Origin of the sequence: uncultured Cetobacterium sp., assembly GCF_947072685.1 — a bacterium.
Lineage (GTDB): Bacteria > Fusobacteriota > Fusobacteriia > Fusobacteriales > Fusobacteriaceae > Cetobacterium_A.
On the sequence record NZ_CAMTIK010000006.1, the window covers coordinates 1 to 57,671 of the forward strand.

Annotated in this window: 59 protein-coding genes, 1 tRNA gene and 1 riboswitch (1 of these 61 running past the window's edge); of the genes, 51 read left to right on the forward strand and 9 right to left on the reverse strand. The window is 30.3% G+C overall.

The window, feature by feature from the left end:
- Window positions 1–160 precede the first annotated feature (160 nt).
- From Q0V67_RS03085 to frr, 10 genes are all read left to right on the forward strand, one after another.
- Entirely contained in the window at window positions 161–295 is a 135-nt protein-coding gene (locus tag Q0V67_RS03085) for a hypothetical protein (RefSeq protein WP_297596945.1), read from the forward strand.
- 143 nt (window positions 296–438) lie between these two features.
- Window positions 439–609 (forward strand): 4Fe-4S binding protein, encoded by a 171-nt coding sequence (locus Q0V67_RS03090; protein WP_297596947.1) that lies wholly within the window; start codon window positions 439–441, stop codon window positions 607–609.
- 42 nt (window positions 610–651) lie between these two features.
- Window positions 652–727 (forward strand) — tRNA-Thr (locus tag Q0V67_RS03095).
- A gap of 70 nt (window positions 728–797) precedes the next feature.
- Window positions 798–3,581, forward strand: coding sequence for an ATP-dependent DNA helicase (locus Q0V67_RS03100; RefSeq protein ID WP_297596949.1), 2,784 nt, complete (start codon window positions 798–800; stop codon window positions 3,579–3,581).
- 26 nt (window positions 3,582–3,607) lie between these two features.
- Entirely contained in the window at window positions 3,608–4,627 is a 1,020-nt protein-coding gene (aroF, locus tag Q0V67_RS03105) for a 3-deoxy-7-phosphoheptulonate synthase (RefSeq protein WP_297596951.1), read from the forward strand.
- Entirely contained in the window at window positions 4,618–5,349 is a 732-nt protein-coding gene (pgeF, locus tag Q0V67_RS03110; RefSeq protein ID WP_297596953.1) for a peptidoglycan editing factor PgeF, read from the forward strand. Before aroF ends, pgeF begins: the two co-directional genes overlap by 10 nt.
- A gap of 118 nt (window positions 5,350–5,467) precedes the next feature.
- Window positions 5,468–6,211 carry a 30S ribosomal protein S2 gene (gene rpsB, locus Q0V67_RS03115; RefSeq protein ID WP_297596955.1) on the forward strand — a complete coding sequence of 248 codons (744 nt, stop codon included), beginning with the start codon at window positions 5,468–5,470 and terminating at the stop codon, window positions 6,209–6,211.
- 100 nt (window positions 6,212–6,311) lie between these two features.
- Window positions 6,312–7,199 carry a translation elongation factor Ts gene (tsf, locus tag Q0V67_RS03120; protein ID WP_297596957.1) on the forward strand — a complete coding sequence of 296 codons (888 nt, stop codon included), beginning with the start codon at window positions 6,312–6,314 and terminating at the stop codon, window positions 7,197–7,199.
- Window positions 7,200–7,273: 74 nt separating this feature from the next.
- Window positions 7,274–7,990, forward strand: coding sequence for a UMP kinase (pyrH, locus tag Q0V67_RS03125; protein WP_297596959.1), 717 nt, complete (start codon window positions 7,274–7,276; stop codon window positions 7,988–7,990).
- Window positions 7,991–8,011: 21 nt separating this feature from the next.
- Complete coding sequence (gene frr / locus Q0V67_RS03130; RefSeq protein ID WP_297596961.1) at window positions 8,012–8,572, forward strand: ribosome recycling factor; 561 nt, start codon at window positions 8,012–8,014, stop codon at window positions 8,570–8,572.
- Window positions 8,573–8,597: 25 nt separating this feature from the next.
- Here the strand turns inward: frr and Q0V67_RS03135 are convergent, their stop codons facing one another.
- Genes Q0V67_RS03135 through Q0V67_RS03145 form a run of 3 tightly spaced genes read right to left on the reverse strand, consistent with a single transcriptional unit; the run spans window position 8,598 to window position 10,696 of the window.
- Window positions 8,598–9,251, reverse strand: coding sequence for a molybdenum ABC transporter permease (locus tag Q0V67_RS03135; RefSeq protein WP_297596963.1), 654 nt, complete (start codon window positions 9,249–9,251; stop codon window positions 8,598–8,600).
- Entirely contained in the window at window positions 9,244–9,909 is a 666-nt protein-coding gene (modA, locus tag Q0V67_RS03140; RefSeq protein ID WP_297596965.1) for a molybdate ABC transporter substrate-binding protein, read from the reverse strand. The genes Q0V67_RS03135 and modA overlap by 8 nt, the downstream gene beginning before the upstream one ends.
- Before the next feature lie 19 nt (window positions 9,910–9,928).
- The gene (locus Q0V67_RS03145; RefSeq protein ID WP_297596966.1) at window positions 9,929–10,696 is read right to left on the reverse strand and encodes a type III pantothenate kinase; all 768 of its coding nucleotides are present in this window, start codon (window positions 10,694–10,696) and stop codon (window positions 9,929–9,931) included.
- Between the two features lie 128 nt (window positions 10,697–10,824).
- Between Q0V67_RS03145 and Q0V67_RS03150 the strand changes: the two genes are divergently transcribed.
- The 6 genes from Q0V67_RS03150 to Q0V67_RS03175 are packed head-to-tail and all read left to right on the forward strand — an operon-like array spanning window position 10,825 to window position 16,835.
- Window positions 10,825–12,000: a nucleotidyltransferase gene (locus Q0V67_RS03150; RefSeq protein WP_297596968.1), complete on the forward strand. Its 1,176-nt coding sequence runs from the start codon at window positions 10,825–10,827 to the stop codon at window positions 11,998–12,000.
- An 8-nt stretch (window positions 12,001–12,008) separates the two neighbouring features.
- Window positions 12,009–13,202 carry a hypothetical protein gene (locus Q0V67_RS03155; protein WP_297596970.1) on the forward strand — a complete coding sequence of 398 codons (1,194 nt, stop codon included), beginning with the start codon at window positions 12,009–12,011 and terminating at the stop codon, window positions 13,200–13,202.
- Window positions 13,199–14,488, forward strand: coding sequence for an MFS transporter (locus Q0V67_RS03160; RefSeq protein ID WP_297596972.1), 1,290 nt, complete (start codon window positions 13,199–13,201; stop codon window positions 14,486–14,488). The genes Q0V67_RS03155 and Q0V67_RS03160 overlap by 4 nt, the downstream gene beginning before the upstream one ends.
- 17 nt (window positions 14,489–14,505) lie before the next feature.
- Entirely contained in the window at window positions 14,506–15,624 is a 1,119-nt protein-coding gene (locus Q0V67_RS03165) for a ComEC/Rec2 family competence protein (protein ID WP_297596974.1), read from the forward strand.
- A gap of 31 nt (window positions 15,625–15,655) precedes the next feature.
- Complete coding sequence (locus tag Q0V67_RS03170; protein ID WP_297596976.1) at window positions 15,656–16,255, forward strand: site-2 protease family protein; 600 nt, start codon at window positions 15,656–15,658, stop codon at window positions 16,253–16,255.
- Window positions 16,256–16,259: 4 nt separating this feature from the next.
- The gene (locus tag Q0V67_RS03175) at window positions 16,260–16,835 is read left to right on the forward strand and encodes a YigZ family protein (protein WP_297596978.1); all 576 of its coding nucleotides are present in this window, start codon (window positions 16,260–16,262) and stop codon (window positions 16,833–16,835) included.
- Between the two features lie 17 nt (window positions 16,836–16,852).
- On the opposite strand, the gene Q0V67_RS03180 is transcribed toward Q0V67_RS03175, so the two are convergent.
- Window positions 16,853–17,536 carry a TIGR02206 family membrane protein gene (locus Q0V67_RS03180; protein WP_297596980.1) on the reverse strand — a complete coding sequence of 228 codons (684 nt, stop codon included), beginning with the start codon at window positions 17,534–17,536 and terminating at the stop codon, window positions 16,853–16,855.
- 17 nt (window positions 17,537–17,553) lie between these two features.
- Window positions 17,554–18,174: a ribonuclease H family protein gene (locus tag Q0V67_RS03185; protein WP_297596982.1), complete on the reverse strand. Its 621-nt coding sequence runs from the start codon at window positions 18,172–18,174 to the stop codon at window positions 17,554–17,556.
- A gap of 151 nt (window positions 18,175–18,325) precedes the next feature.
- Between Q0V67_RS03185 and rpmE the strand changes: the two genes are divergently transcribed.
- From rpmE to Q0V67_RS03210, 5 genes are all read left to right on the forward strand, one after another.
- Window positions 18,326–18,538, forward strand: coding sequence for a 50S ribosomal protein L31 (gene rpmE, locus Q0V67_RS03190; RefSeq protein WP_297596983.1), 213 nt, complete (start codon window positions 18,326–18,328; stop codon window positions 18,536–18,538).
- A 56-nt stretch (window positions 18,539–18,594) separates the two neighbouring features.
- Entirely contained in the window at window positions 18,595–19,218 is a 624-nt protein-coding gene (upp, locus tag Q0V67_RS03195; protein ID WP_297596985.1) for a uracil phosphoribosyltransferase, read from the forward strand.
- A 132-nt stretch (window positions 19,219–19,350) separates the two neighbouring features.
- Window positions 19,351–20,304 carry a glycosyltransferase family 2 protein gene (locus Q0V67_RS03200; protein ID WP_297596986.1) on the forward strand — a complete coding sequence of 318 codons (954 nt, stop codon included), beginning with the start codon at window positions 19,351–19,353 and terminating at the stop codon, window positions 20,302–20,304.
- Window positions 20,305–20,318: 14 nt separating this feature from the next.
- Window positions 20,319–21,398 carry a polysaccharide pyruvyl transferase family protein gene (locus Q0V67_RS03205; protein ID WP_297596989.1) on the forward strand — a complete coding sequence of 360 codons (1,080 nt, stop codon included), beginning with the start codon at window positions 20,319–20,321 and terminating at the stop codon, window positions 21,396–21,398.
- Between the two features lie 13 nt (window positions 21,399–21,411).
- On the forward strand, window positions 21,412–22,905 hold the full coding sequence (locus Q0V67_RS03210; RefSeq protein WP_297596991.1) for an oligosaccharide flippase family protein: 1,494 nt from the start codon (window positions 21,412–21,414) through the stop codon (window positions 22,903–22,905).
- Between the two features lie 52 nt (window positions 22,906–22,957).
- Here the strand turns inward: Q0V67_RS03210 and Q0V67_RS03215 are convergent, their stop codons facing one another.
- Entirely contained in the window at window positions 22,958–23,494 is a 537-nt protein-coding gene (locus tag Q0V67_RS03215) for a DUF308 domain-containing protein (protein WP_297596993.1), read from the reverse strand.
- Window positions 23,495–23,631: 137 nt separating this feature from the next.
- Between Q0V67_RS03215 and Q0V67_RS03220 the strand changes: the two genes are divergently transcribed.
- Window positions 23,632–24,822 carry a pyridoxal phosphate-dependent aminotransferase gene (locus Q0V67_RS03220; RefSeq protein ID WP_297596995.1) on the forward strand — a complete coding sequence of 397 codons (1,191 nt, stop codon included), beginning with the start codon at window positions 23,632–23,634 and terminating at the stop codon, window positions 24,820–24,822.
- Between the two features lie 105 nt (window positions 24,823–24,927).
- Here the strand turns inward: Q0V67_RS03220 and ruvC are convergent, their stop codons facing one another.
- Window positions 24,928–25,503: a crossover junction endodeoxyribonuclease RuvC gene (gene ruvC / locus Q0V67_RS03225; RefSeq protein ID WP_297596997.1), complete on the reverse strand. Its 576-nt coding sequence runs from the start codon at window positions 25,501–25,503 to the stop codon at window positions 24,928–24,930.
- A 121-nt stretch (window positions 25,504–25,624) separates the two neighbouring features.
- Here ruvC and rfaE2 point away from each other — a divergent pair, with 121 nt between their 5' ends.
- The 11 genes from rfaE2 to Q0V67_RS03280 all read left to right on the forward strand — a co-directional run bounded on the left by rfaE2 (window position 25,625) and on the right by Q0V67_RS03280 (window position 40,045).
- Window positions 25,625–26,086, forward strand: a complete 462-nt coding sequence (gene rfaE2 / locus Q0V67_RS03230) for a D-glycero-beta-D-manno-heptose 1-phosphate adenylyltransferase (protein WP_297596999.1) — start codon at window positions 25,625–25,627, stop codon at window positions 26,084–26,086.
- Between the two features lie 8 nt (window positions 26,087–26,094).
- Window positions 26,095–26,571 (forward strand): tRNA (adenosine(37)-N6)-threonylcarbamoyltransferase complex ATPase subunit type 1 TsaE, encoded by a 477-nt coding sequence (tsaE, locus tag Q0V67_RS03235; RefSeq protein ID WP_297597001.1) that lies wholly within the window; start codon window positions 26,095–26,097, stop codon window positions 26,569–26,571.
- Entirely contained in the window at window positions 26,552–27,223 is a 672-nt protein-coding gene (gene tsaB, locus Q0V67_RS03240; protein WP_297597003.1) for a tRNA (adenosine(37)-N6)-threonylcarbamoyltransferase complex dimerization subunit type 1 TsaB, read from the forward strand. Before tsaE ends, tsaB begins: the two co-directional genes overlap by 20 nt.
- 22 nt (window positions 27,224–27,245) lie before the next feature.
- Entirely contained in the window at window positions 27,246–29,834 is a 2,589-nt protein-coding gene (locus tag Q0V67_RS03245; RefSeq protein WP_297597005.1) for an FAD-dependent oxidoreductase, read from the forward strand.
- Between the two features lie 89 nt (window positions 29,835–29,923).
- Window positions 29,924–30,238: a thioredoxin gene (trxA, locus tag Q0V67_RS03250; RefSeq protein ID WP_297597007.1), complete on the forward strand. Its 315-nt coding sequence runs from the start codon at window positions 29,924–29,926 to the stop codon at window positions 30,236–30,238.
- Window positions 30,239–30,326: 88 nt separating this feature from the next.
- Window positions 30,327–33,926: a hypothetical protein gene (locus Q0V67_RS03255; protein WP_297597008.1), complete on the forward strand. Its 3,600-nt coding sequence runs from the start codon at window positions 30,327–30,329 to the stop codon at window positions 33,924–33,926.
- Window positions 33,927–33,944: 18 nt separating this feature from the next.
- Entirely contained in the window at window positions 33,945–35,855 is a 1,911-nt protein-coding gene (gene thrS / locus Q0V67_RS03260; protein WP_297597010.1) for a threonine--tRNA ligase, read from the forward strand.
- Window positions 35,856–35,938: 83 nt separating this feature from the next.
- Window positions 35,939–35,983, forward strand: a riboswitch (PreQ1 riboswitch).
- Between the two features lie 92 nt (window positions 35,984–36,075).
- The gene (locus Q0V67_RS03265; protein ID WP_297597012.1) at window positions 36,076–36,780 is read left to right on the forward strand and encodes a radical SAM protein; all 705 of its coding nucleotides are present in this window, start codon (window positions 36,076–36,078) and stop codon (window positions 36,778–36,780) included.
- Window positions 36,781–36,804: 24 nt separating this feature from the next.
- Window positions 36,805–37,515, forward strand: coding sequence for a queuosine precursor transporter (locus Q0V67_RS03270; RefSeq protein ID WP_297597014.1), 711 nt, complete (start codon window positions 36,805–36,807; stop codon window positions 37,513–37,515).
- Between the two features lie 110 nt (window positions 37,516–37,625).
- Window positions 37,626–38,780, forward strand: coding sequence for a glycerate kinase (locus tag Q0V67_RS03275; protein WP_297597016.1), 1,155 nt, complete (start codon window positions 37,626–37,628; stop codon window positions 38,778–38,780).
- 20 nt (window positions 38,781–38,800) lie between these two features.
- Complete coding sequence (locus Q0V67_RS03280) at window positions 38,801–40,045, forward strand: GntP family permease (RefSeq protein WP_297597018.1); 1,245 nt, start codon at window positions 38,801–38,803, stop codon at window positions 40,043–40,045.
- 29 nt (window positions 40,046–40,074) lie between these two features.
- Here the strand turns inward: Q0V67_RS03280 and Q0V67_RS03285 are convergent, their stop codons facing one another.
- Window positions 40,075–40,761 (reverse strand): pseudouridine synthase, encoded by a 687-nt coding sequence (locus tag Q0V67_RS03285; protein WP_297597020.1) that lies wholly within the window; start codon window positions 40,759–40,761, stop codon window positions 40,075–40,077.
- Between the two features lie 124 nt (window positions 40,762–40,885).
- Here Q0V67_RS03285 and Q0V67_RS03290 point away from each other — a divergent pair, with 124 nt between their 5' ends.
- The 3 genes from Q0V67_RS03290 to Q0V67_RS03300 are packed head-to-tail and all read left to right on the forward strand — an operon-like array spanning window position 40,886 to window position 42,797.
- A complete protein-coding gene (locus tag Q0V67_RS03290) occupies window positions 40,886–41,263 on the forward strand; it encodes a thioesterase family protein (protein ID WP_297597022.1) in 378 nt (125 codons plus the stop codon).
- A gap of 12 nt (window positions 41,264–41,275) precedes the next feature.
- A complete protein-coding gene (gene pepT, locus Q0V67_RS03295; protein WP_297597024.1) occupies window positions 41,276–42,499 on the forward strand; it encodes a peptidase T in 1,224 nt (407 codons plus the stop codon).
- 25 nt (window positions 42,500–42,524) lie between these two features.
- Window positions 42,525–42,797, forward strand: a complete 273-nt coding sequence (locus tag Q0V67_RS03300) for an acylphosphatase (RefSeq protein ID WP_297597026.1) — start codon at window positions 42,525–42,527, stop codon at window positions 42,795–42,797.
- Between the two features lie 34 nt (window positions 42,798–42,831).
- Here Q0V67_RS03300 and Q0V67_RS03305 read toward each other — a convergent pair whose 3' ends face one another.
- Window positions 42,832–43,440 (reverse strand): hypothetical protein, encoded by a 609-nt coding sequence (locus tag Q0V67_RS03305; protein WP_297597029.1) that lies wholly within the window; start codon window positions 43,438–43,440, stop codon window positions 42,832–42,834.
- Window positions 43,441–43,535: 95 nt separating this feature from the next.
- Here Q0V67_RS03305 and Q0V67_RS03310 point away from each other — a divergent pair, with 95 nt between their 5' ends.
- The 15 genes from Q0V67_RS03310 to cobT all read left to right on the forward strand — a co-directional run.
- The gene (locus Q0V67_RS03310; protein WP_366938433.1) at window positions 43,536–44,357 is read left to right on the forward strand and encodes a methyltransferase domain-containing protein; all 822 of its coding nucleotides are present in this window, start codon (window positions 43,536–43,538) and stop codon (window positions 44,355–44,357) included.
- A 247-nt stretch (window positions 44,358–44,604) separates the two neighbouring features.
- Entirely contained in the window at window positions 44,605–45,798 is a 1,194-nt protein-coding gene (locus Q0V67_RS03315; RefSeq protein WP_297597033.1) for an MFS transporter, read from the forward strand.
- The gene (locus Q0V67_RS03320) at window positions 45,791–49,207 is read left to right on the forward strand and encodes a DNA polymerase III subunit alpha (protein ID WP_297597034.1); all 3,417 of its coding nucleotides are present in this window, start codon (window positions 45,791–45,793) and stop codon (window positions 49,205–49,207) included. The genes Q0V67_RS03315 and Q0V67_RS03320 overlap by 8 nt, the downstream gene beginning before the upstream one ends.
- A 79-nt stretch (window positions 49,208–49,286) precedes the next feature.
- Window positions 49,287–49,700, forward strand: a complete 414-nt coding sequence (locus Q0V67_RS03325; RefSeq protein ID WP_297597036.1) for a biotin/lipoyl-containing protein — start codon at window positions 49,287–49,289, stop codon at window positions 49,698–49,700.
- 14 nt (window positions 49,701–49,714) lie between these two features.
- Entirely contained in the window at window positions 49,715–51,061 is a 1,347-nt protein-coding gene (accC, locus tag Q0V67_RS03330; RefSeq protein ID WP_297597039.1) for an acetyl-CoA carboxylase biotin carboxylase subunit, read from the forward strand.
- 66 nt (window positions 51,062–51,127) lie between these two features.
- Window positions 51,128–51,508, forward strand: a complete 381-nt coding sequence (locus Q0V67_RS03335) for an Asp23/Gls24 family envelope stress response protein (protein WP_297597040.1) — start codon at window positions 51,128–51,130, stop codon at window positions 51,506–51,508.
- A 59-nt stretch (window positions 51,509–51,567) separates the two neighbouring features.
- Window positions 51,568–52,077 carry an alkaline shock response membrane anchor protein AmaP gene (amaP, locus tag Q0V67_RS03340; protein ID WP_297597042.1) on the forward strand — a complete coding sequence of 170 codons (510 nt, stop codon included), beginning with the start codon at window positions 51,568–51,570 and terminating at the stop codon, window positions 52,075–52,077.
- A gap of 12 nt (window positions 52,078–52,089) precedes the next feature.
- Complete coding sequence (locus Q0V67_RS03345) at window positions 52,090–52,302, forward strand: DUF2273 domain-containing protein (protein WP_297597044.1); 213 nt, start codon at window positions 52,090–52,092, stop codon at window positions 52,300–52,302.
- A 12-nt stretch (window positions 52,303–52,314) separates the two neighbouring features.
- Window positions 52,315–52,722 (forward strand): transcription antitermination factor NusB, encoded by a 408-nt coding sequence (gene nusB, locus Q0V67_RS03350; RefSeq protein ID WP_297597046.1) that lies wholly within the window; start codon window positions 52,315–52,317, stop codon window positions 52,720–52,722.
- A 70-nt stretch (window positions 52,723–52,792) separates the two neighbouring features.
- Window positions 52,793–54,292: a YifB family Mg chelatase-like AAA ATPase gene (locus tag Q0V67_RS03355; RefSeq protein WP_297597048.1), complete on the forward strand. Its 1,500-nt coding sequence runs from the start codon at window positions 52,793–52,795 to the stop codon at window positions 54,290–54,292.
- A gap of 145 nt (window positions 54,293–54,437) precedes the next feature.
- Complete coding sequence (locus tag Q0V67_RS03360; RefSeq protein ID WP_297597050.1) at window positions 54,438–54,986, forward strand: ferritin family protein; 549 nt, start codon at window positions 54,438–54,440, stop codon at window positions 54,984–54,986.
- A gap of 117 nt (window positions 54,987–55,103) precedes the next feature.
- The gene (gene cobU, locus Q0V67_RS03365) at window positions 55,104–55,664 is read left to right on the forward strand and encodes a bifunctional adenosylcobinamide kinase/adenosylcobinamide-phosphate guanylyltransferase (RefSeq protein WP_297597052.1); all 561 of its coding nucleotides are present in this window, start codon (window positions 55,104–55,106) and stop codon (window positions 55,662–55,664) included.
- Between the two features lie 15 nt (window positions 55,665–55,679).
- The gene (gene cobS, locus Q0V67_RS03370) at window positions 55,680–56,444 is read left to right on the forward strand and encodes an adenosylcobinamide-GDP ribazoletransferase (protein ID WP_297597053.1); all 765 of its coding nucleotides are present in this window, start codon (window positions 55,680–55,682) and stop codon (window positions 56,442–56,444) included.
- 7 nt (window positions 56,445–56,451) lie between these two features.
- The gene (locus Q0V67_RS03375) at window positions 56,452–57,039 is read left to right on the forward strand and encodes a histidine phosphatase family protein (RefSeq protein ID WP_297597055.1); all 588 of its coding nucleotides are present in this window, start codon (window positions 56,452–56,454) and stop codon (window positions 57,037–57,039) included.
- A 5-nt stretch (window positions 57,040–57,044) separates the two neighbouring features.
- Window positions 57,045–57,671: the 5' portion of a nicotinate-nucleotide--dimethylbenzimidazole phosphoribosyltransferase gene (cobT, locus tag Q0V67_RS03380; RefSeq protein ID WP_297597057.1), read on the forward strand. Its footprint extends 423 nt past the window's final position; 627 of the gene's 1,050 nt are visible here — the first part of the coding sequence; its start codon is at window positions 57,045–57,047; its stop codon lies off the right edge, out of view.

Below are 57,671 nucleotides of genomic sequence, written 5' to 3' on the forward strand. Positions count from 1 at the left end.
AGCCCTCTGGGAGGATAGGAAGTTGCCAATCTTTTTTTTATTTTTTGTAAAATTAATTTTAGTCAGAAAAAGGATATATAGATTTTTTAGATATATAAAAGTATATGGATTTTAGGGATAAAAAATCTAATTTTATAAAAAATAAGAGGAGGGAAACAATATGAAAAATATTTTTTTAATAACTATAATATCTCTATTTGTTTTAATAATCGGTGGATGTTCAAATGTTGAAATTGAAAGAGAGGCTGTAGAAGTTCCACAACAGGATTTTCCATTCGAACCAAGAGGATTTTAGTATAGTTTACAAAGTTAATTATAATGTTTGATTATCAAACCTTTTATAAAAAAATGTATTTTTTTAAAGCAAAATATCTTGACTTTTTCCATAGAATTCGATATATTAGTAATAGAAACAAAATAAAACTTGGAGGTAGTGTTATGCATATAATAGATAAAGAGATTTGTATCGGATGTGGAGCTTGTGAGGGAGTTTGTCCAGTATCAGCAATATCAGCAGATGAGAATGGGAAATACGAAATATCTGATTCTTGTATCGACTGTGGAGCTTGCGAGGGAGTTTGTCCAGTATCAGCAATATCAGCAAACTAATTGAACTTTATAAAGCTTAGGTATTCCTAAGCTTTATTTTTTGCCTTTTTAGCTCAGTAGGTAGAGCAATACCATGGTAAGGTAGAGGTCGCTGGTTCAATTCCGGTAAGAGGCACCATAAGGTTTTTAAAGAAGCTAGATTTTCTAGCTTTTTTTTTGTATACTTAAAAGAAAAGTAGGTGTTTATTGTGAATTTAAATAAAAGCCAAAAAGAAGCAGTTGAGAATATATATGGCCCCACACTTATAATAGCAGGTCCTGGATCAGGAAAAACTAAAACTTTAGTGGAAAGAATGGTTTATATGATAAAGGATAAAAACATTTCTCCTGAAGAGATTCTGGTGAGTACTTTTACAGAAAGAGCAGCAAGAGAACTTACAACAAGAATAACTGATCGGTTAAGTAATAGTGATTTTCATTTAGAGGCAGTATATATAGGAACGATTCATTCTATATGTTTGAAAATAATAGATGAAAATATAGAATATTCAAAGTTAAAAAAAGGTTATAAAGTTTTAGAGAGTGTGGATCAAAAATTTTTTATGTTTTCAAAATTAAAGTTATTTAAAGAGATTCAAGGATTTGAAAAGTTTTTTAAGAACAAAAGTTATTTTAATAACTGGAAAAAAAGTGAGAATCTTTTAAAATGGTTTAATAGATTCACAGAAGAGGGAGCAGAGATAAAAAGTTTAAGTTTTTTAGGTGAGGCCTATATGTTATATAGAAATATTCTTTTAAAAGAAAATAGACTTGATTTTTCTATGATTCAATATGAAGCCTACAGGATACTAAAAGATAATCCAGAAATTTTGAAAAAATTTCAAAAAAAAATAAAATATATAATGATTGATGAATATCAAGATACAAATACAATACAAGAAAAATTAATATTTTTGATAGGAAGCAAAACTAAAAATATTTGTGTTGTAGGAGATGATGATCAGGGGATTTATAGATTTAGAGGAGCTACAATAAAAAATATTTTACAGTTTGAAACAAAGTTTGGTGAAGAATGCAAAGTTATAAAATTAGAGATAAACTATAGATCGGAAAAAGATATTGTTAAATTTTGTAAAGAGTGGATTGATAGTTTATATTGGGGTGGTTTTAGACATTCTAAAGAGTTAAGAGTCCCACAAAATAAGGATGTTGATAGAACTCGAGTTGTAAAAATGTCTGTTGCTAATTCTGAGGGTAAATGGCAAGAAAGAATAGCTGAATTTTTAATATTTTTAAAAAGAAGTGGAAAAATTCAAGATTTTAATCAAGTGGCATTTTTATTTAGATCAGTTAAAAACAAAAGGATAGTCTCGTTAGCCCATTATTTGGAGTATAAGGGCATAGGGGTATACTCTCCTAGGTCCAATCTTTTTTTTAATAGGAAAGAGATTATGGAGGTTATAGGGATATTTCTATATGTGTTGCTCAGAGATGAAAATAAAATATTTAAAAGAGAAATAAAACTAGATATATCAGATTACTATAGAGATTGTTTAAATCAATTAGGAAAAAAGTTAAAAATGAATGAAGAGTACAGAAATAGTCTAGAGGACTTAAAAAGACAATATCAAAAAATTGATGAAAAAATTGGAAAACTTTTAGATCTTTATTATAAAATTATTTGTCTTGATGAATTTAAAAATGTTTTGGAGAATTCAAAAGAAGGAGTTTTAGAAAATAGAGTATTGTATAATTTAGGAATTCTATCTAAAATTATTGAAAAAGCTGATATTTTATCAATGGTATCTGATTTGACAGAAGGAAATGTTCAAAAAATAACAGATTATTTTTTTACAATGCATTTAAAGTATTTAAAAGATAGTGGAGTGGATGAATATGAAGATATAAAAGAATTTGCCCCGAAGGGAGCAGTTTCTTTTTTAACAATACACCAATCTAAAGGACTAGAGTTTCCAGTCGTGGTTGTGGGGTCCCTAGAGTCTTCACCAGATATAGATAAGGAAAATGAAAAAAATATTGAAAGAGAGTTCATGCCTTTTGACGATTTTGAACCGGATTACAGAATAAAAGATTTTGATTTCTGGAGGTTGTATTACACCGCATTTTCAAGAGCTAAAAATCTCTTGATCTTAACATGTGTAGAATCATCGAAAGGAAAGTATCAGGTCCCATCCCTACCGTTTAAGAGCATATATGAAAGACTGCCAGATATTCTTTCTGGAGATTTAAATTTTAAAGAACTCCAGATTGAGAGTATAAATAGTGTAGAATTAAAGGAAAGGTTTTCTTATACATCACATCTCTTAAAATATAAAGAGTGCCCTTTCAAGTATCGACTTGACAAAATCTATGATTTTCAAAAGATAAAATCTCCAGAGAATTTTTACGGAACTTTAGTTCACCAAAGTTTGGAGTATATTAATAAAAAAGTTATAGATAAAATATTACTCACTGAAGAGGAGTTAGAAATAGATTACTATCTTAATTATGAGGGCTTAAAAAAAAGTGAAGGATTTTTCTTAGACGAGGATATATTGGAGAATGGACTGTTTCAAGTTAAAGATTATTTTAAAAATGCTATCGATATATATTCGAAGGCTATAGATGTAGAAAAAGAATTGTTTGTATTGAGAAAAGACTACTTAATAGAGGGAAAACTCGATCTAATCATAGAGAACGAAGATGGAATAAAGATAATTGATTTTAAAACGGGGTCAAATGAGTTGGATGAGGAGAATTTAAAAAGCTATATCAACCAAATAAAGCTTTATTGTTATCTTCTAAAAATGAATACAGATAAAAACGTTATGGGTGGACAGATTTATTTTGTTAAAAATAGAAAAAAAATAGAAGTTCCTTACACGGTTGGAGATGAAGTTCAAATCTTAGAAGATTTTGACTTCATAACAGATAAAATAAAAAAAAGAGAGTTTTCTGAAAAGAGACAGGCAGATAAAAAATGTTTAAAATGTGAATTTAAAAAGCACTGTTTTGGTATAAATATGATATAATATAATAAAAAATTTAGGTGATAAAAATGTATGTAGTTATAAAAAAAGGCGCTACAAAAAATGAGATTGATGTATTAAAACAATATATAAAAGATACAGACCACGGTATTTTAGAGGTAGTCGACAAGGGATTAAAAAAGATTGGAATAATGGGTAAAAGTGATGTTTTGTTTAGAGACGAATTGATGAAATATTCGGCTGTAGAAAGAGTAGAAAAAATTGCAAAACCTTTTAAATTTGTGAGTAGAGAGTTTAAAAATGAGGATACAATTATAGAGGTAAAAGGAAGAAAAATTGGTGGAACGGATATGGTTGTAATGGCCGGACCATGTTCTATAGAAAATAAAGAGATGATAATGGAGATTGCAAAAGTTGTAAAAGAAAATGGAGGAGAATTTTTAAGGGGTGGAGCATTTAAACCTAGAACCTCACCATATGATTTTCAAGGACTGGGTGAAGAAGGGCTTAAATACATGAGAGAAGCATGTGATACCCACGACCTTGTTATGATTACAGAGATAATGGATACTAGAGAAGTTGAGCTAGTTGGGGAATACACAGACATATTTCAAGTTGGTGCTAGAAATATGCAAAATTTCAGTTTGTTAAAAGAGCTTGGTAAATCAGGAAAACCAGTCCTATTAAAACGAGGAATGAGTGCTACAATTAAAGATTTGTTGATGGCAGCAGAGTATATAGTTGCATTTGGAAATAAAGAGGTTATTTTATGTGAAAGAGGGATTCGAACTTTTGAAATTGCAACAAGAAACACTGTAGATATAAACGGGATAGCACTTTTAAAGGAAAAGTCACATCTACCGATTATAATTGATGCAAGTCATGGAACAGGGAAAAGAAGTTTAGTTGAGCCAGTGACACTTGGTTGTATACTTGCGGGCGCAGATGGAGCTATGCTAGAGATACATAAAAATCCAGATTGTGCTTTTTCGGACGGGGATCAAAGTGTAGATTTTGCGGCATTTAAACTTTTATCAAAAAAAATTCAAAAGACATTAGAATTTAAAGAGTCTTTGAAATGTTTGTAGATAAAGGATTATATTTTGAGATAGAAGAGTTTTCTAAAAAGGGTATAAAAGCAATATATACAACAGCTGAAATGGGGAATTTTCAAGAAGAAGCTGACAGAAAAAGAGCTATAAACATTTTGAAGTTGCAAGGGGACCAAGTATATACAGGATATCAGACACATTCTGAAAATATAGTGGCAATAGATAAAAATACAGTTAATTATACGGAAGATACCGATGGCTTTATAACGGATAGGGATGATGTCGTAATTTTTACGAGATATGCGGATTGTTTGCCTATATATTTCTTAGATTTAGCGAGTGGAGCTTTCGGTTGTGTTCATTCTGGTTGGTTAGGGAGTTATAAAAAGATAGTTTTAAAAACAGTAGAAAAATTTCAAACAGAATATAGAAGTGAACTTGAAAATCTACTGATAGGATTTGGAATAGGAATATCTCAAATAAATTATGAGGTAGGGGTGGAGTTTTTAGAAAAATTTAAATTTAAATTTACAGATTCTCAACTAAAAGATGTTTTTTTAGAAAGAGAAGGTAAAATATTTTTTGATAATCAACAGTTTAATTACAATATTTTACTTGAAAAGGGAATAAAGAAGGAACAAATAATTAGAAATGATCTGTGTACTTTTCAAGATAAAAGATTTCATTCATATAGAAGAGATAAAAAAGACTCAGGTAGGAATGCAGCCTATATTTTTATTGACAAAAATGAAAAATAGTGGTACAATAATTTGCTAATAAAATGCACATTGATTATTTCTAAACAAGGTGCCCTTAGGGGATGTTTAGTTTTGAGATCAATGGAAGAAAAAACCAAAAAATAGGAGGAATTAAAAAATGGCAGTAATTACTATGAAACAATTACTTGAAGCTGGAGTTCACTTTGGACACCAAGCTAAGAGATGGAATCCAAAGATGTCTAGATACATCTTCACTGAGAGAAACGGAATCCACGTAATCGACTTACACAAGTCTTTAAAGAAAATCGAGGAAGCTTATGCTGTAATGAGAGAAATCGCATCTAACGGTGGAAAAGTTCTTTTCGTAGGAACTAAGAAACAAGCTCAAGAGGCTGTAAAAGATCAAGCTGAGAGATCAGGAATGTACTACATCAACAACAGATGGTTAGGTGGAATGTTAACAAACTACAAAACTATCCAAACTAGAGTAGAGAGATTAAAAGAGTTAGAGAGAATGGAAGCTGACGGAACTTTAGATAAAGCTTATACAAAGAAAGAGGCTGCTAACTTCAGAAAAGAGTTAACTAAACTTTCTAAAAACTTATCTGGAATTAAAGATATGAAAGAAGTACCAGCTGCTATATTCGTAGTAGACGTTAAGAAAGAAACTCTTGCAGTAGTAGAAGCTGCTAAATTAGGAATCCCTGTATTCGCTATGATCGATACAAACGTAGATCCTGATTTAATAACTTACCCAATCCCTGCAAACGATGACGCTATCAGATCTGTAAAATTAATATCTTCAGTAATGGCTAACGCTATAATCGAAGGAAACCAAGGTAAAGAAAACGCTGCGGTTGCATCAGATGAGATCGCTATCGAAGAAGGATCAGCTGAGTAATTAATACTTAAAATTATGGAATTGAGTGCTTAGCCCTCAATTCCTTGTACTATATAGGCATATAGAAAATAAAGAAATTCTAAAAAATTAGGAGGCAAAAATGGCAGAGATCACAGCAAAATTAGTAAAAGAACTAAGAGATAGAACTGGTGCTGGAATGATGGATTGTAAAAAAGCATTAGGAGAAACTAACGGAGATATCGAAAAAGCGATTGACTTATTAAGAGAGAAAGGAATCGCTAAAGCTGCTAAAAAATCAGGAAGAACAGCTGCTGAAGGATTAATATTCGACGGTGTTTCTGCTGATAATAAAGTAGCGGTAGTATTAGAGTTTAACTCTGAAACTGACTTCGTTGCTAAAAATGACGAGTTCAAAGCTTTAGGACAAAACATGGTAGAAATCGCATTAAGACCTGAAATCAAAACTCTTGAGGATTTAAAAGCTGCTGATTTAAACGGAAAAACAGTTGAAACAACAATAACTGATTTAATCGCTAAAATCGGAGAAAATATGTCTTTAAGAAGATTTGAAAAAGTAACAACTGAAGGGTTTGTAGCTACTTACAATCACTTAGGTGGAAAATTAGGAGTTATAATAGAGATGACTGGAGAGGCTACAGAAGCTAATGTAGTTAAAGCTAAGGATATCGCAATGCACGTAGCTGCAATGGATCCTAAATATGTAGATAGATCAGTAGTAACAACTGATGATTTAGATAGAGAGAGAGAAATTTCTAGAAAGCAATTAGAAGCTGAAGGAAAACCTGCTCAAATTATCGAAAAGATATTAGTTGGAAAAATGAACAAGTTCTATGAAGAGAACTGTTTAATCGACCAGATCTTTGTTAAAGCTGAAAATAAAGAAACAGTTGCACAATACGCAGGAGATATTAAAGTAGTTTCTTTCGCTAGATATAAAGTTGGAGAGGGAATCGAAAAAGAAGAAGTAGATTTCGCAGCAGAAGTTGCAGCTCAACTTAACGCGTAATACAACAAAAATATAGGGGTGCGACTTAGCACCCCTTTTTTTAAAGAAAAATAATAAAAGAGGAGAGTTTTGAGATGAAGCCAATTTACAAAAGAGTTTTATTAAAATTAAGTGGAGAAGCTTTAATGGGAGATCAAGAGTTTGGGATTTCTTCAGAAACAATAACTTCATACGCTAAGCAAATAAAAGAGATTGTTGATCTAGGAGTGGAAGTGGGAGTAGTTATCGGTGGTGGTAACATTTTCAGAGGCTTGTCTGGGACTGAGCAAGGAATAGATAGAGTAACTGGAGATCACATGGGAATGCTAGCAACAGTAATAAATGCAATGGCTCTTCAAAACTCAATTGAGTTACTTGGAGTACCTACAAGAGTTCAAACTGCTATTGAAATGCCTCAAATAGCTGAGCCTTTTATTAAAAGAAAAGCTCAAAGACACCTTGAAAAAGGAAGAGTTGTAATTTTTGGAGCAGGTACAGGAAATCCTTATTTTACAACAGATACAGCAGCAGCTCTAAGAGCGATAGAGATTCATGCCGATGTTGTTATTAAAGCAACAAAAGTTGATGGAATATATGATAAAGATCCTGTAAAGTTTGCAGATGCAAAAAAATATTCTGAAGTGACATATACAGAGGTTTTAAATAAAGATTTAAAAGTGATGGATGCAACAGCAATCTCTTTATGTAGAGAAAACAGATTGCCAATTGTTGTATTCGATTCACTGACAGAGGGTAATATAAAAAGAGTTGTTCTAGGTGAAAAGATCGGGACAACAGTAATTAACGGATAAAATATTTTAGGAGGGTAAAAAATGAGCGCACAAATTTTAATGAATGATTGTAAAGATAAAATGGTTAAAGCTATTGAATCAACAAAACATAAATTTGCATCAATAAGAGCAGGAAGAGCAAGTGTATCTATGTTAGATGGAATAAAAATCGAGCAATATGGATCATTAATGCCTTTAAATCAATTGGGATCAGTATCAGCACCTGAAGCTAGATTACTAGTAATTGATCCATGGGATAAATCAGTAATCCCTATGATAGAAAAATCTATAATGACATCTAATTTAGGATTAACTCCAAATAATGATGGAAAAGTAATCAGACTTATGATTCCTGAATTAACAGCAGATAGAAGAAAAGAGTATGTTAAGTTTGCAAAGTCAGAAGCTGAAAATGGAAAAGTTGCTGTTAGAAATATCAGAAAAGATATGAATAATAGTTTGAGAAAGCTAGAGAAGGACGCTGAGATAACTGAAGACGATTTAAAAAGATTTGAAGATGAAGTTCAAAAGATAACAGATACAACAATCAAAACAATAGATCAACTATTGGCAATAAAAGAAAAAGAAATAACAACTGTGTAATATATAGGAGCTGAATTCAATAGATTCAGCTCTCTTTTTTTGAAAAAAATATGTATAGTCCTAAAAATATTCCTGAAAAACTTAATAGAATAAATAAGATTTTATTAGCTGAAATATAGTCTCCAGACTCAATAGCAGAATATAAAGCTAGAGGAAGTGTCTGAGTTTTTCCAGGAATATTTCCAGCGATTAAAATAGTAGCTCCAAATTCACCAAAAGCTCTTCCGATACCTAAAACAAAACCAGATAAAACTTTCGAATAACTGAGAGGTAAATAGATATGTAAGAGCATATTGGGCATGGAAACACCAAGGCATTCAGCCGTTTCTATATAGGCTCTGTCGATAGAATCAAAAGATACCTTGATACTCTGATAGATTATAGGTAAAGAGACGATAATAGCAGCGATGGTAGCTCCTTGTATAGTAAATAAAAATCTAAAATTAAAAAATTTATTGAAAAATATTCCTATAGGACTATTTCTACCAAGTGATAGAATCAGGATGTATCCAATAACAGATGGAGGTAAAAAAATAGGGATAGTAATAAAAAATTCAATAATTTTTTTGAACAATCCATTTTTAGTATCAGAAGAAAAATATAATAAAATACTAAAAATAAAGTTGAAAACTATGGCAATAGAAATAACTATAAGAGAGAGTTTTAAAGCACTATTCATTCCAATTCTTTCCATTTAGAAAGTTCAAAAACTTAAGACTTTCAATTTTATTGGGGGAGTTGGATAAAATACCAATAGAATATTCTATTGGTGAATGGCTTGAAGTATCAAAAATTTTAATTATTTTAGAATTTTTTAAAAGTTTTGTATCGCTCAAATATACTATTCCATAATCAACTTCACCTAATTCAACATAATTTAAAACACTTCTAACATCTTTAAGATAAATTAGAGAGTAGGATATGTCTAAAGGTTCTTTTGCTAAGGCTTGCTCAGCATATCGACCAGCTGGAACATATTTAGGATCTCCAGTTGCAAGAAGAGCGATAGGATTTTCATTATATCTATTTTTTATTAAAACAACTTTATTTTCTAAAATTGGATATTCATCTAAAATTATTTTCTTCTTTTTTAAATCAATCATCATCTCACGGTCAGCAAGAAAAACAATGTCTACAGGAGCACCTTGTTCTATTTGATTTTTCAATGTGCCAGATCCACCTAAGTTTACTACGATGTTAGTATTGGGGGATTGTTTTTTATATTCTGAAATATTTTTAGTTAAGAACTCTCTTAAAGAAGCCGCTGCACTTATTAAAATATCCTCAGCAAACAAAGAGTGTACCACTATCATAAAAAGAGTTACTATTTTTTTCATAATACACATCCTTCAAAAGTTATTTATTCATTTGATAAAGAGTATATAATCCTTTTATACTAAGTTCTGGACAGTATTCATCTATCTCTTGAATTTGAGCAAATAAAATTTTCCCTAAACCACCAGTGGCTATTATATATGGATTTGAAACGATTTTTTTAATTTCCTGTATAATATTTTTTATTTGTCCGGCATATCCATAAAAAATACCGGCTTGAATTTGTTCAGCTGTATTTTTTCCTAAAACAGTATCAGGAGTGCTAAATTTAACTTTAGGAAGTTTAGCAGTATTTCCGAAAAGTGCGTTGATAGACATTTCGATACCAGGAAGAATTCCACCACCTATATAGACTCCATCTTTTAAAACTTCGTAAGTTGTAGCAGTTCCCAAATCAAATATAACCAAATTTCTGTCAGGATAATCTATAACAGCTTGAGATATATCAATTATTCTGTCCGCTCCAAATCCATTGATTTGTAAGTCTTCAGAAAAAGTGAAGGGCATTTTTAGATTTAAATCTACAACTAAGGGTTCAATATCAAAATATTTTCTTCCTAAAAATTGGAAAATTCCAATAAGATTAGGTACAACAGAGGATATAATAATTCCATTTAAATTTTTGATTTCAATTTCATTGAAATCAGATATGTTTTTTAGATATGAAAAATATTCATCCTCTGTTAATTTTTCATTTGAAGATACTCTAAAAGTAAGTAAAACTGTACCGTCCTTATCAAGTAGACCAGTAACTATATGAGTATTTCCAATATCTACAGCTAAAAGCATGTAACCACCGCCTATAAAGATTTTAATAATCCATATTATAAACTAAAATTAAAAAAATGTAAATTTTTCTCGGATAAATTATTTAAATATCTTATAATGTAGTAAATTATAAATAAATGAGGTGTTTTATGGACAGTAAGTTAAAAGGGGTAGGAGTTGTCGTAGAGTATAATCCTTTTCATAATGGTCATAAATATCACTATGAAAAAGCAAAAGCTGAAGGGGATGTAGTTATAGCTATTATGAGTGGAGATTTTGTTCAAAGGGGGGAGCCAGCTGTTGTAAATAGGTGGGAACGAGCTGAAATGGCTTTGAGAAATGGAGTGGATATAGTTGTAGAATTACCAATTTTTTACTCGACTCAAAGTGCTGAAATATTTTCTAGAGGTGCTGTAGGAATACTGGATAAATTAAAAGTGAAAAAAATTGTTTTTGGATCTGAGACAGGAGATATAGAAAAACTTTTAGAAAGAGGCAAATTGGAAGAAAAGGAAGAGTTTCAAGAGAATTTGAGAAAAGAATTAAAAAAAGGTCAATCTTATCCAACCGCATATTCAAAAACACTTGAAATCTTGGGGATAAATAATACTTTAAATTCAAATGATATATTGGGTGTAGAATATATAAAAGCTATTGAGTTTTGGAAAAGTTCAATTGTACCTGTAGCTATAAAAAGAGAAAAAGCAGGATATTATAGTGAGGATTCTGTAGAGGGGATTTCAAGCGCTACTGGAATAAGAAAAAGATTGGAAAAAAATGAAGATTATAAGGATGTGGTTCCAGAAGCAACGTATAATTTATTAAAAAATGCTTATGAAAATGGAAGTATTGCTAAATTAGAGGATTTTTATCCATTGATTAGACATAAGATTTTGTTGGATAGAGAAAAAATATTTGAGATACAGGATATAGAGATTGGATATTCCAATAAATTATTTGAGGTAGCTTTGAAAAATAGATATTATAAAGAGTTTTTCCAAGAATTAATAACAAAACGATTTACTATTGGAAGAACACAAAGAATGCTTATACATATACTTTTAGGAATAACTAAAAAAGATACTGAGGTGGTAAAGAACAGAGTTCCATATATAAGAGTTTTAGGGTTTAACAAAAATGGACAAGAATATTTAAAGCAAATAAAAAAAGATGAAGATTTAATAGTTTTAACCTCTTTAAAAAATATAAAAAAAATGATGGGAGATGAAGATTTAAAACTACTAGAATTAAATGAAGTTGCAAGCAAGATATATTCGATGATAAATAATTATGAAGATAAAAAAATTCCACTGATATTTAAATAGGGGTGCTAATGAAAGAAATAACGCTGACAAAAGATGTGAAAAAAATTCTTCATATCTTAAATGCAAATGGAAAGGGATATGTTGTAGGCGGATACATTCGAGACACTCTTTTGGGAATAAAACCTAAAGATTGTGACTTTTGCACAGATATGGATTATGAAAAATTAAAAGAAATATTTAAAGATTATTGTCCAAAGGAGATAGGGAAAGCTTTTGGGATAATTCAAATATATTTTAGAGGAAATACTTATGAAATAGCGAAATTGAGAAAAGATATTGAGTTCACTAAACAAAGAAATATTACGGAGATAAAGTTTATAAATTCTATAGAAGAGGATTTACAAAGAAGAGACTTTACTGTAAATGCAATAGCTTTTGATGGAAAGAAGCTAATATTTTCTTCAGAAATAGGGAGATATGATATCGAAAAAAAAATATTGAGATTTGTAGGAGATGCCAATAGAAGAATAGATGAGGATCCTTTAAGAATTTTAAGAGCAATCAGAATAGCTAGCGAAAAAAATTTAAAACTTTTGTTGGAAAGTAAAAAAGCTATTTTCGAAAGGAGAGAAACAATAAAAAGAGTTTCTATTGAAAGAATTCAAGAAGAGCTTTTTAAAATGCTAAGGGGTGAAAAGTCAGCTGAAGCTATAGGGCTACTAAATTTATTAGGAATTTTAGAACAAATTTTGCCAAATGCAAGTAAGAATATAGAAAAAAAAATAGAATGTTTAAAATTTTTAGATAAAAATTATAAAAATGAAGATGTCGTTTTAAAATTAGTTATTTTATTTTTAAATAATCAAGAGGATATAGGGAATTTAAAACTTGATGGGAAAAGAGAAAAAATTTTAAAAGATATACTTATAAATTTTAGTTCGATTGAAATGCTAAAAACAGATTATGATATAAAAAAAATGTTGCAAGTAGTAGGAAAGGAAACTTTATTAAAGATGCTACAAATAAAATCGTGTGACTATGATATAAGTTTTTTAAAAAATAAAATTGATGAAATTTATTTGAAAAATGATCCGATTCAACTGAAGGATTTAAAAATAAAGGGAGGAGATATTATAAGTTTAGGCGTAACAGATGGATTGGAAATAAAAAAATATTTAGAGTTTGGATTAAAAAAAGTTCTGAAAAATCCAGAGTTAAATAACAAAGATATATTACTAAAATTAATAAAGGAGGATTTGTGAGCAGAATACCATTGAAAACACAGATATTTTATGGAGTAGGAGTGAGTTATGCGATAGTTGATCAAATTTTTGCTCAGTGGATATTATACTTTTATTTACCGCCAGAAAATTCTGGATTAAAACCTTTTTTAGCGCCTGTTTTAATATCTTTAGCTCTTGCGATATCAAGGGTTGTAGATATGGTATCGGACCCTGTAGTGGGGTATCTATCTGATAAATTTAACAGTAGATGGGGAAGAAGAATTCCGTTTATAGCGGTTGGGGCAATTCCGTTATCACTTTCAACTATAGCATTTTTTTATCCACCAAAAGGAAGTGAAAGTGCAACTTTTATGTACTTAGCATTGGTGGGATCTTTATTTTTTGTTTTTTATACAATCGTGGGAGCTCCATATAATGCTTTAATTCCAGAGATAGGAGAAAACTCGAGTGAGAGATTAGACCTTTCAACTTGGCAATCGGTCTTTAGATTGTTATATAGTGCTATAGCTATGATTTTTCCAGGAATACTCATAAAATATTTTGGAAATGGGGATGTATTAATTGGTGTTCGAGGAATGGTTATATTTTTGAGTGGACTATCGGCTATTGGTCTTTTTGTAACTGTTTTTTTAGTTCCAGAAAAAAAATATTCAAGGCCTGTTGAAGAGGTGGGGAATATAAAGGATATTTTAAAAGAGATTATACGGGATAAAAGTTTTAGAAATTATTTGTTAGGAATGTTATTTTTCTTTGTGGGATTTAACTCTTTAAGAGCTATGATGAACTATTATGTAGAGGATATAATGGGATATGGGAAAGGAACGATAACGATAGTTTCAGCTCTTCTGTTTGGAGCTTCAGCGTTATTTTTCTATCCAGTAAATAGACTTTCAAGAAAATATGGATATAGAAAAATAATGTTAGCATCTTTAATAATGTTAATTATTTTAACTTTGGGATTGTCTCTTTTAGGAAAAGTTATTCCCGTAAAATATGGATTTATTATTTTTGGATTATTAGGAATACCAATATCTGGAGCAGCTTTCATATTTCCTCCTGCAATGATGAGTGATATCAGCGAAAAAATAAGCAGAAGAATTGGAAATAGGATTGAGGGGGTTTGCTTTGGAATACAGGGATTCTTTCTAAAAATGGCGTTTCTAGTCTCCATTGTAATCCTACCCTTAATGTTGGTTTTGGGTGGAAGTGGAGAGGTAACAAAATTTGGAATATATTCTTCTGCAATATTTTCAGCAATATCTTTTGTGATTTCATATATATTTTATTTTAAATATGAGGAATAAATAGAGAGGGGTGAACCTTGAAGAATCTTCGAATATATGGGATGTTTTTTTTGGTTGTATCAATTTTCTTTTTTCAATTAAATTTAAAAACATTTGAAAACAATATTGAAATTGGGGATTTAGTAAAAATTTATGGGAGAATAGACGGTGGGAAAGGGAAAATACTAAAAATAGATGATAAAATTCCTAAAGAAAGACTATATTTTCTTGCCAATAAAATAGATGATGGTTTTGTAGAGATATTTGGTGAAGTTGAAAAAATAAAAATTAATAGTTGGGGAAAGGACTATAAGATATTGCCTGTAGAGGTTTTAAAAAAAGAAGATTATATAAAAAATTATTTTATAAAAAAAGTAAAAGAGATAACAAAGGATTACTCTATAGAACTTGAAGATTTTTATAGAGCAGTTATTTTGGGCGAAGGAGATTTACTTCAAGAAGATTTAAAAGAAATTTTTAAATATACAGGAACAGCTCATCTATTGGTGATATCCGGACTACATATTGGTGTGGTAATAGCAGGAATAATTTTAATATTAAACCAACTAAAGTTAGAAAAACCAATAAGATTCTCACTGGCTTTTGGAGTTTTGACAATATATATAGTCGCGGTGGGATTGACACCATCAATACTGAGAGCGTATATAATGGGTGGAATCTATATTTTAGGAAATGTTTTATATGAGAAAATCGATTCTAAAAAAAGCTTAATGATAGCTTTTGTAATCTCTCTTTTGATATTTCCACTTTGGATATATTCTTTATCTTTCTGGATGTCATATATAGCCGTATTTTCAATAGTGATTGTATATCCAAAAATTAAAAAAATTAGAGTTTTTAAATCAAAATATATAAATAAAATTATAGATATATTAGTACTCCTATTAACTATTCAGATTTGTATGACACCAATATTCTATATATATTTTGAAACTATTCCTTGTTTAGCATTCATAACGAATTTTATAATAGTTCCAATAGGGTCAGTTTTTATTATCGTTAGTTTTTTAACTCTTTTTTTATCAAATTTTTATTTAGGTTTTTTAGGAGCACCGATAGTAAATATAGTATATATTATTTTGATAAAGTTAATTACAGTTCTTTCTGATATTCCTTATTTGACTTTGGAATTATAAGTGTGATAATCTATTGTTGAGGTGAGGTATGATGTTAGTTTTTAAAATTATAATTTTATTATTTTCTTTAGTTTTACATGAGTTAGCACATGGATATATGGCTTATTTTTGCGGGGATAAGACAGCTAAAAATTATGGAAGACTATCATTTAATCCATTAAAACATTTAGATCCAATAGGTGCGTTGATACCGATAGTGATGTTGTTGAGTGGATCAAATTTTGTAATTGGATGGGCAAAACCAGTACCAGTTAATTATTTTGCATTAAAAAATGGGAGAGTTGGAGAATTTCTTGTATCGATAGCAGGAGTTGCGACCAACTATTTGCTTATGTTTTTAGGAGCACTTTTAATAAGGTTTGGGATAATTCCATTTGGACCGCTGTCTATTTATTTTATAATAATAAATATGGCTTTAGGAACATTTAATCTTTTGCCGATACCACCATTAGATGGATCAAGGGTTATTGCTTCATTTTTAAATGATGAAAATAGGATAAGAGTATTCACATTTGATACGTATGGTATTTTAATAATAATAGGTCTTAGCTATTTTGGATTATTATCTAAAATGATATCTCCTATATATAATTTAATGATAGGATTTGTAGATATGATAATTAGGAGTTAAATTGATGAAAAGTATAAAAAATCAAGTTAGAATAGATTTTGAAGAAAGAAAATCAAAGTTTATAGGCTATGCAAAACCGATAGCGACAAAAATGGAAGCAGAGGAGTTTATAAAAACGATAAGAGAGTTACATCCTGACGCAACTCATAACTGTACAGTTTATAGAGTCGTAGATAGTGGGCAGGAGTATTTTAAAGCGGATGATGACGGAGAACCTAGTGGCACGGCAGGAAAGCCTATGGGAGAGATTTTGACCTATATGGACGTGCATAATGTTGTGGTTGTTGCCACTCGATATTTTGGTGGGATAAAATTAGGCGCGGGAGGACTTGTCAGAAACTACGCTAAAACTGCAAAACTGGCAATATTAGAGGGTGAAATTATAGAGTTTGTTGAAAGGAAAGAGTGTCTTTTAGATTTTTCATATGAAAAAATAGGAGAAGTAGAATCGCTACTGATAGCTGGAAGTGATGAGTTATTGAATAAAGATTTCAATGAAAGAGTGACGTATAGAGTTAAAATATGTGACGATACACTCATAAAAATAAAAGAAATGAAAGATATTTTAATAATAATGTAGAACAGGTAGCTAATTCGCTACCTGTTTAATTTTAATTTATAGTCTTTTTTTCTAAATAAAAACAGAAGTAAAAGGGTCAGTAAAATATATGCAAATTCAACAACAATTATGTAGTAAGGCCATTCTCCGAAATGATTTAGCGGCGATTGGAACGTTGGTTTTTCACTGATGTATAAATAATTTGTTCCAAGTACTGAATTTATAAAGAAAACGCCGACCATAATAAGATTGATTCCTAAAAATGATGCTAACCAAGCCTCGAAAGTAGGTCTTAGTTTGAAAATTTTATACTGAACAATAGCTATAAAAATTATATATATATGGGTAGAAAAAAAACTTATATTTAAAAAATGTGGAAAAGTTTCTCTAACTTCAGGTGTCAGTAAAGCGAATAAAGCTCCTACAGACCAAAAAAATGTTGCGTATAAAAATGGTTTAAAATTAAAGATGGAGCCTAAAATAGCAAAGATTAGTGTTATGTTACAAAGATGTAAAGGAAGTAGATTGTACCAAGCTTCCCCTATAAGTTTGTATCTAATAAAAAGTTCTCCACACTTAACAAATAAAATGAAAATGGATATTATTTTTATAACTTTTTGTGGATACGGACTATAAGCTACTCCAAAATAAAGAAGTACAAAAATTAAAGAATAACCTAAAAGATAGTAGATGTGTAGATTACTAAAAAGTTCAAACTCCATAAGAAAACCTCCTAAAACTATTTATGAAATCCTAAATCTGCGGGATTGATATCTCCAGAAACATGTTTTATTTCTCCGCCTAATTTTTCAAATATAACTCTTCTTTCACTTGTTTTTTGTATAAGATTTATAGTTTTTTCATTCAATGATGTTTTATTACAAAGACCTTTTGACCAATAATCTATAACTAGTTTGCTGTCTCCAAAGATTTTAGATTTACCTTTTTTTATAGCGATATCGATAGCTAAGTAGACTCCGATAAGCTCACCATAATTATTTGTACTTCCTTTGGGAGCGAGATAATTTCCAAATTCATTAATCATATCTTCGGGCATAAGAATATCGAGTAAAGAATCACCATTTTTATTTGTAACCCTAACCTCTACACCAATTCCTCTTCCAGTACCGGCATCAAAGTAGATTTCATCCTCTAATAAATCTTTAGCAGCTCTATGTTTAGCTTTTTTATCTTCATATATTCCACCAGCCTTAATCCATTCTAAAGCCTCTAAGTGAGTTTTAAAAGATTTATAACGTGCACCCTTCCCCTTTGTTTTTATTTGACACTCATCCCATGTTAAGACTATTCCATGAGTATTCTCCCTATCAATAACAAAAGCATAGTATTTTGTAGCCATAAAACTCCTTTGAAATGTTTTACACTATTCTATCATAAAATTGCAAAAAAATAAAAAAAATAATCTAGAACAGAAAAAATAGTTGCAAAAGTTGGAAAATTATGATAAAATCTTTACGATAAATAGAAAGATTTTAGGGAAGGTGAAATTAATGAAAAAAGGAATTCATCCTGAGTACAAAGTAATAACTGTTGATTGTACTTGCGGAAACAAGTTTGAAACAAGATCAACTTTATCAAAAGGGAACGAGCTTAAAATAGCTGTTTGTTCAAACTGTCACCCATTCTACACTGGAAAAGCTAAGTTTATAGATGCAGCTGGAAGAGTAGAGCAATTCAACAAGAGATTTGGATTAAAGAAATAAGAGAAACGGGACGATGTCCTGTTTTTTTTTAAAGTATAATACAGAGGGAGGCAAAAATGGCTGTAATAGAAATAAATCATCCGTTAATACAACATAAGTTAACAATATTAAGAAATAAAAATACGGATACAAAGAGCTTTAGAGAGAATTTAAATGAGATTTCAAAGTTAATGACTTATGAAGTTACTAAAAATCTTGTTTTAGAGGAGATTGAAGTAGAAACACCATTGATGAAAACAGTAGGATACACATTGGGGACAAATATAGCTGTTGTACCTATTCTAAGAGCTGGATTAGGAATGGTAGACGGTATAGTATCTCTTATCCCAACTGCCAAAATAGGTCATATAGGAGTTTATAGAGATGAAGAAACTCTTCAACCAGTATATTACTACTGTAAACTTCCGGTAGATGTACAAAATAAGCAAGTTATATTAATAGACCCAATGTTAGCAACTGGAGGATCAGCAATCTATGCAATTGATTATCTAAAAAATGCAGGGGTTAAAAATATAGTGTTTATGTGCTTGGTAGCTGCACCAGAGGGAATAGCTAAAGTTTTACAAACACACCCAGATGTAGCTATATATACAGCAAAAATTGATCAAGGTCTAGACTCTAACGGATATATTTATCCAGGACTTGGAGATTGTGGAGATAGAATTTTTGGAACAAAATAGTAAAGTTTAAAAAAGCGGTAGTTTTATCGCTTTTTTATATTTCGGTTATATTGTTTTAAAATATGGTATTATATAATAATTAATCAAACTTTGATAAATTATTTTATCAAGAATTTAAAAATGGGGGATATTATGATAAGTATAATTATTCCAGCTTTCAATGTGGAGAGATACATAAAAAGATGTGTAGAATCGGTATTGAATCAAACTTTAAAAGATATTGAAATAATAATAATTGATGATGGTTCAACAGATAAGACATCTGAAATATGTAAAGAGTTAGAGAAAAAAAATAAGAATATAAAATATAAATTAATTAAAAATAGTGGTTGTAGTGCTGCAAGAAATATAGGATTATCTCTTTCAACAGGTGAATATGTTGCATTTTTAGATTCCGATGATTGGATAGAAAGTAAAATGTATGAAGAGCTATATAGAAAGGCCAAAAATGAGAATTCGGATATAGTAATTTGTGGATTGAAAAAAATAAATGAAAATGGGGAAAAAATAGCGGAAGTTGAAGTACCTACGGGATTATCAAAAGATGACTATTTGGATTGTAAAGCGGAATGGTTTTCATCACCGTGCAATAAGATATATTCAAAAGAGATGCTGATAAAAAATTCCTTGGATTTTCTTTTAAATATTTATACAGGTGAAGATATGTTTTTTAATTTTAAAGCATTTTTTTTTGCAAAAAAAATATCAGCAGTAGATACTCCTTATTACAACTACTATATGAACCAATATTCGGTTTCAAACAACTATAAAAATAGAACAGATATATATATTGTTTTAGAAAAATTAATAGATTTTTATAAAATGAATGGATGTTATGAAAAAAACTTTAAAAAAATACAGGAGTGCTTTTTATATCATGGTATAATATATCCTTTTGATGTGCTTCAAAAAATAAAAGAAAATAAAGTAGATGGATGGGAAAGAATTTATAAAGATATAAAAAATAATATAAAAAACTTTAAAAAATTAGAAAGTATAGAGATAAAAGGATATTATTTATATAGGGTGTTTAGATTAAAAATGATAGTTTTAAAAAAATATAAAAAAAAATTACTTAAACAATAGGAGAGGGGGAAATTTTGAAGAAAGTTTTAATTAAAGCTTATGCTCAGCTTAATCTAGGGGATGATTTATTCATAAAAATGTTATGTGAAAGATATGAGAATACAAATTTTTATATTTTTACAACTTCAGAATATGAAAATTTGAAAGGTATAGACAGTAATAATTTGAAAATTATGTACAACAACAGTCTTTTGAAAAGAGTTTTATCTAATTTGGGAAGAAAATGTGGGATTCCAAATATTTTAGAAGATATATTTTCAAAAAATATTGATGCTGTAGTAAATATTGGTGGCTCTATATTCATAGAGAATAAATTTTCAGAGGAAGATTTTAAAATAAGAGAAAGAAATTTAAAAAATGGGAAAAACTATTTTGTTTTAGGATCAAATTTTGGACCTTACAAAGATGAAGAGTTTAAAGAGAAGTATTATAATTTTTTTGAAAAGTGTCAAGATGTTTGTTTTAGAGAAAGATACTCATATGATATATTCAAAGATTTAGAAAATGTAAGGTTTGGAAAAGATATAGTTTTTAACTTGAAAGGAAACAGTGTAGAGGGAGACTATGTGCTTTTTTCGATAATACTTCCATCTAAAAGAGATGAACTTATTAAATTTGAATCTGAGTATTTTAATAGATTAAAAGCATTGGTTTTAGAGATAGTAAAAAATGGAAGAAAAATTAAATTTATGTCATTTTGTAAAGGTGAAGGTGATGAAGAAGCAATTGAGAAACTTTTTAATATGATACCCAACAAGTACCATAAAAATATATCAATTTATTTTTATAGAGGGGATTTGAAAGAAGCTATTGAAATTATAGCAAATGCTAATAGTATTGTAGCTACGAGATTTCATGCCATGATTTTAGGATTTGTATTTAAAAAAACAGTTTTTCCAGTAGCTTATAGTAAAAAAATGACAAATATATTAGATGAGCTTGAATTTAAAGGGAATTTTGTAACACTTCAAAATATGAGAGATTTAACGTATGAAAAATTTATTGAAAATACACCTTTACCTTTAAATGTTTTAGCAAGAGCTAGTCAGGATGGAGAGCGACATTTTATTAAATTAGATGAATTTTTACAATAATTTAAGGAGAAGTATGGATAGAAACGAGTTAAAAATAGGGACAGCTCTTTCAATGTTTACGATAATAGTGAGTTCTTTAATACAGATAATTTATACACCTTTGTATATGAAATACCTAGGACCTGGAGACTATGGGATTAACTCTTTGATTCAGTCTATAATGGGGTATATGTCAATGCTTAATTTAGGACTTGGGAATGCTATGTTAAGATATACAGTTCGTTACAGAGCAGAGGGGAAGATAGAGGAAGAAAAATCACTAAATGGAATGTTTTTAATAATTTTTATTGTTCTAATGGGTGTTGCATCTCTTCTTACAGCGTATATTTATTTTAATTTAGGAGAATTTTTTGGGAGTAGATTTACTTTAGAGGAATTAGCAAAAACAAAGATTGTTTTTTTAATAATGGCTTTAAATGTTGTGATATCCTTTCCTTTGGGAGTCTTTTCAACAAATATTAGTTCTAAAGAAAAATTTATATATCAAAGGGGAATAAAACTCATAACTTTAGTTTTAAATCCTATAATTGGAGCAACTTTGATGATAAATGGATATGGACTTATAGCTGTGACCATATCAACGGTTATATTTGCTATAATCTCATCAATATTTGATGTGTTCTATGCACTAAGGCTTGGAATGGGAATCAAGTTTTCAGGATTTAGATTATATATTTTAAAAGATATATTTGTATACTCATTTTTTATATTTATTAATATCTTAATAGATCAAATATACTGGGGAACAGATAGAGTAATCATAGGGAAATATGTTGGTATTCAAGCTATTGCAATTTATTCTGTAGGAGGCATATTCAATACGTTGTATATGGGATTTGCATCTGCGGTTTCGGGAGTTCTTTTTCCCAGAATAAATAGATTGATAGCAGAGGAAAAAAATCAAGAAGTTTCAGATATGTTTTTAAAAATAGGAAGATTACAATATATTCTTTTGGGTTTAATCTCATCAGGATTTATACTTTTTGGGAAAGAATTTATAAACTTATGGGTTGGAAGAGGGTATAGTGAAGCCTATAAAATAGCTCTTTGGATAATGATACCTTTAACGGTTCCTTTAATTCAAAGTACGGGTGTAAGTATTATGCAAGCTAAAAATATGCATCAGTTTAGATCTGTAATTTATTTTATAATAGCTATATTAAATTTAGTTTTAAGTATTTTTTTAGTTCAGAAAGTAGGAGCTATAGGGTGCGCAATAGCGACGGGAATTTCGTTTATATTGGGGCAAATAATAGTTATGAATATTTATTATCATAAAGTCATGGATTTGAATATGATAATATTTTGGAAAAATATATTAAAGATGTCTATTCCAATTATGATGGCAATGATTGTTGGTGTGGGATTGAATAGATATATTATAGAGGCCGATTATTTGAGTTTTTTAATTAAGGTTTTTCTTTATACATCAGTCTATTCAGCATTGTTATGGTTTTTAGGATTAAATAGTTATGAAAAAAATCAGCTATATTTTTTTAAAAAATAAATAAAAGATGGTATTGTTTCAAATTTTTATATTTGAAACAATACCATCTTTTTTACTGCTTTGTAACAAACTCTTCAGAAATAAAATGGATACCTAAGAAGAGGATATACCAACCAAAGACAACGTATACAGCCCCATCAGTCAAAAGGGGTAAAATTATGATCAATGAACCAAAAAGGAAGTGAAGAAGTCCTTTTATAATGACTAAAATTTTTACTTTTGCCTTGGTATTCTCCCAAGATGTAAATTTATTGTCTCTACCCAAAACTAAGATTAACCCTTTTAAGCAAAGTAATACTCCTATATAGCTAGTAAAAAATAACTGTGTTGTAAATGTATTGAGTAAAATAATTGCAACAGAAATAAGTTCAATAAGGCCTTCAGCAAGAACTAACCCCCAATGAAAATAAGGGTCTTTTCTTTTAGTCATAGAATATATGATGTGGTATATTCCATTTAAGAATAAAACTAAACTAAGAATATATTCGATGTTTTTAACAAAAAATCCCATGTTACTAATCCCTAAAGCTCCTATTAACACATATAAAATGCCTAATGTTAGAAAGAATGATTTCATTTTTTTATCCATTTTAACCTCTCCTTTAAAAATATTATCTATTTATAGAATTATAACAAAGTTTTATGCTCAGTTCAATGAAAAAAAACTTCACGAAAAACATATATGATGATATAATAACTGAAAAAAAGTTCGCATAGGAGGGACAAATGTTTTCTAAAAATATACAAAACTTAAAAACTTCTCCAGTTAGGGAGTTAATGCCATATTCAAAAAAGGCTAAAGAAGCAGGTGTAGGGATAATTCATCTAAATATAGGACAACCGGATTTAGAAACTCCAAAGGAATTTTTTCAAGCGATAGAGAATTTTGAAGAGAAAACCATAGCGTATTCTGATTCATCTGGGCAAAAGGAATTGATTGAGGCAATAAAAAAATACTATAAAAATATGGATATAAACTATAAAAATGACGAAATACTTATAACAGCTGGTGGAAGTGAAGCACTGCTTTTCACTTTGATGACTTTATTCAATGAAGGTGAGGAAGTCCTAATACCAGAGCCTTATTATGCAAATTATAATAGTTTTTTTGCAATGTTAGGAATAAAAGTTGTAGGGATACCTACATCTTTTGAAAAAAATTTTAAATTACCTTCAAAAGATATTATTGAAAACTTAATTACAGAAAAAACAAAAGCAATTATGTTTTCAAATCCAGGAAATCCTACAGGTGCAGTTTATTCAAGAGAAGAGTTAACAATGTTAAATGAGATTTCAAAAGAGAAAAATCTATTCATGATAAGTGATGAGGTATATAGAGAATTTATTTATGATGGTAAAGATACTGTAAGTTGCGGAACATTTGAAGACAACTTAGAAAGAATAATAATAATAGATTCAATCTCGAAAAGATTTTCAACTTGCGGGGCTAGAGTGGGGACAATATTAAATAAAAATAAAGAGTTCATGGGTTATATATTAAAACTATGTCAATCAAGACTTGCTATCTCAACATTGGATATGATAGGAGCAGAAGCACTGTACAGGTGTTTAGGGAGTAGTTATTATGATGCTGTAAATAAAAAATATATGGAAAGAAGAGATTTTTTATTCGAGGGATTAAAGAAAATAGATGGTGTTATTTTAAATAAGCCAGAAGGAGCTTTTTATTGTATTGTGGAGTTACCTGTAAATGATGCAGCAGATTTTTCAAAATGGTTATTGGGAGAGTTTTCATATGAGGGTGAAACAGTGATGTTAGCTCCTGCAAAAGGATTCTATCAAAATGAAGAACTAGGAATGAATAAGGTTAGAATCTCTTATGCACTTGAACTAGATAGACTGGAGAAAGCTATAGAGATAATTGAATTAGGATTAAAAAAATATAAGAGCAGATAATAAAACAAAGAAGCTAGTTGTAAAATGATCCGCTCCCTTAATAATAAACAGATTTATACTATCTTATCTGTCTATTATGAAGGGAGAATATCAAAACTAGCTTCTTTATTTGTTTATAAGGAGTTCACGAAACTCTTTAGCGGTCATTCGATTAGTTTTAATTTCTTTTTCAGTCTTTAATGTTGTTACATGTTTAGGAGAATACAGACTATTTGTGAGACTATTTATATGAGTTATGGCAACAGCAATAGCATCAGCAGCGTCATCAGGTTTTGGTATTTCAACAAGTTTTAGTAATTTTTGTACCATGAGCTGAACTTGCTTTTTATCAGCTTTACCATAACCAGTTATACCCATTTTAACTTGAAGAGGGGTATAATTTTCGATAAGTAGTCCATTTTTTTTCCCAGCTAAAATAATAACTCCTCTAGCCTGTCCGACGCTGATTACCGTTTTATTATTTTTAAAAAAGAAAAGTTCTTCAACCGCCATATGCTGTGGGGAATATTCCTCTATAATAGTCTCTAGTTCGTTGAATATTTGCAACAATCGCTCCTCCATAGGAAGCTCTTTAGCAGTATAGATACATCCATATTTAATAAGAGTGTATTTATTATTTTTAAAATCTAAAATTGAATAACCAACAATAGCAGTTCCAGGATCTATACCTAAAATTCTCAAAAAAATCACCTCATAAAATAGTTTAACATGTGAGAAGAAAAAAAACTAGCAGGTATGTATAAGTTTAAAAATTATGGTATAATAAAACATAAAAAAATAAATAAATGGGAGATGTAAAATTATGATATTGAAAAGAGCTATGGCCATAGAATTAATAGATGAGTTAAAAAATCAAAGTAAAAAGGTAGTCTTTACTAATGGTTGTTTTGATATTTTACATGTTGGACATTTGACATATTTAAATGAAGCAAAAAGACAAGGAGATATTTTAATTGTTGGAGTAAATTCAGATGCTTCTGTAAAAAGATTAAAAGGGGAGTCAAGACCTATAAACACAGAGATAGATAGAGCTGAAATGCTATGTGGATTAAAAGCGGTGGATTATACAGTTATTTTTGAAGAGGATACACCTTGTGAACTATTGGATGAATTAAAACCTTCTATTCACGTTAAGGGAGGAGATTATACAAAGTATGATTTGCCTGAGACAAAAATAGTGGAAAAAAATGGTGGAGAGGTTAGAATTTTAGGATTTGTTGAGGGGAAATCAACAACTAGCATAGTGAATAAGATTCAAGGATAGGTGAAAAGATGAAAAAAATATTAACTTTTAAGCAAATTGATGAATTGGCAAAGAAATTATCAGACTATGTATCTAAAAATACAGTTTTAGCCTTGATAGGAGATTTAGGAACTGGGAAAACAACATTTACAAAAAATTTTGCCAAAGAGTTTGGAATTCATGAAAATTTAAAAAGTCCGACATTTAATTATGTATTAGAGTATTTAGATGGAAGGTTGCCGTTATATCATTTTGATGTATATAGACTTGGAAGTGCTGAAGAGATATATGAAATAGGATATGAAGATTATATAAATAATGACGGAGTAGCCCTTATTGAGTGGGCAAATATAATTGAAAGTGAACTTCCAAAAAAATATATCAGAATCGAATTTGAATATGCCTTAGGAGAGAGTGACGAGGAGTTGAGAACTGTCGATTTAAGCTATGTTGGAGATAAAGAGAAAGAGGAGGAGATGTTAAAGTATGTTGATTTTAGCAATTGATACATCAACAAGTATAGGAACACTAGCACTATATGATAGCAAAAATGGTGTGGTTGGAGAGATAACACTAAATGTGAAACAAAATCATTCAGCGATAACAATGACAACTCTTGATACACTTCTTAATTTAACGGGAACAGAAAAAAAAGAGATAGACAAGGTTGCAGTGAGCACTGGTCCAGGGTCTTTTACAGGGATAAGAATTGGAGTTGGACTTGCAAAAGGATTAGCTTATGCATTAAAAAAACCGATAGCGGGGATAAATGAATTAGATTTATTGGCTCATATGTATACGGGAGATAAAAAAGTTGTGGCTATGTTGGATGCTAGGAAGGAAAGAGTTTTTTGTGGAGTATATAGAAGAGAAAACGAAACTTTCATCCTTGAAGGAGAATATATGGCAGAGGAACTTGAGAAAATTTTGGAAAATATAGTTGAAGAAACTGTTTTTGTTGGAGATGGAGCTTTTATATATAAAGAGCTTATCAAAAATAAGATAGGAGAAAAGGCTATTTTTATACCAAACTCTTTAAATATTTCAAGAGCTTCATTATTAGCTGAATTAGCAGTAGATAAAGAGGACAACCTATTTACATTGGAGCCTTATTATGTGACAAAATCACAAGCTGAGAGGGAAAAAGAGAGTAAGTAAAAAAAACCCGGGAGGTATTTTTATGGAATCTTTTAAAATAAAAGAGAATCTTTATTGGGTCGGGGCTCTAAATCCTGATTTAAAAATATTTGATATAATAATGGAAACGCAGTTTGGAACAACCTATAACTCTTATATACTAAAAGGGAGTGAAAAAATTGCGATATTTGAAACTGTAAAAGAGTGGAAATTCCCAGAGTTTTTAGAAAGAATAAAAACATGTATAGATAAAGTTGAGGATATAGATTATATAGTATTAAACCATACAGAACCAGACCATTCGGGATCTGTAGGTAAATTATTAGAGCTAGCCCCAAATGCAAAAGTTGTAGGGTCTAAAAATACAATTGAGTTTCTTAAAAACATTTTAAATAAAGACTTTCCATATATAGTTGCAAATAATGGTGATAGTTTATCTTTGGGGAACAAAACTTTGAAGTTTATATCAGCACCATTTTTACATTGGCCAGACTCAATGTATACCTACATTGTTGAAGATAAAACATTAATAACTTGTGATTCTTTTGGAGCTCACTATAGCTTTGAAGAAATACTACTATCTAAGCTTCCAGAGAGTAAGAAAAAAGACTACATGGTGGCTTTAAGATATTATTACATGTGTATATTTTCTCCTTTTAAAAAATATGTTTTAGAAGGAATCGAAAAAATAAAGAATCTAGACATAGATTTAATACTTCCTGGGCATGGTCCAGTTTTAGATGTCGATATCTCCCAAGTGATAAAAACTTATAAAAATTGGTCGACGATAAAAAATCCAAATGAGTATAGAACTATTATAATTCCATATACAACAGCTTATGGATATACAAAAGAGATTGCAGAAGAGATTGAGAAGGGCATAAAAGATTATAATTCAAGTATAGTTGTAAAAAGTTATAATTTAGATATTGAAAATTTCGGTAAACTGGAGGGAGAAATTTTAAGAGAGTTTCAATGGGCAGATGGAATAATATTTGGAAGCTCTACTATAAATGGAGATGCTCTACCTATCATTTGGGATCTTTTAACTTCGTTAAATCCAATAGTTCATGGTGGGAAATATGTTTCAGCTTTTGGAAGTTATGGTTGGAGTGGAGAGGCAGTTCCAAACATAATATCGCGTTTAAACCAATTGAGAATGCATGTGATAGAAGGATTTAGAGTTAAATTTAGAGCTTCTAGAGTAGATTCACAAAAAGCTTTCGATTTTGGGAGGAGGTTTGCAGAGAATATGGTATTGAAAACTATTCCTAAAAAAGATACGGCAGAAAAAGAAGAGATTTTAAATCCAGATAAAGAGATTTTAAATTGGACTTGTACTGTGTGTGGAGAATCTTATATACAGATTGATGCACCAGAAGTTTGTCCAGCCTGTGGAGTGGGAAAAGAATTTTTTATATCGTCACCAGTTATAAAAAAGATTGAAAAAAAGGATAAATTTGAAAAAGTAGTAATAATAGGTGGAGGAATTTCAGCTCTATCAGCGGCTCAAAATATAAGAGAAAGAAATGAGAAAGCTCATATCTTGTTGATTTCTAAAGAAAGAGAGTATCCCTACTATAGAACTCTTCTATCGGAAATGATTGGAGAGGAGATAAAAAGAGAAAAGTTTTTGGTTAAACCTGAGACATGGTACGAAGAACAAAAGATAGATATTCGGTTGGACTCTGTTGTAGAAGAGATTGATTCAAAAGATAAAGTTGTAAGATTAAATACAGGAGAAGAGATAGGGTATGATAAGTTAATTATAGCAACCGGTGCAAGAGCGATGGTTCCTTGTATTGGAAATTCAAATTTATCGGGAATATTTACAATCAGAGAAAAATATGATTTGGATGAGGTTAAAAAATATTGTGTAGGAAAGAAAAAAGCCGTTGTTATTGGTGGAGGAGTTTTGGGATTAGAGGCCGCATGTGGACTTAAAAAATTAGGGTTAGATGTGACTGTAATTGAGATGATGCAACGTGTTTTGCCAAGACAGCTAGATAATGAAGGTTCAGAAATATTTGAAAAATGTATATCTAAAAGTGGTGTTAAATTATATAAAAATTCGAAGGTTGAAAAGTTTGAAGGTGAATTGAGTGTTGAAAAAATTTGTTTAGATACTGGAGAAAAGATAGAAACAGATCTTGTTATAATAAGTTCTGGAATTATTCCAAATAAGGAGCTTGCTGAAAAAGCGGGATTAGAAGTAAACAGAGGAATAGTTGTAAATGAGAGGATGGAAACCTCAAAAGAGAATATTTATGCTTGCGGAGATGTAGCAGAATATGGGGGGAACATCACAGGACTTTGGCAGATAGCATTAGAACAAGGAAAGGTTGCAGGAGTAAACTCCAGTGGAGTCGAGAATTTATATGTTCCAAGGATACAACCTGTTACATTTGAAGGGATGGGAACAAAGATTTTTTCAGTAGGTGGAGCTGTGGAAACAGAGAACTCTATCTGTGAAAAAAATGAAGAGTCATTAAATTACAAGAAAATATATTTTAAAGATGATGTCATTACATCAGGAATTTTAATAGGAGATATACAAAAGGGAATTTTAATAATAAAAGCCTTAAAAGAGAAAGAGAATAGAAGCTATATGTTAACTCAATTCTATAAATAGAGGGGCTAAATTAAAATTGACAAAAGTAGTTGTCTATGTTAAAGTACATGTGCATTTAAAGGATATTTTCCATATTAAGGAGGAAGACGATGGGAAAGGTTTTAAGTTTAAATAATTCAAATTTTAAAAGTGAAGTAATTGAAAAAAAAGGAATTGTTTTAGTTGATTTCTGGGCTGACTGGTGTGGGCCTTGCAAAATGTTAGCTCCAGTATTAGAGGAGTTATCAGAAGAGACTGAAGCTAAGATATGTAAAGTTAATGTTGATGAAAGTGGAGATTTAGCAGGAGACTATGGGATTAGAAGTATTCCAACAATGATAATATTTAAAGATGGAGTAAAAGTAGATCAAATAGTTGGATTAAGACAAAAATCAGAGCTTTTAGAGAAATTAAAATCTTATTAAAATGATAAATAAAAAGGTTGCTACTGGCAACCTTTTTTGTTTTATGATATAATTAAACCTAATATAAATGTTTAAAATGGGAGGGGCAATGAAAAGGAAAATCTATTTAATTCTAGCTTTAATGGTTGTTGCGACAACAAGTTTGAAAGCAACAGTAGATAAAGAAAAAGATACAAAAGACGAAGTAGAAATAGATTTAAACTCAAATACGATGACTTCAACAGACGGAGTCAATATGAGGTATGGGGATTTAAAACTGAAAGCTTTCGAAGTTAAAGTGAATAGAGAACAAAATAGAGCCTATGTTCCTGGAGAGTTTTTTTTAGAAGTGGATGAACCTACTGGAAAATTAAAATTTGACTCATCTGATGGAGAGTTTGATATGAATGGAAGTACGGGATACTTTGGAAGAAGTTTTGGATATTTAGAAGTTGGGCAAGTAACTGGTGCAGAAAAGCCAAATGATAGGATATATTTTGGTGGAAATAGAACAGAATATATAAATGGAAAAACCTATTTAAGGGATGGATGGTTTACAACAGATCCTAAGATAATTCAAACGAAAGATCCTATGCAGGTTGGGTATCACTTACAATCAGATACAATTATAATAGAACCAGATAAACAAGTAACATTTAAAAATACAAATTTATTTATAGGAAGTACAGATGTAATACCATTTTCATTACCTTGGTATAGATTTAATATAAGACAAGGATCGGAAGTACCTTTGTTTCCAAGTTGGGGAACAGATACAGATTATGGTTGGTATATAACATCAGGAGTTTTATGGGGAGATAAAGATAGTAAATTTAAGGGTGGTATTGCTCCAAAGTTTGGGGATCAAATAGGGCTTTTAATAGGAAGAATGGAAAATTGGTATGACCTTGGTAAATATGGAAAGGGTCAATTAAATATAAACGATTGGTTGATTGATAAAAAAGCTGGTGCAGACGATGTAGAAAGAAATTTTGATAGATGGGACTTTAACTACAATCACAGCTATTCTGGTGAGAACGGATATTTAAATGCTAACTATCAAAATGCAACGTATAACATGATTCCAACTCTTGATGATGCGATAGACAAGTATTTTTTTGGAAGAGGAGATGCAATCCCGTCTAATGGATGGAAATATATAGATGGCGTTCCGGATAAGGGTGGAAATATAGGTTTTTATCAATTAAATACAGAGCTTATAAACTTGGGTGAGAATAAGGACATAACATTAAAAGCAGATTTAAATCTTGTTTCAGATAAAAAAGTTTATGGAGTTATAGTAGCAGATCAGCTAGATGATATGGATTATGGAGCATCAACAGATTATGAATTGACAAGTGATGTATCGATAAAAAAAGAGAATGACAGATACTCAATGGGTGCGTATTATAATTATCTTTATGACATGGATCCAGGGTCTACTAAGGATGATTTACAGTCTAGAGCCGAAAATTTTGGATTTAATTTTAATGATAAAAAATATAAAATTAATATGTCTTATGACGATAAAAAGGGCGATAAATATAGAGAGTTAAATTCTTGGGAGAGAGATCCTAATTTTAGCAAACTCGACAATGAAGGTTATTATGGAATAAAGTTTGATTATACACCGTGGACAGTTGCAGAATATAATATCTATGATAGCAAAGATTTAAAAACATCACTGGGTGAGTATAGACTTTATGGTGATGTAGATTATAAAATAGGTTATGATTATTCTGAATTTGAGCACGAATTAAGTCTTCAAGATGATCCATTTAGAAAAACAGCTCTATTAGAAGGAAATTTAGGTAAAACTAAAAATTTAAGAGATGTTGAATATAATAGATATAAAAATATTATTTATAACAAAACATCAGAAAATAGAGCGTATATAGATTTTATATATGAAAGTGTAAAATTAACTCTAGCTGGTGGTAATACTAAAGAGGAAATTTGGGATAGAGAAGGTATTTATAGCAAGTCAGCTTGGGATAGAGATTCGTATAAAATTTATATAAATAATTCAAATTTCTATGAAATTGGATTATCAGATGAAAAAATTTCACTCTCAAACCTGGGTAATTTAGAAGTTTATGGAAATGTTAGATTTGATCAGTATAGTGATGGATATAATCAAAAGTTTAAAAAAGAGGTATCTACAAGTGATGACTCTACAAGAATAAGAGCTGGGTTTACTCATGATGTTGTAATATTTGAAAATACAGAAAATAAAGAGAGAAAAACCGACTTATCACTTTCGAATAGATTGACTTATATGTATCAAGACTACTCTTATAACTCGGATTCAGAGATGACAAAAGAGATTAGAATGAAACATAAAGAGAATATACACGAGGTTTCGGATAGGATAACATTTGATTTGGGAAATACTCAAACTATTTACACAGTGGACTATAAAGATATAAAAAGAGCGAGCAATGACAATAAAAAAGGTGAGATATTAAATCAAAAATTAGAGTTCTTAATTGATGAAAAAAATACATTTGGACTTGAATATGATTCAGATAAGAGATATACTGATGAAAATAGATTTGATAAAAATCATAAGGATTTGACATTTGAAAATTATGGTGCAAACTATCGGTATAACAATAATAACTTTTATTATAAAAATCGAAGAATAGATTCAAGCATTTGGGAAATTGATGACGTAGCAAATGCTGAAGAGAAAATAAAAGAAAATGTATATGGATATACTTATGATTTTGGTAAAAATAAGTTGAACTTAGAATATATAGAAGGTAAAGATAAAAGGGAAGAGAATGAATCTCAAGTGGTAAATACAAAAAATCATACTTATTCAGCTTCATATTTAGTTGGTGGAGATGTGGAACATTTATATAGAGCGAGCTATGAGGATTATAAAAATGAAGGAGATTGGAATACAGCACTTTCAAATTATAACTCAGATATTATGTTTTTATCGTACTCATATAAAGATAAAAGATTTACAGATCAAGAGTTAGTCTCTTATGCAGCTTCAGAATATAAAAAAACGCCGGATCAACTATCTCAAATAGAGATTGATAGGATAAGACAGGTTCTACAGGACAGAGAAAATTCAAGAGCTAGAACTTTTAACTTAAATAGAATAATTGATGATAGGACCTATTTTGGAGACTATAAAAGAGGTTTTTATTCATCAGTAATGATGCAAAGAAATGAAAAAAGATATGAACAAACAGGAGATTATTTAAAATCTCTTGAAGAATTTGAAGCGAGATTATTCTATTCTTATAACAGAATTGGAGTGGGATATATTTATAATCAAAAATCAAATTTTAAAGACTATTCAAATCCTATAGTTTGGCAGGACACTGAAAAGGAGCATGAATTTAGTTTAAATGCTAAGGTTGGAAAGCCAAGTGATGGATGGAGAACAAAAGCATATGTAAAATTTTATGACCAACTCTCTGGAGCAGATACAAATGGAAGAAGTACTTTTGATGGATTTGGAGTTGAAGTTGGAAAAGAGTTTGGATACTACGAATGGGCTATCGCTTATGAAAGAGACTATTCATATAGAACAAAAGATTATGAGTGGAGTATGGCCGTTCAATTTAAATTATTAACATTCCCAGATAGTAATATATTTGGATTAGGAGCTTCAACCGATAAAAATAAGAAAACATCGCCAGAAATATATCTGTTTGATGGAATAAAAATAGATGATTTAGAAGATTAAGAATAAAAGGAGAAAAACATGAAAGTAATATTACCAAGTGGAGATATAAAAGAATTTGAAAACAGTGTAAATATGTTTGAAATTGCAAAATCGATAAGCAATTCATTAGCTAAAAAAGCTATTGGAGCAAAAGTTGATGGAGTAGAAGTGGATATGAGTTATATATTGGATAGAGATGCTAAAGTTGAACTTATAACTCCTGAAACAGAAGAGGGAGAAGAGATAATAAAACACTCAACAGCACATCTTTTGGCACAAGCTGTTATTAGACTTTTTCCAGAAACAAAGGTTGCGATAGGACCATCTATTGAAAATGGATTCTATTATGACTTTGATCCAGTTGAGCAGTTTACTGATGAGGATTTAGCTAAAATTGAAGCTGAAATGAAAAAAATAGTAAAAGAAAATATAAAAATTGAAAGAATAGAGATGGTTAGAGAGGCTGCTATAGAGCACTTTAAAAACTTAGGAGAAAACTATAAAGTAGAAATTATAGAGAGTATTCCAGCAAATGAGATGTTAACTTTCTATAAGCAAGGTGACTTCATTGATTTATGTAGAGGACCACATGTACCATCAACATCTTATTTGAAAGCATTTAAATTAAAATCAGTAGCAGGAGCTTATTGGAGAGGGGATTCTAACAATAAAATGTTACAAAGAATCTATGGATTTGCATTTGCAACTGAACCTCAATTAAAGGCACATTTAAAATTCCTAGAAGAAGCAGAAAAAAGAGATCATAGAAAATTAGGAAAAGAATTAGAGTTATTTTTTACAAGTGACTTTGGACCAGGATTCCCATTTTTCTTACCAAATGGAATGAAGATGAGAAATGTATTGACTGATCTTTGGAGAAGAGAACATGAGTTAGCTGGATATGAGATGATCCAGACTCCAATCATGTTAAATAAAGAGTTATGGGAAACTTCAGGACACTGGATGAACTATAGAGAAAATATGTATACATCTGAAATTGATGAGACTGAGTTTGCTATAAAACCTATGAACTGTCCAGGAGGAGTTTTAGTTTATAAACATGGAATGCATTCATATAAGGATTTACCTATAAGAGCCGGAGAGTTAGGAATTGTTCATAGACATGAATTTTCAGGTGCATTACATGGTCTTATGAGAGTTAGAAACTTTACTCAAGATGACGCACATATATTTATGACTCCAGAACAAATCGAAGATGAAATTATAGGTGTAGTAAACTTAATAGATAAGTTCTATAGAGGACTTTTTGGATTTGAATATTCTATTGAACTTTCAACAAGACCTGAAAAAGCTATCGGATCTCAAGAGATTTGGGATAAAGCAGAATCAGCTTTAGAAGGAGCACTAAAAAAATTAGGAAGAGACTATAAACTAAATCCTGGAGACGGAGCGTTCTACGGACCTAAATTGGATTTTAAAATAAAAGATGCAATTGGAAGAACATGGCAATGTGGAACAATTCAATTAGACTTTAACCTTCCTGAGAGATTTGATATCTCTTATGTTGGAGAAGACGGAGAAAAACACAGACCAGTTATGATTCATAGAGTTGTTTACGGATCTTTAGAAAGATTTATGGGAATATTAATAGAACACTATGCGGGAGCATTCCCTACTTGGTTAGCACCATGCCAAGTTAAAGTGTTGACAATAAATGACGAAGTAGCTCCTTATGCCAAAGAGGTTGTTGAGTTGTTAAAAGCTGCAGGAATAAGAGCAGAGATTGACACTAGAGCAGAGTCAATAGGATATAAAATAAGAGAAGCAAATGGAAAATATAAAGTTCCAGTTCAATTAATCATAGGAAAAAATGAGGTAGAGAATAGAGAAGTTAATGTAAGAAGATTTGGATCGCAAGATCAAGAATCAATGAATCTAAATGACTTTGTAAATATGATGGAGATTGAAGCAAAACCAAAATTTAATTAAAAAATAGACCTTAGGGTCTATTTTTTTTGATTTTTACAATAAAATATGTTAAAATAAGGTGAATTAAATAAAAATCCATTTATATGGTAGATGTTCGTAAACCTCCATCTTAAAAAAACTAGGCTTAAACTATTAAGTATAAGGGGTAAATTTACCCTTTTTTAATTTTGAGCAGGGGTTTCCCTGCTTTTTTTATTTTTAAAAACTAGGAGAAATGAAAATGGGAATTAGGTATAATAGAATTGAAAATGGGAACAGAAGAGAGATTGTTTTGTTAAAAGGGTATCCTTGCAAGTATGGGAAATGTAAATTTTGTAACTATATAGAGGATAACTCAACAGATGAGGTAGAGATTGAAAAAATAAATTTTGAGACTTTAGAAGAGGTTACAGGAGAATTTGAGGCCCTGGAGGTTATAAATTCAGGTTCAGTATTTGAACTTCCAAAATCAACATTAGAAAAAATAAAAGAGGTAGCTCTTCAAAAAGGAATAACATTAATTTATTTTGAAATATATTATGGATATAAAAATAGGCTATCAGAAATAAGAGAGTTTTTCAAGGGGATAGACATAAGGTTTAGGATGGGAATGGAGACATTTGATGATGAATTTAGAATAAATAACTATGGTAAAAATTTTAAAATCACGGATGAAGAATGTGAATCTTTAGGAAAAAAACTCTATTCAGTATGTCTTCTAATATGTGCTAAAGGGCAAACAAAAGAGATGATAGAAAAAGATTTAGAATTAGGATTAAAATATTTTAAAAGTATAACAATAAATATATTTATAAACAATGGAACAGTGGTTGAAAGAGATGAAGAGTTGGTAAAATGGTTTGTAAAAAAATATCTTTATTTACAAAACGATCCAAGAGTGGAATTGCTTATCGACAATAAAGATTTAGGAGTATTTGAGCAATAAGATAAGAAATGTAGGAGAGATGATATGAGAAACGAAATTTTATGGGGAATAATGCTTTTGGTAAACTTTTTTAGTATAATTTTTATTTATAAAAAATTTGGAAAGTTAGGATTGTTTATGTGGGTTCCTATAAGTAGTATTTTAGCTAATATTCAAGTTGTATTGTTGGTTAATCTTTTTGGATTTGAAACAACACTTGGAAATATAATGTATGCTGGAGGATTCTTAGTTACAGATATACTTTCTGAAAATTATGGTGAGGATGAAGCTAAAACAGCTGTTAAATTAGGATTTTTTAGTATGATTGTAACAGCTATAATAATGAAAATAGCAGTTTCTTTTGTGCCGAGTGCAGTTCAAGAGGGTGTTGCTAATTTTCAAAGTTTAAAAATGATATTTGATTTTATGCCAAGAATATTATTTGCAGGATTAGTAGCTTATGGAATATCTCAGAGACATGATGTATGGGCTTATAAATTTTGGAAAAATAGATTTCCATCTAAAAAACATATTTGGATTAGAAATAATTTTAGTACATTGATTAGTCAATTAATAGATAACTTGATATTTACAACAATAGCTTTCGCAGGAGTATACCCTATGCAAGTTTTAGTAGAGATATTTATAGTGACATATGTTATGAAGGTAATAGTTGCGACATTAGATACACCATTTGTATATTTAGCAAGCTATTTAAAGGAAAATAAAAAAGTAAGTGAAAATATTTTAATTTAGTGCCGAGAGCTTCTCGGCATTTTTTTATTTTGTAAATATTGTTGAAAAAAAAGGAGAATAGTACTAAAATAGGTAGTTAATTACTAAATAGTTTTACATAAGGAGGAGATATGAAAGTTGTAGTAGCAATAGATTCATTTAAAGGAAGTTTAAGCTCGTACGAATTGGGAGAAGCGATTGAATCAGGAGTAAAAGTAGTTTATCCAGATGCTAAAGTTATAAAAGTACCAATTGCAGATGGGGGAGAAGGAACAGTTGAGTCTCTTGTTGAAGGAACCGAAGGAAAGTTTGTAAAAGTAGTTGCAAATAATCCGTTAATGGAAAAAATTGAAGCAGTATATGGAATAATGGGTGATGGGAAAACAGCGGTTATAGAGATGGCTGCAGCCTCAGGATTACCGCTAATTGAAAAAGAAAGAAGAAACCCAATGAAGACAACAACTTATGGAACTGGAGAGTTGGTTAAAGATGCTGTTTTAAAAGGTTGTCGTGAATTTGTAATTGGAATTGGTGGAAGTGCAACAAATGATGCAGGATTAGGGATGATGCAAGCTCTAGGATATAAATTTTTGGATGAAAATAAAAAAGAGTTAGGGTTTGGAGGAGAGATATTATCAAAAGTTAAATATATTGATGCTTCAAATAAAATAAAAGAATTGAATGAGTGTAATTTTTTAGTAGCTTGTGATGTAGATAATCCATTTTATGGACCAAGAGGTGCTGCTGAGATTTATTCTAGACAAAAGGGTGCAACCGAAGATATGGTTAAACTTTTGGATAAGGGACTTTGCGACTTAGCTACAGTAATAAAAAAAGAGCTTGGAATAGATATTTCGAATATGGCAGGAGCTGGAGCAGCAGGTGGACTAGGTGGAGGACTTGTTGCATTTCTAAATGGAAAATTGTCTCCAGGAATTGATATGATTTTAGAGAAAGTAGGGTTAGAAAAAGAACTGGAAGGTGCAGATTTTGTAATCACTGGGGAAGGCAGGCTCGATCATCAAACAGCAATGGGAAAAGCTCCTGTAGGAGTGGCAAAAATAGCTAAAAAGTTTTCAATTCCTGTAATTGCTTTAGCTGGTGGAATTACAGATGAGGCTGTAGAAACTCATAAAAAAGGTATTGATAGCTTCTTTTCTATAATGAATTATCCAATTACTTTGGAAGAGGCTATGAAAAAGGAGAATGCAAAAAAATTTGTAAAAAGTAATACAGAAGAGATTTTTAGATTAATAAAAGTATGTGAAAATAAATATACAAAATAAGATAGGAAAAGGGAGGAAAAATGACAGCATTTGGAGCAGTTTTAGGGTTGTTAATAGCAATTATTTTAATTATAAAAAAGGCAAATCCAGCATACAGTTTGATTTTAGGAGCAGTAATTGGAGGATTAGCAGGTGGGGTTTCACTTCCAGAAACAGTTAATTTGATGATCAGTGGAGTTAAAGATGTTACCCCTGCAATAGTTAGAATTTTGACGGCCGGTGTATTGGCAGGAATACTTATAAAAACAAATGCAGCTACTAAAATAGCTGAAACAATAATAGAAACTTTAGGTGAAAAAAGAGCAATATTTGCATTGGCGCTATCAGCACTTATACTGACGGCAATAGGAGTTTTTATAGACGTTGCAGTTATAACAGTATCTCCAATTGCATTAGCTATTGCCAGAAGATTGAAAATATCAAAAATGGCAATTTTATGTGCGATGGTAGGTGGAGGGAAAAGTGGAAATATAATCTCTCCTAATCCAAATACAATAGCAGCAGCAGAGAATTTTGGAGCATCATTGTCATCAGTTATGTGGGTAAATATTATTCCTGCAATTGTAGGACTTATGGCAACGGTTTTAATAGCAAAAGTTTTAGTAGAAAAGGGAGAAAAAGTTTTAGAAGCTGATGAAAGTTTTGAAAATGAGGATTTACCAAGCTTTTTTGGAAGTGTGACAGGACCAGTTGTGACAATAGCACTATTGGCATTAAGACCTCTTTTAGGAATAAATATAGACCCATTAATAGCTCTTCCTGTTGGAGGATTAGTTGGAATGGTAGTTATGGGAAAATCTTCAAAATTAAGAGAGTCAATGGACTATGGTTTACAAAAGATGTCAGGAGTAGCGATTTTATTAGTTGGAACAGGAACTGTTGCAGGAATAATTAAAAACTCAACATTAAAAGATGTAATATTATCAGTTTTAGCAAAAGCAAGTATTGGTCAAGATTTGATAGCACCAATATCTGGAGCATTGATGTCAGGAGCAACAGCCTCGACAACAGCGGGAGCAACAATAGCCTCGGCAACATTTTCAGGAACAATATTAGCCGCTGGAGTAAGTGCAGTTTGGGGAGCAGCTATGATAAATTCAGGAGCAACAGTATTGGATCACTTACCACATGGATCTTTTTTTCATAGTACTGGTGGAGCAAATAATATGAAATTAGAAGAAAGATTAAAGTTAATACCGTATGAATCAGCAATAGGATTGGTTTTAGCGACTTCATCTTTTGTCACATATATGATTTTAGGATAAAAAAATGCTAGAGATTATTCTCTAGCATTTTAAATTTGGATATCCTCTCTCAGGATCTCTCTAACTTCACCTGGGTGCATATCACCTAAAGTTAGGTTTCCAAATTGAATTCTCTTAAGGTAGGTAACCCTATTTTGAACAGCTTTTAACATTTTTTTAACCTGATGATACTTACCTTCAGTTATAGTTAAATTAATTGATTTGGGTGAGATATATTCGACTTTACCTGGAAGGGCAGCATAACCTGTATCTAAGACAACACCAGATTCAAGAGCTAAAATATCATCACAGCTTATTTCTCGAGCAAGTTCAACGTAGTATGTTTTTTCCATTTCTTTATCGGGATGTGACATAGTATAGCTTAAATCTCCATCACTTGTAAAAAGAAGTAATCCTTCGGTATCCTTATCCAATCTTCCAACAGGGAAAACAGAGGATCTGTTGATGTATGCTGGTAAAAGCTCAACAACAGTTTTTCTATGTTCATCTGCCATCGCAGTTATATAACCAGCAACTTTATACAAAATGTAATATTTAAGTTCTTTTCTCATTGGAGTTATTCCATCAAAAGTGATAGAATCAATTCCCCATTCCACTTCAGTACCGTCGTTATATTCAACGTTTCCATTAAGTGTAACTCTTCCTTCTAAAATAGCTTTTTTTATTTTTCTTCTACTAGCGACACCACATTCAACCAAATATTTTTCTAATCTCAAATTATTACCTCTCAAATTTTGTTTTACTTTAGATGTTAACATATTTTTGACAAATATGCAAAAGAGACTATTTTTTTTTAACAAATTATGATATTTTATATGTATATTTAAAGGAGGGAGATTTATGTTAAAAGAGGGATTAGTTTTTTCTCAAGATAAAATAGTTCAGAAAAATGAAACTGCAGCTGTTTTGGGTTCAGGTGGTGTGGATGTATTTTCAACTCCAATGCTTATAGCGTTTATGGAAAATACGGCATATAAACTGGTTCAAGAACATCTTGAAAAAGGCGAGAGTACAGTAGGAACAGTTGTTAATATTGAACATTTAAAAGCAAATTTGGTTGGGGATGAGCTAAAGTGCCAAGCTATTTTAAAAAAAATTGAAGGGAAAAAACTTGAATTTGAAGTTTTAGTAAGCTTCAGAGAAGAAATAGTAGGAAAAGGTAATCATACAAGATATATTGTAAATCTTGAAAAATTTTTGGGAAAATTAAAAAGATAATTGGAGGGTAAAATGAGTTTTTTAATAGAAAAATTTTTAGAATATATAAAAATAGATACAACATCAGATTCAGGAAGCAAGACTTGTCCTAGTTCAAACATTCAATTTGACTTAGCAAAAGTAATAGTAAAAGATTTAGAGATGATAGGATTAGTGGATATATCTCTTGATGAAAACGGCTATATAATGGGAACATTACCATCAAATACGGAAAAAGATATTCCAACAATAGGATTTATAGCACATATGGATACAGCTCCATCATTTAATGGAACTAATGTAAATCCAAGAGTTATTGAAAAATACAATGGTGAAGATATTATTTTAAATAAAAATTTAAATGTGAAGATGACTATTAAAGATTTTCCAGAATTGAAAAACTATGTAGAGCAGGATTTAATAGTTACTGATGGAACAACTCTTTTAGGAGCAGATGATAAGGCTGGAATAGTAGAGATAATGACAGCTCTTAAATATTTGAAAGAGAATCCTCAAATAGAGCATGGTGAAATTAAAATAGGAGTAACTCCAGATGAAGAGATTGGTAGAGGAGCAAATCTGTTTGATGTAGAAAAATTTGGAGCAAAGTTTGCATATACAATAGATGGTGGAGAGATTGGAGAATTAGAATATGAGAATTTTAATGCAGCTTCAGCTAATGTTGTAATAAAAGGAAGAGATATCCATCCAGGAGCTTCTAAAAATAAAATGATAAACTCTATGCTTATTGCAATGGAGTTAAATTCACTATTACCTGTGAATGAAAGACCAGAATATACAGAGGGATATGAAGGGTTTTTCTTACTTACAGACTTTAGTGGAAGTGTTGAAACAACAGAGATCAGTTATATTATAAGAGATCATTCGAAAGAAAAGTTTTTACAGAAAAAAGCACTAATAACTGAGGCAGTAAAGTACTTACAAGTAAAATATCCAGATGCAGAATTAATCTTAACATTAAATGATAGTTACTATAATATGAGAGAGATGATAGAACCTGTTTATCATATTGTAGAGCTAGCGAAGGAAGCAATGTTAGAGGTGGGTGTAACTCCAATAATAAAACCAATCAGAGGAGGGACAGACGGAGCAAGACTTTCATTTAAAGGTCTTCCTTGTCCAAATATATTTACTGGTGGGCATAATTTCCACGGAAAATTTGAATTTATTCCAATTCAATCTATGCAAAAATCAGTAGAAGTTATTTTAAAAATTGTAGAAATATTATCAAAGTAATTCCTTAGGAGTAGGAGGTATTTTTATGCAAACGTACCACTTTATAGTAAAAGGACATGTTCAAGGGGTCGGTTATAGATTTACTATGTATTTAAATGCTACTAAGATTGGGATAAAAGGAACTATAAAAAACTTAATAGATGATGATAATGTTGAAGTTTTTGCTCAAGGGGATATTGAGCAGATAGAAAAATTTAGGAAATGCTTAAGATTAGGTTCTCTTACGAGTCGAATATATTCAATATCTGAAAATGTTATTGAAGGTGAAAAGTATGATTCATTTGAAATAATATATTAATAATAAGGGTGGCAAAATTTTGCCACCCTTATTATTAATTTACAGAGAAAAATAGATTGTTTAAAAGCATTGCTAAATCAGCAGCATTACATTCGACGATATGTACAGCAATATCTTTGTTATCCTCATCATTTTTGATATTAAAGAAAACTCTATTGTTAATTAATAAAATTTCAGCAGCTATTCCTTCCGCCAATTGGTAGGTTCCAGTAGCTTTTGAAATTGCTAAAATTTCAAACCCATACTCTTCAATAGGAAGGGTATCTAAATTTTTCTTTTTTAAAAATTCTCTCACTTGATTTTCAGAATCGACATAAAAAGTTTCTAAAATTTTAGTATATTTTTCTTTTTTAATTATTTTGTCAGCTAGAATAGCTAAAGAAAATGGATGGAAAATCTCTTCAACAGTGTATCCGCTAGGAATTTGTTCTTTGTTTTTAAGATATAACAAAACTCCTTCGGGAGTTTCTTTAATAGTTTCGATAACAGGAGTTTTGCTGTTATCTAAGTAGTCGATCACATCAACTTCAAATTCGCCTACAGAAAGTTTTTTAGATTTTTCTTTTTTCATAGCATTTTCAAATTCGATTTCAATAGCTTCAAAGAAATTAACAATAAAATTATTAAAAAAATCTTTATTCATAATTATCACCACCCTATTTTTTAGCATATTATATCATATTTTTTATGTTATAATATACAGAAAGATATTTAAAAAATAGTGAGGTATTCAAAATGATGATTTGTCCGGTTTGTAAGGGAAAAATGAAAAAAATAGAAAAAAAATATATTTGTGAGGGAAATCATAGTTATGATCTTTCTAAATATGGTCACGTTAATCTACTTTTATCAAATCAAAAAAACAGTAAAATTCCAGGAGATAGTAAGGAGATGGTTTTAAGCAGAAAAAACTATTTAGAGAAGGGATATTATAAAGGGATTTCAGATGCTGTAAATAGAGCTGTTGAAAAAAATTTAACTGAAAAAAAAGATGTGAGAATATTGGATATTGGGTGTGGAGAAGGATATTATACAAACAGATTAAAAATGATGTTAGAGAATTTAGGAATAAAAAATGAGATAGTAGGGATAGATATTTCAAAAGAAGCTATAATCTCAGCAGCAAAATCATATAAAGATATGGAGTGGGTAGTGGCAAGTGCGAGTGCTCTTCCGATAGAAGATGAGTCTTTAGATTTTATAATCTGTATGTTTGCAAAAATAATTCCTGAAGAAAAGATAAGGACGTTAAAAAAAGGTGGGAAATTAATTGTTGTTTCTACAGGAGAAAATCACTTGTTACAATTGAAGGAAGTAGTCTATGAAGTTGTAAGAAAAGAGTTCTATTCTCCGGTTGAAGATTTAAATATTTTTGAGCATATAGAAACTTTAAATGAAAAATATCTTGTAAAAATATTAGAAAAAGAAAGCATTGAGAATCTCTTCAACATGACCCCTTATAGATGGAGAAGTCCACAAAAAGGTGTTGAAAAATTATTTTCTTTAAATGATTTAGAAATAACAGTTGAAGTGAATATAGATATTTTTGAAAAAAAATAAATATTTTAAAACTTTTTAAAACATACTGTCGTCAAAATATTGTAATTAAAAATAAGAAAGTTTTTTAATTACAGAAAGACTTTATACTTATAAGAGTATTATTTAATCCCCCCCTGTAAACGGTTCTCTACCCCCCCCGGAGAACCGTTTCAACTTTTTTGTACTTCTAAATTTATTTAGAAGTATTTTTTTTTACAATTTTATATTGTATAATGTAATAAGTCGTTCGAGTTTATTAGGGGGAAAAATGAGAGAGATTAAAAAAATATTTTTTATAAATTTTATAACTACATCTGTTATGTTAGGAGTGTACAATGTATTTACAGGTATTCATATAAAAAATTTGGGATATGGTGAGGGGGTCGTAGGACAAGTTTTATCTGTAAGCAGTATATCAATAGCTTTAGGATCGATGATAAATGCATATTTAAGCTCAAAAATAGGATTTAAAAAAACTATTGGAATAGGTTTGGGATTGATGTGCATTGGTATTTTTGGAGTAGGATTTTTGACGAATCCATTTTATATAAAGATATTTTCAGCATTGATGGGTATGGGCTATGGATTTCCTTTTTCTTCAGTGGGAGTTTTACTTATAGAAAATTCTAAAGAGGATGAGAGAGTAAAGGCTTTTAGTACAAATTTTGTTATCCAAAGTTTAGGGATGGTTGGGGGAAGCTATTTAGCTGGAAAATTGATTAAAATCTTTGGAAATATTTTCACAATAAGCAGAGCTATACCTTTAGTTTATGGAGTATGTGTATTTATAATTTTATTAGGATTTTTACCTCTGAAAAATTTAAAAGAGATTAGCAAAAAAAAAGATAGTAAAAATAGAGATTTTTTTAAAGGGTTTAAAGATATATTTAGCGGTCAATCGTTAAAGTTTGTTATATATAATACGGTAATTGGATTTGGAGCGGGATTAGTAATTCCGTTCTTTAGCGTATATTTAAAATTTTCATTAAATATAGATAATGAAAGAGTTGGAATAATTATGGGATTATCTCAACTAGGACTTGTTATAGGTGGACTTTCAGTGCCGTATATAACAAAAATTTTAGGAAGAGAAAACACGGTTGTGATATGTCAATTGCTTTCAATTCCATTTTTAATATCAATAGCTTTTCCACAGGGAATATTTGTACTGGGAGTTTCATTTTTATTGAGATCAACACTGATGAATTTAAATCAGCCGTTAATTCAAAATATATCTTTAGAAACTGTAGAATATGAAAATAGGGCATTGATGAGCAGTGTTGTATCCATGTCTTCAAATGTAACAAGAGCAATAAGTATGATAGTGGCGGGCTATTTAATGGAAAATATTTCATATAACTTTCCGTACTATATAACAGTAGTACTTTATTTAATAGGCACATTTATTTTTTATAGAAGTTTTAAAGTTGCTAGACCACTAGAAGGAGGAGCGAATGAGTAAAAATTTTGTTCATTTACATTTACATACTGAGTACAGTCTTCTTGATGGGGTTGGAAAAATAGAAGAGTATGTAGAGAGAGCAAAACAGTTAAATATGAAAGCCATGGCGATAACAGATCATGGAAATATGTTTGGTGCTATTGAATTTTACAAGAATGCAGTATCAAAAGGTATTAAGCCAATTATAGGATTAGAAGCATATGTTTCGGAATTTGGAATGGAACAAAAAGAAGGAAGAAATTTTCATATAGTGCTTTTAGCTAGAGATGAAAAAGGATATAAAAATCTTTTGAAAATATCATCTGAAGGATTTTTAAAAGGATTTTACTACAGACCTAGAATTGATAAGGAATTTTTAAAAAAGCACAGTGATGGAATTATAGCTTTATCAGCTTGTATGCAGGGTGAGATTTCAAGAGCAATTTTAGATGAGGAATCTGAACGTAGAGTAGAGTTTAAAATAAAGGAATACATAGAAATTTTTGGGAAAGAAAATTTTTATTTAGAAGTTCAAGGGAATGGTATAGAAGCGCAAAATGGGCTAAATGATCAACTTTTTAGATATTCAAAAAAAATGGATATAAAATGCGTTGCAACCAATGATACTCACTATGTCTACGAGGGAGATCATGTACTTCAAGATTTGGTGATATGTATTCAAACTGGGAGCAAGGTTTCTGATAGTAATAGAATGAAAATAGAGAGTAAGGAGTTATTTTTAAAAAGTAGAGAGGAGATAATAGACTCTCTAGGTGAAAAATACTTAGATGCTATCAATCAAACAGAAGAGATTGCAAATCGTTGTAATTTAAAATTGGAGTTTGGAGAGCTAAAGTTTCCAAAATATGAAATTCCAAGTTGTTCAAAAAATGCGAAAGAATTCTTAAGAAAAATAGTTTATAGAGGCTTAGCTGAAAGATATCCTAGTGGATTAAATGAGGATCTTTTAAAGAGAATAGAATATGAGTTAGACGTTATATTAAAAATGGGGTATGAGGAGTATTTTATAGTTGTTTGGGACTTTATATCCTACGCAAAAGGAAAAAATATTCCAATAGGTCCAGGAAGAGGTTCGTCAGCAGGGAGTTTGGTAGCTTATGCTTTAAAAATAACAGATTTAGATCCTATAAAATATAATCTAATTTTCGAAAGATTTTTAAATCCAGAAAGAATTTCTATGCCAGATATAGATATAGATATCTGTCAAGAGCGAAGAGGAGAAGTTATCGATTATGTAACAAAAAAATATGGAGAAGATAAAGTAGCCCAAATTATAACTTTTGGAAGAATGAAGGCAAGGGCTGCATTAAGAGATGTTGGGAGAGTATTGGATATAAATTTAGCGAAAGTGGATAAAGTAGCTAAACTTATACCTGTATTTACAACATTGGAAGGGGCTTTGAAAGAATCACTAGAGTTAAGAGATATATATTCTGAAGATAGAGAGATTAGAAATTTAATAGATTTATCTCAAAGATTAGAAAATAAAGTAAGACATGCTTCAATTCATGCTGCAGGAGTTGTGATAACGAAAGATCCGTTGACAGATATAGTTCCTTTGTACAGTGATAATAAGGAGAAAACAATTTCAACACAGTATCAAATGAAGGAGTTAGAAGAGTTAGGCTTGTTAAAAATGGATTTTTTAGGACTCCGAAATTTAACAAATATTCAAAGAACTATTGATTATATAAAAGAAACAAAAGGAAAAAATATCAAATTGGACGATATTCCTTTAGGGGAAAAAAAGGTATATGAAATGCTATCAACAGGGGATAGTTTAGGTGTTTTCCAATTGGAATCAACGGGGATTAGAAAAATTTTAGTACAATTAAAACCAAATAAATTTGAAGATATAATAGCCCTTTTAGCACTCTATAGACCAGGACCGCTTGGATCGGGAATGGTTGAAAGTTTTATTAAGTGTAAAAATGGCATAGAGGAGATAAAATACCCTCATCCAACCTTAGAGAAAATTTTAAAAGAAACTTATGGTGTGATTCTTTATCAGGAACAAGTTATGAAAATAGCTAATGTAATGGCGAACTATTCTCTGGGTGAAGCAGATTTATTGAGAAGAGCAATGGGGAAAAAACAAGCGTCTATAATGGATGAAAATCGAGAAAAATTTATAGAAAGAGCAGTGAAAAATAATTATTCTAAAGAAAAAGCAGAAGAGATATTTGATTTGATAGATAAATTTGCAGGGTATGGTTTCAATAAATCTCATTCGGCTGCTTATGCAATGATAGCTTATTGGACAGCGTACTTTAAATTTTTCTATCCTGAAGAGTATTATGCTTCCATAATGACTTCGGAAAAAAGTAATGTCGAAAATGTTGCATTTTATATAGAGGATGCAAAAAATCATAAAATAAAGTTAAGATTATCCGATGTGAATAATCCCGTTTCAAAATTTACAGTTGAAAATGGTGGGATTAGATTTTCTTTAGCGGCTATAAAAAATGTAGGAGAAAGTTTAGCAGAAAAAATAAAGTTAGAGTTTAACACCAATGGTCAATATATGAGATTTGAAGATTTCATATATCGTCTTCGAGCTCAGGGGTTAAATAAAAAAAATATAGAAGCACTTGTTTATTCAGGTGCATTGGATTCTGTACCTGGAAATAGAAAACAAAAGATAGAATCAATTGAAAAAGCGATAGACTATGCCAATAAAAAGATAAAAGAGGATGATATTCAGCAGATGAATTTATTTGGTGGAGCTAAATCAGAGATTGTAAATTTTAGTTTTCCAGAGGTCACTGATTTTTCTATGGATGAAAAATTAGAAAAGGAGAAAGAGTATTTAGGATTTTATTATAGTGCACACCCTTTAGATAAATATAGATGGATTATAACGACATATAAAATGGATAGAATTTCAGAAGTTAAAAATGAAAATTCTCAGCATAGTATAAAAACTTATGGTATACTAAGGGATATGAAAAAAATTCTAACAAAAAAAACTGGGGAAGCAATGAGTACTTTTATTTTAGAAGATTATTACGATAAAATAAGTGGAATAATATTTCCTAGAGAATATAAAGAATTTTTAAGCCAAGAGTTAGAAGGAAAGGCAGTTTTTATTGAAGGGAATATACAAATTGATTACTTCAATGGAAATGAAAATAAAAAAATAGTTGTAAAAAAAATGATTCCTATATCAAGTGTAGAATTTGGGAAAAAAAATAGAATATATATATTAATAAAAGATTCATCAAAAGAAAAATATAATAGATTAAAAGAGATTCTTTTAGAAAATGAAGGAGAGGTTTCTTTAAGTTTTGCAATAGATATAAATGGAGAAAAAGAGATTAAAAACTCGAAAATAAAAGTTAGAGTCTCTCAATATTTGATAAGAGAGATAGAGGATTTAATGGGAGATGGAAGTGTTGTAATAAAGTAAAATAACACGTGTAATGCTATCTTGAATGATTTTAAAAATTGTGATAAAATAAGTAATATAAATATAGGTGGAGGAACTTATGAAAAAAGAAGAGTTTCAAGTTGAAGATTTAATTAATATTTTAAGTGAGTGTGGTCTTACAGAGTTAGAGTACCAACAGGATGAAAATATAAAGATTAAAATAAAAAAATCACCTGAACCTAAAAAAACATTTGTGAAAGAAAAGCTAGAGGTTTCTAAAGTAGTTCAGAAAAAAGATGAACTGATAAAAACAATAGTTTCTACAGGTATAGGTAAATATTATTATGAAAATTTAATATCTATTGGAGATAAAATAAAAGTAGGTCAAGATTTAGGATATATTTTTGTAATGGGATTAAAAACTCCTTTAAGAGCTACCGTAGGTGGAGAAATAACTGAGATAACTGTTGAAAATGGTGGGATAGTAGATTATGGAAAAATTCTAATAAAAGTGAAGTCTACAGGAAGATAATCGGGAGGAAACAGATGTTTAAAAAGATATTGATTGCCAATAGAGGGGAGATTGCAGTAAGAATAATAAGAGCTGCAAAAGAACTTGGTATAAAAACTGTTGCTGTTTATTCGGAAGCAGATAAAGAGAGCTTGCATGTTAGATTAGCTGATGAAGCTGTTTGTATAGGTGGAGCATTAAGTAATGATTCATATTTAAAAATTCCTAATATTTTAGCAGCCGCGGAAATAACAGGAGCAAATGCAATACATCCTGGATATGGATTTTTATCAGAAAATGCAAGATTTGCTAGAATTTGTGAAACGCATAATATAACTTTCATAGGACCAAGTCCTGAAGCGATTGAAAGAATGGGAGATAAAGCTACAGCAAGAAAAACCGCAATAGAGAACAATGTACCCTTGACAAATGGAACAGGCATTGTTAGAAATATTGAGGATGCTAAAAAAGAAATTCAAGAAAGAATTGGATATCCCGTGATGGTAAAAGCAACTGCCGGTGGTGGTGGAAAAGGGATGAGACTTGCTAGAACAGAAGAGGAGTTAGAAAGCAAGATTATAGCTGCTCAAACAGAAGCGGATTCAGCTTTTGGAAATCCGGATGTATACATAGAAAAATTTGTAGAGGATCCTAGACATGTTGAGGTACAAATTATTGGAGATAAACATGGAAATGTAATCCATCTAGGAGAAAGAGATTGTTCAATCCAAAGAAGACATCAGAAGTTAATAGAGGAGTCACCATCATATAAGCTACCATCAAAAGTTAGAAAAGCTATGGGAGAGGCTGCAGTTAAACTGGCAAAATCAATAAGCTATGATTCCGCAGGAACACTTGAGTTTTTAGTAGATAAAGATGATAATTTTTATTTTATGGAGATGAACACAAGAGTTCAAGTTGAACATACAGTAACAGAGATGGTAACAGGAATAGATATTATAAAACTTCAGATAAAGGTAGCTGAAGGAGAGAGAATAAATATATCACAAGAAGATGTAGTTCTATTTGGCCATGCTATAGAGTGTAGAATTAATGCTGAGGACACAGCAGCAGGATTTTTACCTTCACCAGGGAAACTAGAAACATATATTGTTCCAGGTGGACCAGGAGTAAGAGTGGACTCGCATTCATATCAAGGATATGAAATATCTCCATATTATGATTCGATGATTGGAAAGTTAATAGTTCACGGCATAACAAGAGAAGAGGCTATTGAAAAAATGAAAAGAGCCTTAAGTGAGTATATTATCGAGGGAATTGATACAACAATTCCTTTCCATTTAAGTGTTTTAGATAATAAAGTTTATAGAAACGGAAAAGTGACTACAAAGTTTATAGAGGAAAATTTCGAAAAAAAATAAAAGAAAAGCTAGGAAAAAAATAAAATTAATGTAATAATATAAATATAAAATCTACGGAGGTGTTTTATGAACGAATTAGGGAATATAAAGATAGCAGATGACGTTGTAAAAACTATATCAGCTAAAGCAGCTCAAGATGTTTCGGGAGTTTATAAATTAGCAGGTGGAGTAGCAGATGAAGTGAGTAAAATGCTAGGAAAAAAAAGACTTACAAATGGGGTTAAAGTTGAAGTCGGAGAAAAAGAGTGTAGTGTAGAGGTTTATATTATTGTAGAGTATGGATATCAAATTTCAGAGGTAGCTCAAAATGTTCAGAAGAATGTTTTAGCGGCTATAAGTACAATGACTGGATTGAAAGTTGTAGAAGTAAATGTTTTTGTTCAAGATGTAAAAATCCTATCGGATTCAGATCAAGACGAGAGACATGAAGATATAGAGATTGTATAAAAGGAACAAAGAGGCGTTCAAAATACGCCTCTAATCTTTCTTTATAGGGGTGAGTTTTAGTGATAAAAAAAATAATATTTTTCTTTGCTTGGATAGGAATATTTGTGATATCTGTTATAGGAGTCGCGTATATAGCAATGCCTAAATACTTTGTTACTGTGGATACGAGCTCACTTTTGTTTAAATTAACAATATTAAATGTAGCTTTAGTTTATATGTTTATATCAATTTTAAAACTATTTTCCAATTTTTCAAAAGAGGAAGATTATGTTATAAAAAATGAATATGGATCAGTTCATATATCAACAGATACAGTAAAAAATCTAATTAGAGAGATATTATCAAAAGATAGAGATATAAAAGGATTAAAGATCGATTGTGGGAATAAAGGTAAAAAATACTTTGTAAAAATAAATTTAGATATGCTATCGAATTCTAGTTTATCAACAAAAACAACGGATATACAGAGTTTGATAAAAGATAACTTAGAAGAAAAACTAGATTTAAAAGTTGATTATATAGAGGTAAAAATATCAAAATTATCTATAAAAAAAGATCCAGTTGAATAAGGAGGCATAGAGATGAACTTAGAAAAAATTATTGAAAATTTTATTCTTAACTTTAAAAAATATCTATATGCTATAATAGGCCTTATAAGTGGAGTTCTTTTAATTGAATATGGAATTTTAAAGGCAATATTTATATTGGTTTTAGGTTTTGTAGGATATAAAATAGGAGATACAGGGTTTCAAAACAAAATAAAAAAACAAATATTAAATAGATTAAAGGATTAGAAAGGAAACAAAATGAGTAGAAGAGTAGCGAGAGAAGAGTTATTTAAAATAGTTTTTGAGTCGGAGTTAAATGAAGTTAAAATTGATGAGACTTTAGAAAGTTATTTGTTGAGAGATGATACTAAATTGAATACAAATGAGAAGGAGTTTATAGAGAAATATTCAAAAGGAATGTCTATAAATGATGAAAAAGTGGTAGAAACTTTAAAAAATAACATAACAGGTTGGAGCTTAGAAAGGGTTGGAAGTGTAGAAAAAGCACTTTTAAAAATAGCAACTTATGAGGTTTTATTTGAAGATGTTCCAGCAGAAATTGTGGTTAACGAGGTTGTAGAACTAGCTAAAAAATATGGGGACGAAAAATCTCATGAATTCATAAATGGAGTTTTAGCTAAAATAGTAGTTGAAAAGAATAGTTAATTAGCTTCAATGGAAGAGCAAAATTATTTGCTCTTCTTTTTTTTGTATTTTTTATTTGTGGGAGGTTTTTATGTTAGTAAAAATATTGAGCTCAAGTTATTTAGGGATTGAACCATTTTTAGTAGAGGTAGAAGTGGATGTTGTGAATGGATTGCCAATATTCAATATAGTAGGACTCGGTGATGCCACAATATCAGAAAGTAGAGATAGAATAAGATCGGCTATAAAAAATATGGGTTATATGCTTGAACCGAGAAGATTGATAGTAAATTTGACTCCTGCAAATATAAAAAAATCTGGATCCCAATTTGATTTACCAATAGCTTTGGGGATTATGTTGGGAATGAAATTTATTTCTGATTATAGAGGAGTATTGAGTGAATATTTAGTTATGGGAGAACTTTCATTAACTGGTGAAGTTAGAAGAACTGAGGGGGTTATAAGTGGAGTTTTAATGGCAAAATCTCAAGGATTTAAAGGGGTTATAATTCCAGAAACAAACTTTGAAGAAGCTTCAATAATAAAAGGAATCCACATAGTTCCAGTAAAAAATATAAGAGATGCTGTCAATTTTATAGAGTTGGGTGAGGTTAGAAGTAAAAGAACAGCTTATAATTTTAAGGAAAAAGAGCTATTGATGGATATGTGGGATGTAAAAGGACAAAGCACAGCTAAAAGAGCTTTAGAAATATCGGCAGCGGGAGGACATAATATAATAATGGTGGGATCTCCCGGAAGTGGGAAATCAATGTTGGCAAAAAGGTTGATAACTATTTTGCCATCGATGTCTGAAAAAGAGATTATAGAGACGACAAAAATATATAGTGTTTCAGGAGAATTGGATGAAAAAAATCCAATTATAGTAAATAGGCCATTTAGGGATCCTCACCATACATCAACAGCGACAGCTATAATTGGTGGTGGAAGAATACCAAAACCGGGAGAGATTAGTTTAGCAAATAACGGTGTGTTATTTTTAGATGAATTTACAGAATTTGATAGAGTAGTAACTGAAAGTTTAAGGGAACCTTTAGAAGAAAAAAGAATATCCATAACAAGAAGTTTAGGTAAAATGGAGTTCCCAGCTAAAATGATATTTGTAGCAGCTTGTAATCCGTGTCCGTGTGGAAATGGGTTTGATGAAGATTTATGTACATGTACACCTTTTGATATAAGGAGGTATTTAAAAAAACTTTCTGGGCCTATAATAGATCGAATAGATTTATATATAGAGATATACCGTTTAAATGAGAATGAAATATTAAAAGATAGTCGTGGGGACAAATCAGAAGTGATTAGAGAAAGAGTTTTAAAAGCTAGAGAGTTTCAAAAAAATAGATTTGGAAAAGAGAAATTAAATGGAGATATGCTCAACCATGATATTGAAAAATATTGTGTTTTAGATAAAGAGTGTGAAAAAATAATGAGAGGAGCAATTAGGAGTTTAAATCTTTCGATGAGAACATACCATAAAATATTAAAAGTAGCAAGGACAATAGCCGATTTAAGTTCGAGTAAAGATATAGAAAAATCACATTTAATGGAAGCTATAACATATAGAAAAAATTAATAAAAAAAAATAAAAAAAGTTTGACATAACTACGAAAAAGGTGTATATTATATTTATGAACAGATTTGTAACGATTACAAATTAGAAATCAAAACAAAAATGAAAAAATAAATATAAAATACAATATTTCGAGGAGGATTTTAAAATGGCAAAAGTAAAATGTACAGTATGTGGAGAAGTTTTTGAAGAGGCTTTAGGGGCATGTCCTTTATGTAAAGTTGGATTAGATAAATGTGTTGCTTATGATGAAACAGCAGGAAGAGTTTGGGCAACTGAACATAAAGTAGGAGAAGGTTTAGCTTGTAATGATCAAGAGATTCTTGAAGGATTAAGAGCAAACTTTAACGGTGAGTGTATGGAAGTTGGTATGTACTTAGCTATGGCTAGAGTTGCAGATAGAGAAGGGTACCCAGAAGTAGCAGAAGCTTATACAAGAATAGCTTTTGAAGAAGCTGGACATGCGGCAAGATTTGCTGAGTTATTAGGAGAAGTAGTAACTGATTCAACTGAAGAGAACTTAAAAAGAAGAGTGGAAGCAGAATACGGAGCAACTTCAGGGAAGTTTGAGATTGCAAAGAGAGCAAAACAATTAGGACTTGATGCTATCCATGATACAGTTCATGAAATGGCAAAAGACGAAGCAAGACATGGAAGAGCATTCTTAGGATTATTAGAAAGACATTTCCAAAAGTAAAAAATTGTAAACAAAGAGCACTTAACATTAGAGGTTAAGTGCTCTTTTTCGTTTGTTGAAGTTTTGACTGTATTGTGATACTATTAAGATATTATAAGACTGGAAAAGGTGAGTGAATTGGGGAAAATAATTTATATTACAGGTGGAGCTAGAAGTGGGAAAAGTAGATTGGCAGAAGAGCTAATTTTTGAAAGTAAAAAGGATAGGATTTATGTAGCAACCTCGATAACGTTTGATGAAGAGATGAGAGAAAGAGTAAGGCTTCATAAACTTCAACGAGGCGAAGAATGGATAACTATTGAGGCATATAAGGATATTTATAAATATCTAGAGATGTATAAGAATAAAAATATGATTGTCCTTTTAGATTGTTTAACAAATATGGTCAGCAACAATATGATTTTGGATACGGAAAGAGACTGGGATAATCTTTCTCAGGAGGAGTTAGCGAAAATAGAGAAAAATATAGAGAATCAAGTAATAAAAACTTTAGAATTTGTAAAAGAGAGTACACTTGATATAATTGTTGTTTCAAATGAGATAGGGATGGGGGTTGTACCGCCATACGCATTAGGGAGATATTTTAGAGATATCTGTGGAAGAATGAATCAACTAGTTGGAAATAGATCGGATGAAGCTCATTTAGTAGTTTCAGGTTTTAAATTAAAATTAAAATAGAGTTTGGAGGAAGATATGAAAGGTTTAGCATTACTTTTTAAATTTATGACAAGGCTGCCATTTCCTGGTGGAAATAATTTCGATTCAAAAGAACTAGGAAAAGGGATGAAGTGGTTTCCAGTTGTTGGTATGGTAATAGGGGCTATAAATTTGATAGTCGCAACAGTTTTAGAAGGGAGTATACCATCACCTTTGTTGATGTCAATAATTTTGGTAACACTGGATGTAATAATGACGGGTGGACTTCATTTGGATGGATTAGCTGACACTTTTGATGGAATTTTTAGTTATAGAAGTAAACAAAAGATGTTAGAGATAATGAAAGACTCTAGGGTAGGAACAAATGGAGTCTTAGTATTAGTACTGTATTTTATATTTAAAATAGCATTTTTAATGGAAACATCAGAATTTTTTGGAGTTAGTCAAGGTGTAATAATGCTGATAGTACCTGTTTTGTCAAGGATTAATAGTGTTGTTAACTGTACATTTGAGCCATATGCAAGAGCGAGTGGCATGGGAAAAACATTTGTAGATAACACTGATGGAATGGGATTAGGTATTTCATACTTATTAGTAACAGGATTTTTATATTTAGTATCAAACTACTTTAATCTTCCTTTTGTGAATATGTTTATAATTTTAAATATAATGACAGCGACAGGATTTTTCTTTGGAAAATTAATAACTAAAAAAATTGGTGGAATTACGGGTGATACTTTGGGGGCACTGCTAGAACTCTCATCGGTTTTAGCATTAGTTCTTATGTATATAATATTGTAGGTGAAAAATGGGGAAGATAATTTTAGTTAGGCATGGAGAAACGGAATTAAATACGGCAGGAGTATTTTTTGGTATAATGGACCCTATACTTACTCCTGAAGGAATGGAACAAGCGGAGAGTGCTAAGAAAATATTAAAAGAATTAGAATACCATAAAATATATACAAGCGACTTAAAAAGAGCAAAAGAAACAGCAGAAATTATAAATTATAAAAAGATAAATTTAGTATTAACAAAAGAGTTAAGAGAGATAAATTTTGGAATATTTGAAGGTTATAGTTATCAACAACTCTTAGAAAAATATCCAGCAGAAGTGAAAAAAAGTCAAGAAGACTGGGAAAATTATAATTATGAAACGGGCGAGAGTGTATTACAACTCCAAAAAAGAGCGATAGATTTCATTGAAAAAGAGTTAGATTTAAATAAAAATACTGTTTTAGTAACCCATTGGGGAGTTATTAATACAATTTTGAGTCATTATTTTTCTGTTGGATTAAATGCTTATTGGAAATTTAGTGTGAAAAATGGCGGAATAGTAATTATAGAATTTTCAGAAGGGTATCCAATTTTAAAAGGGCTCAATATAGGGGGATAGTAAAATTGAAAGAGATTGAAAATATTAAAAGAGAGATAAGGGCTGTAGATGAAGAAGCTATGAGAACTTGCAAAGAGATTTTGGACTCACGAATGAAACCAGAAAAAAGTTTAGGAATATTAGAAGATTTATCAATAAAAGTTGCAGGAATAACTGGAAAACCATTGAATGAATTAAAAAGAGGATGTCATTTTATAGCATCAGCAGATAACGGTGTTATAGAGGAAGGGGTATCATCTTGTCCACTTGAGTATACAAGAATTGTGTCGGAAGCCATGCTAAGTTCTTTTGCTGCAATTGGTATTTTATGTAAAAGTCTAGATATTCCATTAAATTTAATAGATGTTGGAATAAATGGGGATATTTTAGGTAATTATGAAAATTTATATAAAAGAAAGGTTGCCTATGGGACAAAAAATTTTGTTTTAGAGCCAGCTATGAGCGAATCTGAGGTTATAAAAGCGATATCTGTCGGAGTGGAAATGATAAGGAGTAAAAAAACTTTTGATTTTTATTCAAATGGAGAGATGGGGATAGCTAATACAACGACAAGTTCAGCAGTTCTTTATGCTTTAACTGAGGAAAGTATAGAAAGAGTTGTTGGAAGAGGTGGAGGACTCTCAGATGAAGGA

What these genes read in the sequence shown, in the direction of transcription:
- Q0V67_RS03085 (WP_297596945.1), top strand. Translation starts at nt 161, where the DNA reads ATGAAAAATATTTTTTTAATAACTATAATATCTCTATTTGTTTTAATA.
- Q0V67_RS03090 (WP_297596947.1), top strand. Translation starts at nt 439, where the DNA reads ATGCATATAATAGATAAAGAGATTTGTATCGGATGTGGAGCTTGTGAG.
- aroF (WP_297596951.1), top strand. Translation starts at nt 3,608, where the DNA reads ATGTATGTAGTTATAAAAAAAGGCGCTACAAAAAATGAGATTGATGTA.
- pgeF (WP_297596953.1), top strand. Translation starts at nt 4,618, where the DNA reads ATGTTTGTAGATAAAGGATTATATTTTGAGATAGAAGAGTTTTCTAAA.
- rpsB (WP_297596955.1), top strand. Translation starts at nt 5,468, where the DNA reads ATGGCAGTAATTACTATGAAACAATTACTTGAAGCTGGAGTTCACTTT.
- tsf (WP_297596957.1), top strand. Translation starts at nt 6,312, where the DNA reads ATGGCAGAGATCACAGCAAAATTAGTAAAAGAACTAAGAGATAGAACT.
- pyrH (WP_297596959.1), top strand. Translation starts at nt 7,274, where the DNA reads ATGAAGCCAATTTACAAAAGAGTTTTATTAAAATTAAGTGGAGAAGCT.
- frr (WP_297596961.1), top strand. Translation starts at nt 8,012, where the DNA reads ATGAGCGCACAAATTTTAATGAATGATTGTAAAGATAAAATGGTTAAA.
- Q0V67_RS03135 (WP_297596963.1), bottom strand. Translation starts at nt 9,251, where the DNA reads ATGAATAGTGCTTTAAAACTCTCTCTTATAGTTATTTCTATTGCCATA.
- modA (WP_297596965.1), bottom strand. Translation starts at nt 9,909, where the DNA reads ATGAAAAAAATAGTAACTCTTTTTATGATAGTGGTACACTCTTTGTTT.
- Q0V67_RS03145 (WP_297596966.1), bottom strand. Translation starts at nt 10,696, where the DNA reads ATGCTTTTAGCTGTAGATATTGGAAATACTCATATAGTTACTGGTCTA.
- Q0V67_RS03150 (WP_297596968.1), top strand. Translation starts at nt 10,825, where the DNA reads ATGGACAGTAAGTTAAAAGGGGTAGGAGTTGTCGTAGAGTATAATCCT.
- Q0V67_RS03155 (WP_297596970.1), top strand. Translation starts at nt 12,009, where the DNA reads ATGAAAGAAATAACGCTGACAAAAGATGTGAAAAAAATTCTTCATATC.
- Q0V67_RS03170 (WP_297596976.1), top strand. Translation starts at nt 15,656, where the DNA reads ATGTTAGTTTTTAAAATTATAATTTTATTATTTTCTTTAGTTTTACAT.
- Q0V67_RS03175 (WP_297596978.1), top strand. Translation starts at nt 16,260, where the DNA reads ATGAAAAGTATAAAAAATCAAGTTAGAATAGATTTTGAAGAAAGAAAA.
- Q0V67_RS03180 (WP_297596980.1), bottom strand. Translation starts at nt 17,536, where the DNA reads ATGGAGTTTGAACTTTTTAGTAATCTACACATCTACTATCTTTTAGGT.
- Q0V67_RS03185 (WP_297596982.1), bottom strand. Translation starts at nt 18,174, where the DNA reads ATGGCTACAAAATACTATGCTTTTGTTATTGATAGGGAGAATACTCAT.
- rpmE (WP_297596983.1), top strand. Translation starts at nt 18,326, where the DNA reads ATGAAAAAAGGAATTCATCCTGAGTACAAAGTAATAACTGTTGATTGT.
- upp (WP_297596985.1), top strand. Translation starts at nt 18,595, where the DNA reads ATGGCTGTAATAGAAATAAATCATCCGTTAATACAACATAAGTTAACA.
- Q0V67_RS03200 (WP_297596986.1), top strand. Translation starts at nt 19,351, where the DNA reads ATGATAAGTATAATTATTCCAGCTTTCAATGTGGAGAGATACATAAAA.
- Q0V67_RS03210 (WP_297596991.1), top strand. Translation starts at nt 21,412, where the DNA reads ATGGATAGAAACGAGTTAAAAATAGGGACAGCTCTTTCAATGTTTACG.
- Q0V67_RS03215 (WP_297596993.1), bottom strand. Translation starts at nt 23,494, where the DNA reads ATGGATAAAAAAATGAAATCATTCTTTCTAACATTAGGCATTTTATAT.
- Q0V67_RS03220 (WP_297596995.1), top strand. Translation starts at nt 23,632, where the DNA reads ATGTTTTCTAAAAATATACAAAACTTAAAAACTTCTCCAGTTAGGGAG.
- rfaE2 (WP_297596999.1), top strand. Translation starts at nt 25,625, where the DNA reads ATGATATTGAAAAGAGCTATGGCCATAGAATTAATAGATGAGTTAAAA.
- tsaE (WP_297597001.1), top strand. Translation starts at nt 26,095, where the DNA reads ATGAAAAAAATATTAACTTTTAAGCAAATTGATGAATTGGCAAAGAAA.
- tsaB (WP_297597003.1), top strand. Translation starts at nt 26,552, where the DNA reads ATGTTGATTTTAGCAATTGATACATCAACAAGTATAGGAACACTAGCA.
- Q0V67_RS03245 (WP_297597005.1), top strand. Translation starts at nt 27,246, where the DNA reads ATGGAATCTTTTAAAATAAAAGAGAATCTTTATTGGGTCGGGGCTCTA.
- trxA (WP_297597007.1), top strand. Translation starts at nt 29,924, where the DNA reads ATGGGAAAGGTTTTAAGTTTAAATAATTCAAATTTTAAAAGTGAAGTA.
- Q0V67_RS03255 (WP_297597008.1), top strand. Translation starts at nt 30,327, where the DNA reads ATGAAAAGGAAAATCTATTTAATTCTAGCTTTAATGGTTGTTGCGACA.
- thrS (WP_297597010.1), top strand. Translation starts at nt 33,945, where the DNA reads ATGAAAGTAATATTACCAAGTGGAGATATAAAAGAATTTGAAAACAGT.
- Q0V67_RS03265 (WP_297597012.1), top strand. Translation starts at nt 36,076, where the DNA reads ATGGGAATTAGGTATAATAGAATTGAAAATGGGAACAGAAGAGAGATT.
- Q0V67_RS03270 (WP_297597014.1), top strand. Translation starts at nt 36,805, where the DNA reads ATGAGAAACGAAATTTTATGGGGAATAATGCTTTTGGTAAACTTTTTT.
- Q0V67_RS03275 (WP_297597016.1), top strand. Translation starts at nt 37,626, where the DNA reads ATGAAAGTTGTAGTAGCAATAGATTCATTTAAAGGAAGTTTAAGCTCG.
- Q0V67_RS03280 (WP_297597018.1), top strand. Translation starts at nt 38,801, where the DNA reads ATGACAGCATTTGGAGCAGTTTTAGGGTTGTTAATAGCAATTATTTTA.
- Q0V67_RS03290 (WP_297597022.1), top strand. Translation starts at nt 40,886, where the DNA reads ATGTTAAAAGAGGGATTAGTTTTTTCTCAAGATAAAATAGTTCAGAAA.
- pepT (WP_297597024.1), top strand. Translation starts at nt 41,276, where the DNA reads ATGAGTTTTTTAATAGAAAAATTTTTAGAATATATAAAAATAGATACA.
- Q0V67_RS03300 (WP_297597026.1), top strand. Translation starts at nt 42,525, where the DNA reads ATGCAAACGTACCACTTTATAGTAAAAGGACATGTTCAAGGGGTCGGT.
- Q0V67_RS03305 (WP_297597029.1), bottom strand. Translation starts at nt 43,440, where the DNA reads ATGAATAAAGATTTTTTTAATAATTTTATTGTTAATTTCTTTGAAGCT.
- Q0V67_RS03310 (WP_366938433.1), top strand. Translation starts at nt 43,536, where the DNA reads ATGATTTGTCCGGTTTGTAAGGGAAAAATGAAAAAAATAGAAAAAAAA.
- Q0V67_RS03315 (WP_297597033.1), top strand. Translation starts at nt 44,605, where the DNA reads ATGAGAGAGATTAAAAAAATATTTTTTATAAATTTTATAACTACATCT.
- Q0V67_RS03320 (WP_297597034.1), top strand. Translation starts at nt 45,791, where the DNA reads ATGAGTAAAAATTTTGTTCATTTACATTTACATACTGAGTACAGTCTT.
- Q0V67_RS03325 (WP_297597036.1), top strand. Translation starts at nt 49,287, where the DNA reads ATGAAAAAAGAAGAGTTTCAAGTTGAAGATTTAATTAATATTTTAAGT.
- accC (WP_297597039.1), top strand. Translation starts at nt 49,715, where the DNA reads ATGTTTAAAAAGATATTGATTGCCAATAGAGGGGAGATTGCAGTAAGA.
- Q0V67_RS03335 (WP_297597040.1), top strand. Translation starts at nt 51,128, where the DNA reads ATGAACGAATTAGGGAATATAAAGATAGCAGATGACGTTGTAAAAACT.
- Q0V67_RS03345 (WP_297597044.1), top strand. Translation starts at nt 52,090, where the DNA reads ATGAACTTAGAAAAAATTATTGAAAATTTTATTCTTAACTTTAAAAAA.
- nusB (WP_297597046.1), top strand. Translation starts at nt 52,315, where the DNA reads ATGAGTAGAAGAGTAGCGAGAGAAGAGTTATTTAAAATAGTTTTTGAG.
- Q0V67_RS03355 (WP_297597048.1), top strand. Translation starts at nt 52,793, where the DNA reads ATGTTAGTAAAAATATTGAGCTCAAGTTATTTAGGGATTGAACCATTT.
- Q0V67_RS03360 (WP_297597050.1), top strand. Translation starts at nt 54,438, where the DNA reads ATGGCAAAAGTAAAATGTACAGTATGTGGAGAAGTTTTTGAAGAGGCT.
- cobS (WP_297597053.1), top strand. Translation starts at nt 55,680, where the DNA reads ATGAAAGGTTTAGCATTACTTTTTAAATTTATGACAAGGCTGCCATTT.
- Q0V67_RS03375 (WP_297597055.1), top strand. Translation starts at nt 56,452, where the DNA reads ATGGGGAAGATAATTTTAGTTAGGCATGGAGAAACGGAATTAAATACG.